This is a genomic window from uncultured Draconibacterium sp. (genome assembly GCF_913063105.1).
Lineage (GTDB): Bacteria > Bacteroidota > Bacteroidia > Bacteroidales > Prolixibacteraceae > Draconibacterium.
Genome location: NZ_CAJXYQ010000006.1, coordinates 173,015 through 230,685, shown reverse-complemented (window position 1 = coordinate 230,685; position 57,671 = coordinate 173,015). Strand labels below are relative to the sequence as shown.

Here is a 57,671-nt window from a genome sequence, read left to right as displayed (position 1 = left end):
TTCCCCACATATTTGCAATACCATTTGCATAGCCGCCAACAATGTCGCCGTAACTGGCAGAGTAGGCTGTGCCGGGAATAATAGACAAGTTTTCTCCCCTAAAACCATCGCTGCCTTTTTGGGGAATCTGAATTCCTCCATCTCTGAATTTTCTGATCACTTCATCTTTTTCGAGGATACTGGTTAAGGTGTAGCATTTGTTGGGTAAGGCGTGGTAAATGGCCCCGCTTATGCCACAAGTGCACACACTTGAGTCCTTTTTCCCACCATCGTCGGTTGGGTAGCGTGGTTTTCCCGAGGTAGTAGTTGGACCACCTGATTCTTCACCGTTCTGAGATGTTTTTAGAGTATCAATAGGGTGGTATTTAAGAAACTGTTTTAGCAAGTCTAGTATGTACCCTAAGCCATTTTTGTTGGTTTCATCTGATGCGTCTTGAATAAGTTTGGCCAGTTCTTTCATCATCTTTTCATGGTCGTATGGAATGTTTGGTTCAGGATGCCACGAGTAGTTATCTTTAAAAAAGTCTTTTATAAAAGCCAGGGTATCAGCAGGTGGAAGTACCTGGTAAAACGAAGAGTCTTCAATGGCTTTATCCATTTCTTTTTTTAGTTGTTCCGGGTCGTAATAAACCAGTCTCTCATCCGGATTCAGGTTAACTTCAATGTCAAAATCTCCGCGTTTAATGGCCGTAATTTCCAGTTGTTTGTCAACCGTATTTGCCCCTTCTTCGTTGTAAATTACTACAGTTTCAGAAGTGCCAGCCGGAAGTTTTATGGTGGATGGACTTAGGTTTTTAACCTCAATGGCAATTGGCCTGGTGTAGTTTTCCAATCCGTTTAAACGAATGTTGAGTTGTGTTTTTTGGCCTCGTCTCATATTGGTTTTACCTATCGATAGCTCCATTTCTACAACCCTAACGGTTTCTTCAATAAAAGTATTGGCAGAAACGGCATCAATAAATAAGTGGTAAATGCCTTGTCTTTCTGGTGTTTTTATGGTTAATGTAGAGTCGGTTTTTGTAAGTATTTCTGCCGGATATGGCAGTTCGTCTTTTTCAAAAAAAATGGAAATATCTTCCTTTTCATCATGAAAATTACCCTTAATTTCGGCATTGCTGTTGGCTACAAAAAGTTCAGGAAGCTGATACCCGGCAAGGGAATTTTGGGCATTTGCCTGAGGTAAAATCAGAAATATTATGGAAATTAAAACAAGCGATGATAGAGTTTTGGCTTGTAGCATGGCAATTTGGTTTTTTGATAGAATACAAAGATTTGTAAATGTTGCCTTATGGCAACTGCTTAGTTCATATGTTGTTGTATTCTGCAAGTTAAGGAAAAACACGCCAAAATTCAAGTTGAACTTACTATCCGTTGCATAAAAAAGCCGGTAGCTATTGTAAACTTCCGGCTTTGCTAAAACTGAACATTGGTTAGTTATTCTTGTTTTTCTTCAATGGTTTCTTCTACCTCCACATCAACTTTCATTTCGCCGCCTTCCTTGCGTTTTTTAATAATTATTTTTTTGCCGTCTTTTTCAATCACCTGCGTGTCTTCAGCTCCTTCTTCAACCGTCCAGGTTTTGCCATTTTCAATAATTTCAACGCGGCCATCATCGTCGGCAATTACTTTTATTTTTTTGGTTTTGTTCCCTTCTCCTTCATGAAAAATCATTGGTGCGGCATGGTTTCCGTGCATAATAATCTCTTCGCGAACTTCAAGCTCTTCTTTCGATGGTTTTTTACGCACGATAACGATTTTTTCTTTTCCGTCTTTCAGGTCCTTCTTTTCGTACGAAATAATACCCGGGTCGCTCAGGTCAATTATATTGCCGCTTTTTTGTTTTTCAATACGAATAACTTTTGGTGCTTTGTCGGGTTTGGCAAAAAACATATTGTTTCCTGCATTTTCGTGCCATTTCAACATGTCAGAAGAAATTTCGTCCGTAATTACTTTCATCCTGATGTGCTTTAAAGAATCGCCGTCTTTGGTTTTAAACTCGTAAATCATAGGTTTGTTATCGCCTTTCCCTTTCAGAATAAAAACATTTCCGTTTTCGTCGGTTTCCATGTCAAAGTCAAAATCCATGTCAAAGTCAAAATCTTCTTCCGATATCCATTTCAATGCTTTATCGTTTGCCAGCGTGTCGCCATTCCAAACAAAAACCTGGTTGGCTTCAATAACTGTGTCAATCTCCATTTTTTTTCCTTTGTCATCAATTTTCACCATTTTAATGTGTTTCTCCCCTTTTTTCGAGGTGGGCGGATCTTGCGGAACTTCGTTGATTGAAATGGCAGAGGTGAACACAAGTGCAAGGGTAATAATTCCTGTAAGAGATAAAAAGCTTTTCATATTTCTTGTTTTTAATGAATTTGTTTTTGTTCGATTTTCTGAAATCATTATGTATTTGTTTTTCTGAGAACAAATATAGTTTCAAGCTTGTCAATCAGTCCGTTAAAGACCGGTTAAAATCTGTTAAGGAAAAGTTAAAGTCGGGAAATGGCTGTTCTATTTGCCTATATTTGAGCTATGAACAAAAAACGTTTTACCGGATTAATCATTTTAATGGGGATTTCCATTTTGGGAATTATTGCTGTTCAGCTGGTTTGGATGAATAATGCCATTAAGGTAAAAAACGAAATGTTTGAGCGGGGCGTAAACCAGGCTTTACAACAAACGGTTAACCGTCTCGAGGATTTACATAACCTTGGTGTAGTAAACGAAATGGTTTTTGCCGGCGACTCTGCTGAATGGATTCATGAATTTGGGCACGAGTTTGAGTTTGAAAGCGATTCTTTAATGCAGTGGCATGTTGAACCCAGACCCGTGCGCGTTTTTAAAAAGAGAGCAGAACTGGAAAAACGGCCGGTAAAAGTAATTCGCGAATATGCTCCCGATAATGCAGATTCCCGATTGGAAATACGCATTGATAGCGATGTAGAACGAAAAAGTGTACAGACTTTTAGCTACAACATGAGTACCTCAACAAAAGGCGAAAACCATGTAATTATTACCGGAGAAGGAAACGGAGGTGTTGTTTGGGTGAAAAGAGATACGTTTATTACCGATGCCGATTCGTTATATACCATAAGCACAGTTAAAATTGATTCTTTATTAACAAACCTCGATACTTTTCAGGTTCTTGGCCCCGATTTATCAGAGCGGGTTAAACTAAAGGCAAGCAGTTTAAAACGTATGGCCAACAAAGTGGTTACCGAGGTAGCAACCTGGGATGTACGAATGCTGGATGAAGAACTGATATATGAAGTGCTAAAAAAAGAATTGGATCAAAACAGTATTCCGCTCGATTTCGAGTACGGGATTCAACGTGGCGATTCCATTAGTTTCCCGCAATTGGTAAGCGATACGGCACAGTTTGCAACAGCAGCTTTTAAAACAAATCTTTACCCCAACGACATATTTCAGAAAAATATTCAGCTGTTGGTTTTTTTCCCGGAGCGCGATACTTTTATTTACCGTTCGCTAAACTGGTTGCTTGTGGCATCATTCTTCTTTTCGGTGTTTATTCTGGTAACTTTTGCTCTAAGTATTTTTTACATTCTGCGGCAAAAGAAAATTTCTGAAATGAAATCGGACTTTATAAATAACATGACCCACGAGTTTAAAACACCAATAGCAACCATCTCGGTGGCTGCCGATTCAATTACCAACAGCAAAGTAGTAAGCAACCCCGAGCGTATTCAATATTTTGCGGGAATGATAAAAAAAGAAAACACCCGCATGAACCGACAGGTTGAAGATATACTTACCATTGCCCGGCTTGATCGGAAAGATTTTGAATTTAACTGGGAAACCATTGATGTGCACGAACTTATTGGCGATGCCATGCAGGGAATTGTGCTGCAGGTTGAAAAGCGGGGCGGTACCATAACTACTGATTTTGCAGCTTTAAACTCAACAATCAGTACCGATAGAATGCATTGCACAAACGTTATTTATAACCTGATTGATAATGCAATAAAATATTCGGCAGGGAAGCCGGAAATAAAAGTGACTACAAAAAATAACCAGCAAGGTATAGTTATTTCGGTGGAGGATAAGGGAATAGGAATGAGCAAAGCCGTTCAGTCAAAAATATTTGAGCGCTTTTACCGTCAAACCAGCGGAAACATTCATAATGTAAAAGGATTTGGTTTAGGTTTGAGCTATGTAAAAGCCGTGCTTGAAGCCAACAGGGGCACAATTACTGTGAGCAGCGAACTCAACAAAGGAAGTAAATTTGATGTATTTTTACCTTTTGTAAGAGCTTAGCAAATGGGGTGAATGGCTGACGTGTTTTATTCTGTTTTCCGTTATTGGAAAAAGAAACAAATAGGATGAGTGAAAAACAACATATTTTTTTGGTAGAAGATGACCTGAGTTTTGGGGCAGTTTTAAAATCATATCTCGAGTTAAATGATTTTGAAGTGTCATGGGTTGACGATGGAAAATTTGCGTTTGAAAGATTCAAATCCGGTGTGTTTCAGATTTGTATTCTCGATGTAATGCTGCCCAACGTGGATGGTTTTACCATTGGCCGCCATATAAGGCAGCTAAACCAGGATATTCCAATTGTTTTTCTAACCGCCAAAGCATTAAAAGAAGATATTCTGAAAGGCTACAATGTGGGTGCCGACGATTACATTACCAAACCTTTTGATACCGAAGTTTTATTGTGTAAGATTCAGGCCATTATAAAACGTCAATCGGTAAAGCCTGCCAATGCTGAGACCCTTTTTATTATTGGTAGCTATCAGTTTAATTATAAGCTGCGAAGCATTACCCGGAACCAGCAAAAACAAAAATTATCGCCAAAAGAAGCCGACTTGTTGCATTTGCTCTGTCAGCATAAAAACGAATTGCTCCCGCGCGATACAGCGCTTCGAAAAATTTGGGGCGACGATGGTTATTTTACCGCCCGCAGTATGGATGTATTTATTACCAAATTGCGGAAATATTTAAAAGACGATCCGGCTATAGAAATAAAAAATATTCATGGGAGCGGCTTTCTTTTAGAAGAAAAAACGAACTAACTTAGGTTCCGTTCCCCGGGCTTTCCTCAAAAAAAAAAGCAAAAGTCTGTGCTTGATGCGTTCCTCTTCTTATCTTTAGTTCCCAAAACCAAAAATATGACAAAGAATAAAACCGCCATAATAACAGGGGCCGGGAAAGGCATTGGAAAAGCCATTGCTATTGGATTGGCCCAACTAAAATACAATACGGTTTTAGTGGGCAGAAACCGAGACGACCTGGAAGCGGTTGCCTTGCAAATTAAAGAAGATTCGTGGATTGATTCTCAAATCATCCAGGTGGATATTACCAATACCGATGCATTAAAAAAAGCCATAGCACAACTTGTAAACGACTGCGAGAGTATTGATGTACTGGTTAATAATGCCGGTGTGTATTACAGCGGCACCACGGATGCAAAGGAGGATGAGTTCAGTAAGATGTTGGAAACCAATCTTACTGCCCAATACCAGCTTTTAAAACAAGTGGTGCCGGTAATGAAAGTGCAGGGGAGCGGTTATATTTTTAATGTAGCTTCCAGGGCCGGCAAAATAGGTTTTGCTGGTAGTGGTGCCTACAGCGCATCAAAATTTGCAATGGTTGGGCTAAACGAATCGTTGTACCGCGAATTAAATCCGCTCGGCATTCGGGTAACTGCTTTATGTCCCGGGTGGGTTAACACGCAAATGGCCTGTCTGGCAGGAACCCCGCATAAGGCTGATGAAATGATTCAGCCCGAAGATTTATTTAAAACCTTGCAATGGCTGATGAGTCTTTCGCCTGGTGCTTGTGTAAAAGAAGTAGTTATTGAAACACCCTTTGGGATAAGCTAAACAAATGCCGGAACTCCATCGAAAACCAAGCCTGAGTGATTTTCAGGAATATGTTGCCGAGTTGGAACAAGAACGTGGTTTTTTATCGCAAACAACCATTGATAAATGTTTATTGCTTGGCGAAGAAGTGGGCGAATTGTTTAAGGCTATTCGCAAAACTGAGGGCTTGCTGATTGACACCAATTCGGCATTTACGGAGGTTGGCGATGAGCTTGCCGATATTTTTATTTACCTCTGCGCTATTGCCAATAGAAAAGGTATTGATTTGGAAGCCGCTTTTCGGGAAAAAGAAGAGAAAAACAAAAAACGAAGCTGGAAAAGTATTTAATATGAAAGAATTTCGGGTACCCTATGAAACAATGAAAACCGTTTTTCAGCAAGTATTACAAAAGCATGGGTTTTCAACCGAAAAAGCAAGGCAATGTGCAAAGGTTTTTGCATACAACAGTTTAGAGGGGATTTATTCGCACGGAGTGTATCGTTTTCCACGTTTTGTAGAATATACTTTAAAAGGATTTGTAAAACCCGATGCCGTACCCGAAAAAATACACAGCGCCGGCGCTATTGAACAATGGACCGGAAATTTAGGCCCGGGAATGCTAAATGCAAGTTTTTGCTCAAACAGGGCCATGGAAATTGCACACAACAATGGTTTGGGCTGCGTGGCTTTAGGCAATACCAATCATTGGATGCGGGGTGGCAGTTATGCCTGGCAAGCCGCAAAACAGGGCTACGTTTTTATTGGATGGACCAATACCGAACAAAATATGCCAGCGTGGGGAGCCAAACAAAGCAAGTTAGGCAACAATCCGCTGGTAATTGGAGTACCCTGGAAAAACGAGGCCATTGTTTTGGACTTTGCCATGACTCAGTTTTCGTATGGCAAAATTGAAGCGACAAAAATTAAAGGAGAACAGTTGCCTTTTGAGGGCGGGTTTAACCGTGAAGACCAACTGACAAAAAACCCACAGGAAATTCTGGAAACCATGCGCGGGGTGCCTATTGGCTATTGGAAAGGCGCAGGCTTATCGCTTTTGCTCGATATTCTGGCAACAATTCTTTCTGCGGGGCTTTCAAGCCACCAGTTAAGCCGGCAAGAGGCCGAGTACGGAGTGTCGCAGGTTTTTATAACCATTGATTTAAAAAAGTTATCGAATTATCCCTCCATTGAAAACAGCATAACGGCAATTATCGATGATTTTAAAAGTACCCAACTCATTCATCCTGACAGTCCGGTAAAATATCCTGGCGAGCGTGTAGTAAAAGTCAGGCAGGAAAACCTGAATTGGGGAATACCAGTGGATAAAACAATATGGAACAAAATTCTGGCGATGTAATTCCTACATCAGGCACTAAAAAATGTGTAAAAATAAAACTGCACATAGGCGAAACGTTTTTAAGAACTCGTTACCGGTTATGCGCAGTTTTAGTTGCCGTGTGGCAAATTTTTAATCGTATTGCTGTACAATTACACCGGCCAAACGAAGCAGGGATGTTTGGGCGTTAATAAAATTGTAAATGGCTTCGAGCCTGCCCTGTGCGGCCTGAAGGTAAATCTCCTGTACATCGCGATAATTGAATGAATTAATTGCTCCGGCCTCAAATTTATCTCTCGAAATCTGAAGGTTAAGTTTTGCTGCTTCAAGGTTTTCGTCGGCAACAATAAGCAATTCTTTTCGAACCTGGTAAAACTCAAAAAGATTGGCAAGGCTGTTATCCAGGTCGTGTTGCATTTCGTTTAATTCAACCATGGCGATATCGCTATCAATCTCGGCAATTTGCAAGGCTCTTTTACGATTTCCTCCACTAAACAAATTCCAGCTTAGCGTAAAATTTCCATAAAAGTTAGCCGAGTTTGCCCAGTCCATGTCCACATCGCCGTATTTACTACCCGCTCGTGTTCCGGTTACACCTCCAATAAAATCGAGGCTGGGCGAAAAGGCACTTTTTGCAGACGCAATGGCGTTGTCGAGCAGTCGTTGGTTAATATACTGGCTTTGCAAACTCTTGTTGTTTTCCATCATTTGGGCCCTTAGGTCGGCAATGGAATAATCCTCGGTAACCGCCTCAAAGTTATCCGTGTAATCATAGTCAGTCGCCTCTTTCTCAGCCATTAGGTATGCCAGGTTGCGTTTCGAGTTTTTGTAGGATACTTCTTGTAGCAGGTAATTTGCCCTGTCGGCGAGGTATGCATTTTGGGCCTGCAAAACATCGTAAGTTACGGCTGCTCCGTATTCTTTCTGCTGTTCTGTGCGCTCAAAACGATCTTCTGATAACTGCATTACTTCATTGTAGGTTGCCAGTTTTTCTTTTTGTAGCAATACATCGTAATAGGCCAGAATAATTGACTGAATAGTGCTTTCAACCATAACGGCAGTATTATTTTTTGTCAGGTTTTCGAGTTCTTCAAGTCGTGCTTTGCTAATGCTTACCGAAAAACCATCAAAAATAGTCCAGCTTACTGAAGCCCCGCCCGTTAAGCTTATTGTTGTGGTGTTGTCGCCATCAACGGCGCGGTACGAGTTGTTGTCGCCCAGCGAGAGATTAATGTAGGGGTAGCGTCCGGCAGTGCCCCAGTTGTTTTGTATCTCTGCAATTTTTTGGTTTTCGCGGGCAATTATAATGTTGTAATTGTTTTCCAATGCTTTTGCAATGGCATCGGTTAAAGTAAGCGACTGCTGGGCTTGTGCAACCACGCTTACAACCATTAACAGTACTAATATTTTTATCGTTTTCATTTTATTCTTTTTCCTCATCTTCTTCATGATAAATAGTATTGTCGATCTTTCGTTGAGCATTCAGCCAGGCAATTTCAACCTGTTCGCGTTCCAGTTTTTTAGCGGTCCATTGTTCGCGCACAAATTTTCTGATATCGTTTAGTACCAGAATAAGGGCAGGGAAAAACAACAGAATAAACATGGTTCCGAAAGCAACACCGTATACCAGCGAAATGGCCATTGGAATTAGAAACTGAGCCTGGAAGCTAGTTTCTAAAATAAGTGGGTAAAGACCAAAGGCAGTGGTTAATGTGGTCAGAATAATTGGGCGAAGCCTTGATTTTCCAGCTTCAATAATGGCGTCTTTTACTTTTTTCCCTTCTTCAACAAGTAAATTGTACTTGGCCAGAAAAACCACAGCATCGTTAACAATAACCCCGGTGAGTGCAACTATTCCCCACAAGCTGAGAATGGACAAGGGTTTGCCGTGTACCCCATGCCCCCATACAGCTCCAAGAATAGAAATTGGAATCATGATGATAATGATTATCGGCTGTTCAAAGGATTTAAAGTTTATCATTAAAATAAATATAATGGCGAGGAACGCCATCGGAAACAAAAACATTAAGTCGCCCATATTCCGCTGGCTTTCGCGCTGCTGCCCCTGAAAAATCACTGATATTCCAGGATAGAGCAACTCAAGCTCGGGTATTACCTCTGCTTTTACCTGGTTTAAAGCGTCGGTAACCGAGCCATCGGGGTCTACCATATCGGCATTTACCCGTATTTCGCGTTTTCCGTTAAAACGGTTAATATTTACCGGACCACGTTTCATGGTGTAGTCAACCAGCTCCATCAAAGGGTATTCGCCTTGACTTGTTTTTACCTTCATTTTTTCGAGCTGCCCGATGCGTTCGCGTCCTTCAGCAGGGTATCGTACCCAAATACGCAGTTCGTCGCGGCCAACTTGCAGTCGTTGAGCCTGTCCGCCATAAAATGCCTGGCGCACCTGGTTGGCAATAAAGGTTTCGTTAAGTCCCAGCATAAAGGCTTTGGGTTTTAACTCAAGCAAAATTTCCTGTTTCCCAAGGGCGTTGGTGTTTACCACATCTTTAAGCTGTGGGTATTCCATTAACCTACCCATCAAAAAATCGCGTGCACCCTCGAGTTCGTCGGTATTTCGCGACATTAGACCAATAGAAATGGGATCGCCAAAACGGCTACGGGCACCAATGGTAAATTTCTCCGCTTCAGATACATTTCCTATTTTTTTGCGCAGGCGATTTATAATTTCAAACGAGCTGATACCCGTTTCCTCCGAATTTCGTGGCGATACATCAACATAACCGCAGTGTGCACCACTTTCTTCGCGGTCGAAAGCCGAACCCAGGTTTACGATGCTGTTTTCGATAATGGGTAAGGAGTCATTGTAATCCTTCATCAACTCTTCGTTTACCACCCAAACAATGCTGTCGAAACGTTCAAGGTAGTCTAAGGTCTGACCTTCTCCCGATCCGGGAGTAAAAGCAATGTTGATGTTAAAAGAATCGAACTCCATTCGTGGAAAGAATGTTGTTTTTATAAGGTTTCCGCCAATTAAACCCAATGTAATTATAATCATCGCTACCGGAATTCCCAGAACGATATACCGCCATTCAAGTACGAGTTTAATTACCCGGTCGTATGCATAGTCGCGCAGCCAGGTAAAAAAGCGTTCGGTGTATTTGCGCAATCCTTTTGCTTTGCGGTGCAGTGTTTTTCTGTTTAGTACTTTTTCGTTACCCAGGTGGGCCGGAAGCACCAAAAAGGCTTCTACCAATGAAATGAGCAAACTGGCAATTACAATTACGGCCATTTCAAACATCATTTCCATTCGGCCGGTAATAAAAATCAGGGGCGAAAAAGCAGCAACAGTAGTAAGTACCGAAGAGGTTACTGCCGGTATTACTTCAACGGTTCCATCAACAGCTGCCCGCATAGGACTTTTCCCCCGCTCGAAATGTTGAAAAATATTCTCGCCGATAACGATGCCATCGTCAACCAGAATACCAATCACCAGTATCATCCCGAAAAGCGACATCATGTTTATGGTAATTCCCATTATATTGGCAATAATAAACATTCCGAGGAACGACGCCGGAATACCCCAGGCAACCCATAACGAGAGGCGCGTGCTCAACATGATGCCCAGTATAAGAACGACCAGAATAAGCCCCATGCCTCCATTAGAGTACAAAAGGTCGAGTCGCGATTTTAGTAAATCGAGGTACGAGCGTGAAAGAATTAACTTTACACCATGCGTATCGGCATTAAATTTCTTTACATAGTCGCGAACATACTTGTCAATGTCATCAAGGTCTTCGGTTATCAGTTTCATTACCGTAACACGAATGAGGGGATTGCCTTTCTCCATCGCCTTATTGGGTACATCGGAGAATTTCATTTTTACATTGGCAATATCGTTAATGCGTAAAACACTGCCATCGGGGTTGGCACGCAGAATAATGTTCCCGATTTTATTTGGGTCGGCACTACGCGAACGCAAGCGAATTAAAAGCTCCTCTTTTTTCGATCGAATTTGGCCGCCAGAAACATCGCGGTTGTTATTGCTAATTGCATTTTGCAAATCGTTAAAGGTTAGTCCGTAACGCAGCAGATCTTCTTCTTCTGCTTCAACCGATATTTCAAGGCTGGGAAATCCTGAAACGCTTACCTGGCTCATTATTCCTGAAGCCAGAAAATCTTCTTCAACCTGTTGGGCATAACTTTTTAGTGTAAGCAAATCAACCTCGCCGGTAACCAGCAAACGGGCCGCAGGTGTGGTTGTTCGTGTTTTTGCAACAATGGGGCGCTCAGCAGCTGTTGGAAAAGCCGAGATTCCATCAACGGCATTTTTTACTTCAATCAGGGCTTCGTCGATATCATAGCCGGGCTCTATTTCAATACGTACGCTCGAACTGTTTTCTGATGAAACAGAATTAATTTCGTAGATGCCCGGAATAGCTCTTACTGCTTCTTCAATTCTTGAGGTTACGCCTTCTTCCATCTCAACCGGCGATGCACCCGGGTAGGCAACGCGCACCGTAATAATGTGCGACTCGCGCTCGGGGAAGAAAGATTTCTTCATCGACAAAAAACTTAAACTTCCAACAACAATAAGGAAGAGTAAGATGAGGTTGGCGTAAAATGGATATTTTACAAAAAGTTCAACAATCTTCTTCATGGATTTGTCTCCTTTAACTATTTGGCGCTTGCCTGTTTACGTGGTTTTTGACCATTGTTTTCTTCCTCGCCTAAAATATTAACAGGAGTATTCTCTTTTACGTTAATAAGTGGTTCGGCAACAACTTTGGCACCTACAGGCAACCCATTAAAAACAAGAGTTGTTTCGTTGCGCTTAATCACATTTATTTCACGTTTTTTTAACTCGCCATTAACTACAATGTAAACGGTGTTTGAGTTAAAAACCGCTCCGCGCGGAATCTCCATGGCATCCGGTATTTTTTGACCCGGAAAAGTTACTGCATAAAGTTGCCCCGGTAGAACCCGATCCGAATCGGCCTGGCCAACCTTTACAAAAATACTTCGCGATTGCGTTTCGGCTTCAATAAAGTCTGATTTTCGCACTACCTTTCCTATTAACTCAGTATTGCTCTGATTGGAATGAATAAAAACTTTATCTCCAATTTTTATCCATTCGCTGTCTACATTAGGCACCGGAACTTCAATTTCCACATTATCCGTGCGAATCATTCGTGCAATTTGCCCTCCGGTATTTACATACGAACCGGTTTCGTAATTTACCTGTATAAAAGTTCCATCGAAAGGAGCGTAAAGGGTATGGCGTTTTAATCTTTTTTCATCTTGTTTAATGCCATAATATTCGGTAAGAACTCCCCGGCTTGCTAAAAATACTTTTAGTTTCTCATCTTGAATAACCGGCATTTCCGGAAGGTTCTGGTCCAGGTCAATGGCCCTAAAAAATGTTTCGTAAGTATTTAACTGATCCGGGAAATCGATTTTCATATCGGGTAATAAAGATGTCATTGTTGTTAAAAACTGTGCTTTACGGGCTTTAAGTGCCAGCTCAACTTCATCCTTATAAATTTGGGCAAGTAACTGGCCTTTTTTAAACGAAGTTCCTTTTCTGAGCACTACTGCGCCCGGTTCAATTTTCCCTGATGCTTCGGAAACCAGCAAAACTTCGCTACCTGAAACGGCTCTTCCTCCCGGGAGCGATAATGGCGAAGTTATTTCAGCGTAGTTTACAGTTTCTACTTTAACTGATCGTTTCATTTCAACATCGGGCCTTTTGGCTTGCTCCGGTTTCATTGAAACAAAAAGTTTTGATAGAGCTGCTGAACCTCCTAAAAGAACTATTAAGGCAACAACAATAAATGTAATTTTTCTCCAACTCATGGCTATAATTTTATTTTGATTTTATTTTAATCGGTATAGGTTGATTCAGGTGTGCAAATTTCATTAAAATTTTTGTGCAATTCGTATTATTCTGTAAAAACAACACAATGCTTCTGTTTATTATTGTTTAAGGTGTTGTTGTACGAATAATATTATCACAGACAGTTTCGAATATACAAAGTTTAATTGTGGTGGCAATTTTTTACTATTTGTTGTCGATTTTGCGTTTTATTACAAGTCTGACAAAAATAAATTTTACGGTAAATCTCGTTATAAACCCGCGATAGCACGGGCTTGACAAACGAAAACAGGAACCAGGGAACGAGGGTATCTTATTATTTAAATGTGCTTGAATTTATATGGAAGCTAATTGATAAAATTTAGGTTTTTGCTTAAAAGAAATGCTAACTTTGCAGGCTCGTTTGCGGGAAGCATAAAAAATAAATGCAAATACTTGAATTTGATACGGTTGTAATAGGGAGTGGCTTAGCCGGGTTGTCGGCAGCCTACCACTCTTCAAACTTCGGACGCGTGGCGATAGTTACCAAGTCGCAACTTGATGTCAGTAACTCCTATTATGCCCAGGGAGGCATTGCTGCTGCCATTGCCGCAGATGACTCGCCGGAACAACATGCTCATGATACACTGGTTACCGGAAGGGGGATTTGCGATACCGATGCTGTTGACGTATTAGTTCGAGAAGGACGCGAACGGGTACGCGAGTTGATAGACCTGGGAATGCAGTTTGATAAGGAAAACGGTAATTTTGTTCTCGGGCTTGAAGGAGGTCACACAAAACGCCGTATTCTTCATGCAGGCGGCGATGCAACCGGAAAGGAACTTACCTGTTTTAAGTTGCAGCTAATCAGGCAAAAAAAGAATGTTGAGGCTTTTGAATTTGTTGCAGCGGTTAAATTATTACAGCAAAATAACCGTATTGTTGGGGTTCAGGCGTATGATTTTAAAACCAACAAGAATGTAATTTTTAGAACAAAAGCTGTTATCCTGGCTACAGGCGGATTATCGCGGCTTTTTGCCCGATCAACTAATCCGCATACTGCCACCGGCGATGGTATAGCATTGGCTTACGAGGCAGGTGCGCGTCTGGCTGATCTCGAATTTATACAGTTTCATCCATCGGCATTGTACATTCCCGGAAAAGAAGCGTACCTGATTAGTGAAGCCGTACGAGGCGAGGGAGCCTGGTTGTTAAACCATAAAGGCGAACGCTTTATGAAAGACATACATCCGCTGGCAGAGCTGGCGCCACGCGATGTTGTAGCTTACAGCATTTTCAGGCAAATTCAAAAATCAGGCGAAAAGCATATTTTCCTCTCGTTAAAGCACCTGGATAAAGCGAAAATCAGAAACCGGTTTAAGAATATTGACAAACATTTGCGCGAGTTTGGGTACGATCTTACTGAGGATCGATTGCCCATTTCTCCGGCCGCACATTATATGGTTGGAGGTGTGCGGACCAATTTAGACGCCGAAACCAATATCTCAGGCTTGTTTGTTTGCGGCGAGGTGGCATCAACAGGGGTGATGGGAGCCAACCGTTTAGCAAGTAATTCGTTATTAGAATGTTTGGTGTTCGGGAAACGTGCCAGTGTAAAGGCAGCTCAGTTGCAAATGCACGATTATGATTTTGTTGATCCAGCACCAATAGTGCTCGACCAACCCAACGAGCAACTTTTTCTTCAGTACCAGAATGAGCTGGCAGAACTTATGTCGAAAAACCTGGGAATTGTAAGAAACAGAAAAGATCTTGAAAATGCACTAAATCGTTTCTCCGCAATTGTTGAAGACTTTGACGAAGACCTTAACGAATACAATTTAATAAAAATCAGAAACACCGCACTTATTTGCAAACTAATTGCACAAGCAGCCCTGGTTCGCGAAGAGAGCCGCGGAGGACATATTCGCGAAGATTTTCAGAAAGAAAGTCCTGATTTTAAAACACATATAATTCAACAAAAGAACAAAAACATTGAGTTTGAACCCATAAGAAAGTAAAGCGATGATGGATGAGAAAGTATTGAAATCGGCAGAGGTTTTATTTGACCTGGCCTATGCAGAAGACATCGGTGACGGAGATATTACTACAAATAATCTTATTGATAGCAATGATCGGAAAACAGCACATTTTGTAGCAAAAGAAGAAGGCGTAGTTGCAGGTTTACCTGTTGCCGAAATGGTATTCAAAAAGTTTGACCCAAACCTGGAATGGAATGTGCTTTTACCTGATGGAAGCCATGTGGTTCCGGGCGATATAATTGCCGAATTTAAAGGGAATTATCGTGCCTTGTTAACCGGCGAACGAAAGGCTCTTAACTTTTTGCAACGCCTGTCGGGAATTGCCAGCTACGCAAATTTATGCATGAAAGAAATTGAGGGAACCAAGGTGGAGATTTTGGATACCCGCAAAACATTACCTGGCTACCGTTACCTCGATAAATATGCGGTGCGAATGGGGGGAGCTTCAAACCATCGTTTTGGTTTGTACGATATGGTTATGATTAAAGACAACCACATACAGGTTGCCGGAAGCATTACAAAAGCCGTTGAAGCCATTCGTAAAAAAATACCAAAAAGCATTAAAATTGAGGTGGAAACCACTACCATTGAACAGGTGAAAGAAGCACTGGAAGCCGATGTTGATATTATTATGCTTGATAATATGCGTTCATCGATGATGAAAAAGTGTGTAGAGATTATCGATCGTCGGGCTAAAATAGAGGCCTCCGGAAATATGACCATCAAACGTATTCGCAAGGTAGCACATACCGGCGTCGATTATATTTCAATAGGTGCATTAACCCACTCGGTAAAAGCATTAGATATCAGTCAGCGCATTATCGACTAATGAACCTGGTTATAGATATAGGCAATACCCGCACCAAATATTCGGTGTGTACCCATGACGAGGTGCTGAAAACAGTTTTTGTTGATGCGTTTTTACCTTCGTCGATTCAATGGTTAAAGCAAGAATACAAGGAACTGGATGGTGTTATTCTTTCGGCAGTTAAAGATTATTCGGTTGAACTAAAAAATGCTTTATTGCAGAAGTTTCAAACGTTTATCGAACTAAATGCAAGCACGCCATTGCCTGTTGAAAACTGTTACGAATCAAAGGAAACGTTAGGGAAAGACCGCATTGCAGCAATTGTGGGAGCCTTTCATTTATATCCGAATAAAAATGTTTTGGTGATTGATGCTGGCACTGCTATTACTTATGATATATTAACAGCAGAAGGAAAATACCTGGGAGGAAATATCTCGCCCGGCTTGGAAATGCGTTTCAACGCATTAAATCATTTTACGGGAAAACTCCCGAAGGTAGAAAAAGGAGATTGCTACAGTTTATATGGTAAAACAACCGAGCAGGCAATAAGGGCTGGTGTACAAAAAGGATTGGTATTTGAGGTAGACAGTACAATTGCCTCATTTAAGGAATTTTATAATAATTTAGAAGTTATTATAACCGGGGGCGATGCTGAATTTTTTGATAACAAATTAAAAAATTCTTTCTTTGTACACTTTAATTTAACCAGCATAGGTTTAAACCGCATTTTACAACATAATGGGGAGAGTAAGTAGAGTAAGTTTTTTGATTGCCGGGTTATTATTTATCCCGGCTGTATTATTTGCACAATTTAATAATAGCACCACTTCGCCATATTCGCGTTACGGCATTGGCGATTTGCAACCTTATTCTTTTGGGCGGTCAACAGCAATGGGAGGAGCCACGCTGGGAAGCAGATATAATCTTCAGATTAATCCGGCAAACCCGGCAAGTTATACAGCGCTCGATTCGCTTAACTTTATATTCGAGTTTGGCCTCGAAGGTAAATTCTCGAATTATAAAACCGAAACCAACAGCATGAATGCTAATGATGTTAATTTCAAGTATTTCGCGCTGAGTTTTCGCATTACCGATTGGATGGCCACCAGTTTAAGCTTAACGCCATTTTCTGATGTGGGTTATTTTGTGGAGTCGATTACGGATATGGAGCATGTTGGGAATGTTTACACCACCTACTATGGCGCCGGAACAATTTCTAACGCTAAATGGGGGCTGGCCATCGAACCAGTTAAAAACATATCAGTTGGTGCTAATCTGAATTACCGGTTTGGGCAGCTAAACCGTAACACCGAAATTGTTTTTGCCGATCCGAGTTTTTACAATGTTCAACGTTATTCAACACTTCGTATTCGAGATTTTGGACTGGATTTAGGGATGCAGGCAACTCTGCCCATGAAAAATGATAAAAGTTTAACATTAGGTGTTGTATTTGCAAACTCGCCGGGCTACACTGATTTTGTGTCGGATATTATTCAAAAAAACCTTTCGTACGGAGGGGCGCTTGATCAGGACACTCTACTTTATCGCGAAGAAGAAAAAGGAGAGTTGGTGTTTCCTTTAACCCTGGGAGGCGGAGTTTCTTTTGCCAAAGAGAATGTTTACGAAATTAATATAGATTATTACCACGAAGGATGGTCTGATGCCCGGTTTTTGGGGAGTAAAAGCAAATTTTTAACAGATTTAAATAAATTTGCGATTGGAGCTGAATGGATTCCGGACAAGTTTTCCATAAGAAGTTTTGTAAACCGAGTGGCATACAGAGCCGGTTTTAAGTACGAACAAACTTACCATACCTTTGCCGGACAACATATTAACGACTTTGGCATAAGTTTTGGAGTTGGAATACCAATGTATCGTTCTAATTCTACACTAAACTTAAGTGCAGAGTTTGGACAAAGAGGAACCAAAGAGTATAATCTGGTACTTGAAAAATATGCAAAAGTAAACTTAAGCGTAAGTTTACACGATTTGTGGTTTATGCAACGAAAGATTGATTAAAAATCAAAAAAGAAAAAACAAATAAAACTCATTATGAAAGCTATTTTACGCATATCTCTTTTTCTTGCTGCGGTTGTAATTGTCGGTGTTACAGCTGTTCAGGGGCAAAGGGTAATTAAAGGAACTGTTTATATGGACGGCGAGCCGGCAGCCGGAATTACTGTTGAAGCCCACAAAGGGGGTGAAATGATGACAAGTTTTGATGGTAAATATGAAGTGGAAGCTGATGCAAAAACAAAATACATCAGGTTTACTTTTATTGATGAATCAAAAAAACTGGAGATTGAAGGAAAAACCGGAGACATTTTCGATTTTGCCTTCAGAGGAAGTATTCCATCAGGTGATGGTGAAGAAGAAGAAAGTGGTGATGTAAACCTTGGTACGTTGGAAGAGTTGATGAAAGCACAGGACAAAACTTTCTTAAACGAACTTTCGTTGTACACTGAATTTTATAAGCAAAAAGACTACAAATCAGCAATTCCTCACTGGGAAAAGCTTTATAATCAGTATCCAAAGTCTACTCCAAACCTTTATATTCACGGTGGGAAAATCTACGAAAATTATATTGAAAAGGCAACAAATGATGCTGATCGCGATAAGAACATTGACAAATACATGAAATTGTATGATAAACGTATTAAGTATTTTGGCGATCGTGGATACGTTCTTGGCCGTAAAGGAACATCGTGGTTAAAATACAAACTTAGCCCGGATAGAGATCAGTCTCCAGAAGGTGACGATCTGAAAGCAATTCACAAATCGGGTTACGAATGGTTATCAGAATCGGTTGCCATACAGGGTGATAAAACAGAACCACCTGTGCTGATTTTGTTAATGCAAACAACTGTTGCCTTGTTTAAATTAGGTGAACTGCCAAAAGAACAAGTAGTAACAAATTACGAAAAATGTAATGAAATAGCCAACGCTATCGTTGCTGCCAACGAAGACGAAGAAAAAGTAAAACAAACACAAGAGACAGTACTTCCGTATATTGAAAATATTTTTGGAAAATCGGGTGCTGCCGACTGCGAAGCTCTTGTGAACATATTCTCTCCACAATTTGAAGAAAAAGGCGACGATGTTGATTTCATTAAATCTATGTTACGTCGTTTAGGAAGAGCAAATTGTACCGAAACAGAACTGTTTGGAACAGCTACCGAACGTTTATATCAATTAGATCCTTCGGCTGAAGCGGCCTTTAACATGGCTCGTCGTTTCCTGAAAAAAGACGATGTTGATAAGGCAAGAGAATACTACCAAATGGCTATTGACCAGGAAACTGACGATGAATTGTTAGCCAATTACCATTACGAACGCGGTTTGTTGCGTTATGCAAAAATGGGCAACCTGGTAGGTGCACGTAACGATGCCCGTAGAGCTCTTCAGTTAAATCCTGACTTTTGTGAAGCCAATATGTTAATGGCAAATATTTACGTAGCAGCATCACAAAAATTTGAGGGAACCGATCTGGAAAAATCAGCTGTATTCTGGTTAGCCTGCGATTATTTTGCGAAAGCACGCCGAGGTGAAGATTGTGCAATTGACGCATCATCGAATTTGGCCAAGTACAAAAAATATTTCCCCAATAAGGAGGAAGCATTCATGGAAGGCCTGCAGGAAGGCACCACTTATCATGTGGGAGGATGGATAAATGAAAACACGAAGGTTCGCTTCTAAAATAGTGCAACTTATAAGAATATTTCGTATTGCAGTTCTCACCATGGGAACTGCAATACTTTTCTTTGCCTGTAAGAAAAACGACATAGAAAAGATAAAAGCCTTTAGCTCGCCGGAAGAATTGCCGGTACTAGAGGCAACCAATTTCGAAACTTTATCAACCGACTCGGGTACCGTTCGGTTTTTATTACAGGCCAAAAAATTACTACGTTTCGAAAACGAAGGAAAAACCTATCACGAATTCCCCGAAGGCCTTTTACTTATAAAGTACGACGAAGAAAAAAATGTAATCTCCAGCATTAAAGCCGATTATGCAAAGGAGTTTATTAAGGAAGAGCGTTGGGAAGCTAAAAACAATGTAATTGTAACCAACGAAAAAGGCGACTCGTTAAAAACAGAACACCTGATTTGGGAGGAAAAAAACGAGAAAATTTACACGGAAGAGTACGTGCAGATTGTGAGTGCCGATAAAATTATTACCGGAACAGGATTAACATCAGACCAAAATATGCTTAACTGGAAAATAAAAGATCCGAAAGGTGTTCTTTATGTAGCAGTTGATAACCAATCGGTACCACAAGCGGAAAACAAACGACAAGAGCCAGTTCCTGTTGATTCAATAAAAACGGAACAACCGCCCCGGGAACCCTTAAAATTTAAATAGAAAAAAATGAGTCCACTTTTGCTGATTTTGCTAACGATTATTCTATCGGCCTTTTTTTCAGGCATGGAAATCGCTTTTGTGTCAGCAAATAAATTACGACTTGAACTCGATAAACAATCCGATCCCTTTAGTTCTAAATTACTTAAGTTTCTTACCAATAACGGAGGACAATACATCGCCACTATGCTGGTGGGTAACAATATTGCACTGGTGGTTTATGGTATTGCCTTTGCCACTTTACTCGAGCCTGTTCTTCAAAAAACAATACAGTCCGAGTCCTTAGTTCTTCTGATGCAAACAATAATTTCAACGTTTATAATTTTACTGTTTGCTGAGTTTTTGCCAAAAACATTGTTCCGTATTTTCCCGAATACCTTACTCAATATTTTTGCTATGCCTTTGGCTTTCTTCTACGTTATCTTCTATCCGGTTACACGTTTTTCAATGAGTGTAACCAATTTTATGCTAAAAAACCTATTTAGTACCAAATTCACCAACGAAGACGAAAATAAAGTATTCCGACGAATTGATCTAGATGAGTTTATAAATGAAAGCGACAGGCCCAGTACCGAAAAAAAGGAGTTTGTTGAAACCGAAATTAAACTGTTTAAAAATGCACTTGACTTTTCAAAGGTAAAACTTCGCGAAATTATGATACCGCGCACCGAAATTGAAACGTTGGCAATTGATGCAACCATAAATGATTTAAAGCAAAAGTTTGTTGATACCGGTTATTCAAGAATTCTAATCTACAACGAAAGTATTGACAATATTATCGGGTATGTACATTCTTCAATGATGTTTAAAAACCCGCAAACCATTGATCCTTTTATAAAAAGTGTACTCATTGTACCGGAAACAATGCCGGCCAACAAACTACTCAGCACTTTTATTCAGGAACATAGAAGTATTGCCATTGTGGTAGATGAATTTGGAGGCACCTCAGGAATGGTAACCAGCGAAGATATTCTGGAAGAGATTTTTGGAGAAATTGAGGACGAACACGATACGCGCGATATTGTTGAAAAACAACTAAACGACCGCGAGTTTATATTTTCGGCACGGGCTGAAATTGATATTCTCAATGAAAAATATTTTCTGGAACTGCCCGAAAATGAAGAATTCGAAACACTGGCCGGTTATATTCTATATCACTACGAAAGTATTCCCAAAATAAATACGGTGATTAAAATCGAAAATTTCCAGTTTAAAATCTTAAAAGCCACCAGCACAAAAATCGAATTGGTAAAACTCAAGCTTCTTGAGGATTAAAACCACAAGGTGCTTATTTGTAATGCGCAGGAAATGAGTTGATTCCAATGCTATAGCTGTGTCCTGTAAAAAAAAAATAATAATCGAGGTAAAACAGTTAAAATTGTTATCTTCGTACCTCGAAAAATTCAAACGATTTTAGACAAAAAATAACTGTAAATCAATGGCAACGTTACAAAAAATTAGAACGAAAGCAGGATTACTGGTAGCAATTGTAATCGGTGTTTCATTGGCCGCGTTTATCCTTGGCGATTTGTTACAAGGAGGTTCGTCGATGTTTCAAAGAAACCGCTTAGAGATTGGAGTAATTGATGGTGAATCTATTCAGTATCCTGAATTTCAGCAAGAAGTAGAAGAGTTAGGAGAGATATTCAAACAAAACTATGGGCAGTCGCAGTTAGACGACAACACATGGGCTCAGGTTCGCGAACAGGCCTGGCAAAGAAAAATTTCAAGCATTGTTATGGGCGAAGCCTATGAGGATCTTGGAATTGCCGTTAGTTCTGACGAGTTGTTCGATATGCTTCAGGGATCGAATCCTCACCAAATTGTGCGTCAAATATTCAGCAACCCTGAAACCGGTCAGTTCGATCGTTCGGCAGTTGTTCGTTTCCTGAAAAACCTGGAAACGGGAGTAGCTCCTGAGCAGCGTGCATACTGGTTAAATCTTGAACAACAGATTGTTGAAGAGCGTACCCAGAGTAAATATTCAAACATGGTTGCTAAAGGAATGTATGTAACTGGCGAGCAGGCAGAAACCAGTGCTAACGCCGGAAGCAAATCGGTAAATTTCGATTACATTGCTTTACCGCACAGTACAGTAACCGATGAAGAAATTACACTGACAGATAAGGATTTAAGAGCTTATTACAACGCGCACCAAGACGATTATAAATCGGAAAAGAGCCGACGTATCGAGTATATTGCTTTCCCGGTTGAGCCATCAGAAAAAGACTTTGCCGATGCTGAGGAATGGATTTCAGATATTAAAGCTGAACTGGAAGCAACAGAAAATACCATTCAGTTTGTAAATTCAAACTCCGACATCGACTTTAACGATGCGTGGGACAAAAAAGACGACCTGCCGGAAGCAATTGGCGCCTGGGTTTTTGATGAGGGAGCTGAAGTTGGTGCCGTTTATGGCCCGTACAAAGATGGTGAAGCATTTTCTTTGGCCAAGTTGTACAAATCGGAAATGATGCCCGACTCGGTTGAAGCACGTCATATTTTATTGCAGGTTAGTACACAGGCAGAGTTGCTTGCTGCTCAGCAATTGGCCGATAGCTTAAAAACTGCTATTGAAAGTGGTGCTGACTTTGCAGCTTTAGCGCGCGAAAACTCAACAGATCAGGGATCGGCTATTAATGGTGGCGACCTTGGATGGTTCCAGCGTGGCCAAATGGTAAAACCTTTTGAAAATGCAGCTTTCAATAATACTACCGACAGTGTAACAATCGTTGCTACACAATTCGGAATTCACCTGGTACAAACAACAAAACGCGGAAAGCTTACCCGCCAGGTGCAAGTGGCTTACCTTACCCGTAATGTGGTGCCAAGTACAAAAACGTACCAGGATGTTTACGCACAAGCCAGCCAGTTTGCCGGCGAAAATACAAGCTACGAAGAGTTTAATACTGCTGCCAATGAACAAGGTCTTACAAAGCGTGTAGCAAATGTAGGCGAAAACGACCGCACAATTATTGGCCTGGAAAATCCACGACAATTGATTAGAGCAGCCTATGAAGCAAACGTGAACGATATTTTGCTGAATAACCAGGAATCGCAGATTTTTGAACTGGGCGACAACTTTGTAATTGCTGTACTAACCAGCGCTACCGATGAAGGTGTAGCTAGCTTTGAAGCTGTAAAATCGCGTGTAGAGTTGGCCGTAACAAAAGAGAAAAAAGCAGCATTACTTGTTGAAAAAGCAAAAGCAGCATTAAGCGGTAGTACCGATTTAGCCGCTGCTGCAACTTCGCTGGAAGTGGAAGTGCAAAGCGCAAGCAATGTAAACTTTAACTCATTCTCAGTTCCTGGAATTGGGCTGGAGCCAGCAGTTGTTGGAACAGTTACAACGCTTGACGTTGATAAAGTGTCGGAACCAATAGCCGGAAACAATGGTGTTTATGTGGTAATGGTTACTTCAGTAAACGAAGGAATTGGTGGTGATGTAGCTACTGAAAAGATGCGTTTAGCACAAACCAATGCCTACCGCGTTTCGTCGCAGGTGTTTAATGCACACCGTAATGCGGTTGAAATTGAAGATAACAGAGCAAAATTCTATTAGTAGAATTCTGACAACAAGATATGAGGAGCCGCTTCAAAAGGAGCGGCTTTTTTGTGGCCTAATATTTTGCTTACACTAGCAGATTTGCACCAAACGAATGTCAAAACATAATACTGCATTAGGGGGGATTTTATTACCTGTTCCTTTTCGGCCCCAGGCCAGATCAGCCGGCACCCAAAATTTATAACGGCTGCCTACACTCATCATGGGCAAGCCCTCTTGAAGTCCTTCTATTAGTTCCTCAATTTTAACTTCGTCGGGTTGGTTTTGGCGGTAGGTATCTTCCAGTATTTTCCCATCTAGTAACAGGGCGCGTTGGTGTATTTTTACGGTATCGTAAATAGCAGGTTTGGTGCCTGTTTGCTCATCAACAACCAAATACTGCAAGCCACTATCTGTTTCATGCACCTCCTTTTTTTGCTTGTTCTGGTGCAGAAAATCTTCGCCTGTTTTTCTGTTATTCCCCGCTGATCCCTTGCTTCGGGATTTTTTTTCCCGTCGTGCCATAGTTCGTTCTTGTTTAAAACTTTAACAAAGTAAATGAAAATCAGAAAATGGGGAAATAAGTTTTATTAATTAGTATTGAAACTTTATCTTTAGCAAGTTTTTACAGCATTATTTAATACCAACCAACTGTAAACCTGATAAGGAGGAATTACCATGATATTACGCTTTCTAACTGTTTTTGTATTACTTGTTATCCTGGCCTGTGGGAATATATTGGCGTTTGATAATCCAGAAAATGATATGCGGGTAAAAGGTCGGGGAACGTTATCGTATAATAAACGCGATGCAAAAATTAAGGTATATATTGAAGGGGTAAGACTCGATATGGATTACATGCGGCGTAACATGCGTTTTGCCGATTTTGTTAACGACCCGGCAGTGGCTGATGTGCATATAATTATAAGTAACCGCGTGAGTGGATCAGGGGGTATGGTTTATTCGCTTATGTATAACAACCTTAGTTTCGAAAATTTCAGCGATTTCACCATTACCTGTACTACCTTATCAAGCGACACTTTTGAAGAACAGCGAAGGAAAATAAAAGATGCCCTTTCGTTAGGATTAATGCCTTTTGTAAATCAAACAAAAGCTTCTGATCTGTTGGTGCTTCGCTACCGTGGCGAGGCCCAGAATGTGTCTCAGGCCGAGATTGAAGACCCCTGGAACAGTTGGACTTTCAGAGGCGATGTAAATGGAAGTGTAAACCTGGAAGAAAGCAAAAAGGTATATAATTACTCGTTTAATGCACGTGCCGACAAAGTTACCGAAGAACTTCGGATTCGTAATAATGCCCGGCGTTCGGTACGTACTCAAAAATACACTAACGATGGCGAAGAATATCGTTCTGATAATACGTCTACCTATGCTTCTTCGAGTGTGGTAAAAAGCCTTTCTTCACGATGGTCAACAGGAGCTTTCGGAAGTTTTTATAACAGTAATTACCGAAATACAGTGTATTCAATATCTTTAAAACCAGCCATTGAATACAATATTTTTCCCTGGGATGTTTCAGACCGAAAAGTATTTACCATTGCTTATTACATTGGCCCCGAGTGGAAAAAGTATTACGAAGAAACTATTTACGACAAAATCCGGGAAGGATTGTGGGAACAGGCACTACGTCTTGATTTGCAAATTGTACAAACATGGGGCGAAGTTCAGGCCGGTTTAAATGCAACAAATTACCTGCACGACTGGAGTAAAAACCGAATTACCTTCGATACCGATTTATCGGTGCGGATAATGCGTGGACTTTCGGTTCGGATGGGATTTCGGATAGAGAATGTTCACGACCAGATTTACCTGCCAAAAGGCGACATATCGCTTGAGGATGTCCTTTTAAATAAGGTACAGCTGCCATCAACATTTGAAATTGGAGCTAATTTTGGTGTGCGTGTTCAGTTCGGATCGATTTATAACAACATTGTAAATAACCGGCTCTAATAATTTTTAGGCGATAAGTCCTAAACCACTTCTCACAAGAAAAACGGATATTACTTATTTACTTGCGAAACCACTACTACTCGCGTAGCCATTTGAAACCCGTGCTTCTTTAGGCTCAATTCAATCTCAGGGAGTTGGATTTTCATTTTCTCATAGTCGGGGTGGCTACTACTTTGCTCCAGCATTTCTGTTAACTTTTGCATACGTGTTGAAATTTCTGCCGGCGAGGGAGACTTCAATTCTATGTCATGGTCGAAAGCAATAGAAATAGTAAGCCCCGATGCTTCTATTTGCTCCATAATTTCTTTTCGGGTAAAAGTTTCGTTGTGGCATACGCCATTCATTCGGTCGATGGAACTCCGGAAATGGTGCATTTTTTTATGAACCTCCTGAGCGGCGTTTAAATTATCGCTAAACAACTCATTAACGATAATCCATCCGTGGGGTTTTACTACCCGTTGCATTTCTTTTAAGGTTAGCTGAATGTTGGGCAGGTGGTGCAAAGCCATTGAAATACTGGCAACATCAAAAGTTGAATCGGCAAAATCAAGTTTCTCTCCTGTCATGGATTTAAAAGTTGCTTCGGGGTATATTTTAGCTGCTTCTTCAAGCGAGGCTTCATCCGGATCGACACCAAGAATTTGCACATGCTTATCAAAAACTTTTTTTAATACCGCGATAAAATTGCCGGTTCCTGTGCCAATATCAAGAAGAGTTCTAACAGGCTTGTTGGTAAAAAAGTGTTGCAGTTGTTCCATTATATTAAAAGTAAAAAAGCCGATAAAGCAGTAACAATAATTACAGCTGCCCGGTAGAGTTTATCAGAAATTTTCTGAACCAGTTTTATACCTAAGAAAGCTCCAATTGCTATGGCAGGCAAAAGCATAAGATTGAGCGATAGCGAGCTCCAGTTAATGGTTTTCCAAACAAAAATATGTAAGGGGAATTTCGAGAAATTAAGGATAAGGAAAAACCAGGCTCCCGTACCAATAAAGCTGTTTTTGGGCAAATGCATGGCTAGCAGGTAAATGGCGAAAATCGGTCCTGCCACATTTCCAATCATTGTTGCAAAACCGCCCAAAATACCCATTGAGGCGGCAAACCACCAGGTATCAGGAAATAGGTTTTGTCCTTTTTTGCGGTCGCGCCACAGCATAAGACCAATGCACAGAAATACCAAAATGGCTATAATATTTTTAAACCAGATGTCGTTTACTACTTCGCCTACCCAAAGTGCAATGGCAATTCCTATAAATGCCCAGGGTAATAGTTTCCACAGGTAACGCCATTCGGCATGTCGGTGGTAATAGCCCACGCCAAAAATATCGGCCATCATTAACATCGGGAGCAAAACGCCAGTTGAGGCTTTGCCGCCAAAAATTAAAGCAAGTGTTGGCACCACCAGCATCGATACGCCGGGTACACCAACTTTTGACATGCCAACAAGCATGCCGCAGCAAGCCAACAAAATCCATTGCAGAAAGGTAAAATCGAGTTCGAGCATAGCATGAAAATAATGAATCGCAAAAGTATTGAAAAAATCCGAACCATCCTTTTATAACGGGAAAAGGTCCCGCATAGGCGGGACCAGTCTAGCTAACAATTCGAAGGTAAAGACTACCTTCTCAAAAAACAAAAAACAAAAACCATGTTTAAGGTCGAAACCTTCTTCTAATCATCCAATCTATTCAATCTATAATATGTTCATTACAACGTATGTAACTATTTGGATGTGTGCAAAAGCTGTGCCACAACTTTCAGAAAAGCAATTGTTTAACCTCTGTTAACTTGCTTGTAAAAAAGTCTTAAAATGTCTGATTATCAATATCGTTGAGTTCCTGGGGGTCAATTGCGCCAAACCATTCGTGTGCTTTTTTACGGGCTTTCGCCTTAATTTCAGGGGTAATACTGGTAGCCACAGCCGACAGCGTGAACAATAATACGCCCAAATCATCGCTGTAGCCAATTATAGGTGTCAGGTCTATAATTGCATCGGTTGGCAAAATAAAATAACCCAATGCTGCCGCAATGCTTAGTTTGGTTTTGGTGCTTACTCCTTTATCCTGGAAAGTATAAAGCAACAGCAATACGGCATAAACCACCTTTGCACCTGCTGTTTTACCAAATTGCTTCAATTTATCCCAAAGCGATTTTTCTGAAAAGTGCTGTGAATATTTTTTGTCCATGGTATTGCTTATTTTAAGCTGGCATTTGAAAAATCAAGGGAATAATTTCCGTATTCTTCAGTAATTTTTTCCAGAGTATGGTGTATCTCTTCATTGGTTTCGGCACGCAAAAGCTTCACTTTCAGCTCCCTGAAATTTGGTAATCCCGGGAAGTATTTTGCAAAATGCCGGCGCATCATTAAAATCCCCGATCGCTCGTTGCGCCATTCCAGATTTAAGCGCAGTTGTTCTTTTAAAATTTCAACTACTTCGTTAACCGTAGGTTGTGGCAATTCTTCCCCTGTTTGCAGGTAGTGTTTTACCTCGCGGAACAGCCAGGGGCGACCTATGGCTCCACGGCCAATCATCAGGGCGTCAACGCCGGTTTGGTTGAGCAGTTGTTTCGCCTTTTTACCGCTGTTGATATCACCATTCCCGATAATCGGAATCTGTATTCGGGGATTGTTTTTTACCTCACCAATCAGTGTCCAGTCAGCTTCGCCGGTATACAATTGCTCGCGTGTTCGGCCATGTACGGCTAGTGCCTGAACCCCGGCATCCTGCAAGCGCTCGGCTACTTCAACAATTGGGGTATTGCCGGCCGACCAGCCCAGACGTGTTTTGGCGGTAACGGGAGTTTTTACCGCCTTTACAATTTCTGCAGTCATTTGTTGCATTTTGGGCAAATCCTTTAACATGGCCGAGCCAGCGCCATGCCGAACTATCTTTTTCATTGGGCACCCATAATTAATATCGATAAAATCGGGCTCAAACTCTTCAGCCACTTGCGCTGCCCTTACCATCGAATCGATATTGTGGCCATAAATCTGAATCGCAACCGGACGATCAAAATCATAGAGGTGCATTTTTTGTTTTGTTTTATCAATATTACGCACCAGTGCCTCCGACGAAACAAATTCGGTATACATTACATCGGCACCAAATTTTTTGCACATCAGCCTAAACGATTTATAGGTAACGTCTTCCATCGGTGCCAAAAACAGCGGAGTGCCTTCCAGTTCTATTTTGCCAATTTTTATCATTATCTGCAGAATTGCTGCAAAAATAGGTAAAATTTTAAGAGGTATTTTCAGCTACAGCAAACGTTTAACTTTTGCGTTGGGTCTTAGTTTCATGGTCCTGAAATCGATTCCTGTTATCAGGTTTACACCGGGGGTTTTTCCTTTGTCAAAAGAGCCAAAGGCATTTTCAATTTGAAGTGCCCGGGCACCATTCAGGCACGACCATGTAATCAGTTCATCCAGTTCAATCTCAGGAAAATTTTGCTGAAGAACTTGAATTTCCTGCAATATGGAAAGCTGGGAGTTGGAAGCAAGGCTGTCGGTTCCCAAACAGATATTCAGTTTTTCTTCGCGAAAAAGCTGAAGGTTCGGGATTTTATTCTCGATAAACAGATTGGAATTTGGACATAGAACAAAATAGGTGTCGGCCAGTTTTCGGTACTGTTTTATTGCTTCAATATCTTCTTTGGTAGTATGTGTATTGTGTACCAACAGCAGCTGATTGTTTTTCGGAATAAATTGTAATATTGATTGTAAAGAAGATTTTCCTGTAGGCTGCCAATGATTGGTTTCAAGATTTAAATTGTCGCTAAAATGTTTGGCGATTGCTCCCGTACCCGATAAAAAAAACGCTGATTCGGCCTTGCTTTCCTGGTTATGGATGCAGAACAGGCTTTCTTTTTCAAATGTATGCTGCTGTACTTTTTTAAAAAGCTCGGGCGAAACGGAATAGCCTGAATGCGGAACGATGGATGCAGAAAGTCGGGATTTCTCAAATTTCGATAGAATTTCTTGGGCTTCTAAAAAGGCGCGCTCGGCTCTTGTTGGGTGAAACCCAAAAACTTCAATAAAAGTATGGTAGTAAATTTTGCTTTTTGCTTTTATTGGTAACGAAGCATCTGTATTTGATATATCGCCAACTGCGGCAATGCCTGCAGCCCACATTTTCCGATCGCTTACCTGCATTACCTTTTCCGAGCTGCTCTCAGTCTTGCGCAAAGAATGAATCTGCTGTAAAAAATTGCCTATCCCTGCTTTCTCGGGGACTTTGTTTTGCAGGTGCGATAGCTCTAAATGGCAATGTGTGTTTACAAAACCGGGTACTAAAATGCCACTATAAAATTCAACACCGGCTTCTTCTTTAAAGTTGGCGCCCCGATCCAGGATTTCGAGAATTTTTCCTTTATCGTTGCAAACTAAAATTCCGTTTTTTATTATAGAGCCATTTCCGGGGAAGACGTATGTAGCGGCGATTTTCCTCACCTTGTTGCTTATTGTTTTTCTTCTTCAAATTTCAGAAGCTCCTCTTTACGTCCCGATCGTTCTTGTTCAATCTCGCTTAAACGACTCATTACCTTGCGGTACATTTTTTCAAAGTCTTTTGGTTTACTGGCGTAATAAACCAGCGATTGTTCGAAAACAGAATCGGTCACGGCATGTTTATCGAGTACCGAATAGTAGAAATTTTCGGAGCTGTTATTGAGCATGATGGAATCGTACCTGAACTGGGTGTAGGTAGCTTCTGCCAGATGAACATCCACCAGCATTTCAATCATCCTTTTTTCTTTTAGCAGGTGTTCGGGTTTGGTTATTACTTCTTCTTCGCAAGCAATAAATGCGAAAACCAGTGCGAATAATATGAGAAAAGCCTTTTTCATTTTGTGGCTGCCAAATTATAAATAGTTAAATCGTTTTTCAAAAAAATGGTCGTTAAAAAAGCTTATTTCTACTGTTTTACCGAATGTTTCTCGCTGATTTCGCAAATAACGCTGATTTTATAAGCTTGTGTTCAGTTTTTCTGCGTTCATCTGCGTAATCTGCGAGAAATTATTTTACGCAAAAATCGTTTTGAATACTTCTTCTACCCGGCTAACCTTTACAATGTCGATTTTAAACTTAGATGCATCGAAACCTTTGTTGAGCGATGGTACATAAATACGCGTAAAACCCAGTTTTGCGGCTTCGGCAATGCGCTGCTCTATGCGGCTTACGGCACGAATTTCTCCGGTTAATCCAACCTCACCGGCAAAACATATTTTGTGGTTAATGGCAATGTCGATATTCGACGAAAGAATGGAACAAATTACTGCCAGATCGGTAGCAGGATCGTTAATTTTTAGCCCGCCGGCAATATTTAGGAACACGTCTTTGGCAATGAGTTTAAAACCTGCCCGTTTCTCCAGAACTGCCAACAACATGTTCAGGCGTCGTAAATCAAAACCGGTTGATGAGCGCTGTGGCGTGCCGTAAGCCGCCGAACTTACCAGTGCCTGAATTTCGATCAGGAAAGGGCGCACACCTTCAACGGTTGCTGCAATGGCTGTTCCGCTAACATCGTCGCTTACTTTTGAAATTAATTGCTCTGAAGGATTGGTGATTTCGCGCAACCCGTCGCTGCGCATTTCAAAAATGCCGAGTTCGTTGGTGGAGCCAAAGCGGTTTTTGTTCGAGCGCAAAATGCGGTACATATAATTGGTATCGCCTTCAAACTGCAAAACCGTGTCGACCATGTGTTCCAGCACTTTTGGTCCGGCAAGACTACCTTCCTTGGTAATGTGCCCAATCAGCACCACGGCAACATGATTTTTTTTGGCAAACTTTAGAATTGCCGAAGTACACTCGCGAACCTGCCCAACCGAGCCGGGCGACGACTCAATCAGTTCGGTTGAAATGGTTTGAATGGAGTCGATAATCAGCAACTCCGGTTTTGCCTGCTCGCTTTGTGCGATAATATGTTCCAGCGAAGTTTCGCTTAAAAACAGGCAGTTGCTTTGGGAGTTGCTCAAACGTTCGGCGCGCAATTTTATTTGTTGCAGGCTCTCCTCGCCTGAGATGTATAATATTTTTTTACCGTTTAACCCCAGTGCCAGCTGCAGCGCCAGCGTTGATTTTCCAATTCCGGGATCGCCACCTAAAAGTATCAGCGAGCCGGGAACGATTCCGCCTCCCAAAACACGGTTAAATTCTTCAATACCGACCGAAATGCGTTCGGTCCGGGCCATTTCAATATTCTCGAGTGTGATGGGTTGGTTTCCTGAAATCTGCACCGAAAGTTTACCGGTAGATTGTTTCTTTTCTACAATCTCCTCAACGTAGGTGTTCCACTCGTTGCAGGTAGAGCATTTCCCTAACCATTTTGGCGATTGTGCGCCGCAATTCTGACAGGTGTATATGGTTTTTGTTTTTGCCATTTTGTAAACTACTTTGTTTGTAAGAAAAGAGTTAACCACAAAGAACACTAAGGTTTCGCAAAGTTTCTCAAAGGTTTTTAATTCTGTCTATTATTTCGCTGGTTGAAATTCCTTCTATCAATTCCAGTATTTCCACCTTTCCTCCGTTGTTCAGTACGGTATCGTGGCCTGCAATTTCATGAATTTCGTATTGCGCGCCTTTTACCAAAACATCGGGGATAATTTTTGCAATAATCTCGGCCGGCGTTTCTTCATCAAAAAGAATTACCGCATCAACACATTCAAAGGCAGCCAACACTTCGGCGCGTGCCTGTTCGTTTAAAATGGGGCGCTTATCGCCTTTTAATAGTTTTACCGAAACATCGGAGTTTAATCCAACAATCAATTTGGTGCCAAATGCTGCCGATTTATGCAGCGAATCAACGTGCCCGTTATGAATAAGATCGAAACATCCGTTGGTAAAAACGATGGTATTGTTGCTTCCTTTCCAAATGGATAGCAGGGGATAAAACGATTCAAAATCACGAAATATTTTTGATTTAGACATTAGATTCATATCTGTCAAAAATAGTGATTAATTCCTTTTAATATTTTAATTGAGATAAAACCTTGACTTAAAGACCAGCTTGTCTTATATTATTTTATGTTCAAATTCTTTAAAGGGGGATAATTTTTTTAATTTGCGGACCTTATTCGGGTAACCCCTTTCGACTGCTTCACGCATTTTTTTAATAGAAAGCTTTACCCCGAGCAGTAAAAATTAAACTTTATCAGAAATGTTAAAACTATTCGTGAAACACATTGGCATAATTTTATTCCTGGGTTCCCTTTGTAGTCTATGCTTAGTAAGCAAAAAATGTAATGCGCAAGACGAAAAATTCCCGACCAATATAAATTTTGATTTAGGTACGAATGCATTTGTATTGGATAATGATGATTTTGGATTTTACTTCGGGGCGGGATATGAATATTTCGTGTCGAGAAAGTTTGCATTGGAGTTGAAGGGACAAGTGGGTATGAATTCTCATGAAAAAGAAAAGCCCATTGGTGGTGAAATCGTTCCTTATGGCGATGATTATATACTGTTTACCGAAGCCAGTTATTATACACTTAGCCTGTGTCCGCGGTTTTACCAGGAATTATCTGATATTATTTACTTTTTTGCCGACGTGAATCTGGGATTTGAAAGCTCAAAAAGTAACGCCACTTTTGGAAACGAAGAGACCGAGGAAGAAAATTACCTTGGAAGCTCAAAGTCATCTTTTAATTGGTATCCGGGCTTTCATCTAGGGTTTAAAGTTATTGCCGAAGACCTTTCCGTGTCGTTTTACGTAGGGTGGGAGAAGGTTGATTTAGGAAGAAGTTTAAATGATTTGCCCATCGCTGAAACCGGAGTTTTTGAGGATTATTCGGGTAGTACGGAGTTTTTGCAACTCGGTATTCGTCTGGGTGTTCCATTAGGAAAGAATAGATAGGTTTTATATAATAGGCTCATTTATTGACAGAGATACCACCAAATAAAAAAACCTCGCAGTAAAAACCACGAGGTTCATATTTATATGTAACGTATTTTATACTACAGTATTGGTTTCAATATCGGGGAAGATCAAACTTGGCTTAAATGTTTTGGCTTCCTCGAAATCCATTAAGGCGTACGAAATGATAATTACCACATCGCCAACAGCCACTTTACGTGCAGCCGAACCATTCAAACAAATGGTACCCGATTCGCGCTCGCCTCTGATAACATAAGTCTCTAAACGCTCTCCGTTGTTAATATTAACAACCTGTACTTTTTCGTTCTCAATAAGGTTTGCCACATCCATCAAATCCTCGTCGATGGTGATACTTCCAACATATTGCAGGTTTGCTTCAGTAACGGTATCCTTGTGTATTTTCGATTTACATACTTCAATTTGCATAACTATGCTTATTTCGGTCTTAAAAAACTATATTGTCAATTAACCTGATCTTTCCGCAAAAAGCAGCAACACACCCAACTTTTGTCGATTTTTCGTCCCAGTTTTTCACCGGTTGCAGCTGTTCGTCGTCAACAGGCTCAAAATATTTTAGACTTTTTACTCATAGGTGCTCAAAATTAAATTTGGTGTTTTAACAAAACATGTAGAATTACTACAAACAAAACCACTTTTTAAATTATTTAAGAATATCTTCCCATCTTTAACGAAAATTATAAAATTCAGGTTTTATGAAAAAATGTCATACATTATACTTTATACTTTTTATTCTACTTACTTTGGCTTCAACTGCTCAGGCTCAACCCTATAAAAATTCCACTCTAAGTGCCGATGAACGGACTCAGGATTTGCTTTCACGGATGACACTGGAAGAAAAAGTAGGCCAATTGCTCTGTTCCCTTGGTTGGGAAATGTACGAACGAAACGGCGATGATGTTAGTTGTTCTGAGAAATTTAAAACGATTTTAAAAGAGCAACACATCGGCATGCTTTGGGCGGCTTACCGCGCTGATCCGTGGACACAGAAAACACTGGAGAACGGTTTAAATCCGGAGTTGGCTGCAAAAGCGGGAAATGCCTTTCAGCAGTATATTTTAGAAAACACCCGTTTGGGGATTCCACTTTTTTTGGCTGAAGAAAGTCCACATGGACACATGGCAATTGGAACAACTGTTTTTCCTACCGGTATAGGATTGGCATCAAGCTGGTCGGAAGAACTTTTAACCGAAGTTGGAGCAGTAATGGCCAGTGAAATTCGCTTACAGGGAGCACACATTGCCTACGGTCCCGTACTTGATTTGGCACGCGATGCACGTTGGTCGAGAGTTGAAGAAACATACGGAGAAGACCCGGTATTAGCAGCAAAACTTGGAGCTGCGATTGTTAAAGGCGAAGGTGCAGGAGACCTCTCAAATGAAAGCAGTACCATTTCAACATTAAAACATTTTATTGCCTATGGAGTTCCCATTAGCGGTCAAAATGGAAATGCTTCGTCGGTAGGAATTCACGAGATACATCAGAGTTTTCTGCCTCCTTTTAAAGCTGCAATTGAAGCGGGTGCTTTGTCGGTAATGACCTCGTATAATTCGATTGATGGTATTCCATGTACAGCAAATTCTTATTTGTATCGCGACATTTTACAAAAAGATTGGCATTTTTCAGGATTTGCAGTATCCGATCTATACAGTATTGAAGGAATTCATGGCAGTCATTTTGTCGCTCCAACTATTCAGGATGCGGCCATTCAAGCTCTAACTGCAGGTGTTGATGTTGATTTGGGTGGTGACGCCTACATAAAACTTATTGAGGCTGTTAAAGACTCACGAATTAAAGAAGAACTGATTGATTCAGCTGCATACCGGGTACTTCGTTTAAAGTTTGAAATGGGGCTGTTTGAAAATCCATATGTCGATGCTGAAAAAGCAAAACTGAATGTACGAACACAAGCTAATATAGCTGTTGCACGAAAGGCTGCACAACAATCGGTTGTACTGCTGAAAAATGACAACAACACTCTTCCGTTAAAGAAAACGATAGGCAAAATTGCTGTTATTGGCCCCAATGCACACAACCGCTACAATATGCTTGGCGACTATACTGCACCTCAGGAAGACAGTAATGTAATTACCATTTTAGAGGGTGTTATTTCAAAAATTGGGAAGGAGAATGTAAGTTACGTTAAAGGCTGTTCCATTAGAGATACCAGCCGGCAAAATATTTCGGAAGCCGTTGAAGCGGCCCAAAGTGCAGATGCAGTGCTTGTTGCTGTAGGTGGATCGAGTGCCCGCGACTTTAAAACCAGTTATCAGAATACCGGAGCAGCAATTGCCTCTTCCAACACAATAAGCGACATGGAATGTGGTGAAGGTTTTGACCGGGCAACTCTTGAATTACTTGGTTTCCAAATGAATTTGTTAAAAGCAATAAAAGCAACCGGCAAACCATTAATTGTTGTTTATATTGAAGGCCGACCACTTAACATGAATTGGGCTGCACAAAATGCAGATGCATTATTAAACGCCTGGTACCCGGGGCAAGAAGGGGGAAATGCGATAGCAGATATTTTATTTGGAGATTATAATCCGGCAGGACGGTTGCCGATTTCTGTTCCCCGAAACGTTGGGCAGGTTCCTGTATACTACAACAAAAAAAATCCGAATGCACACGCTTATGTTGAGATTGCCGCAACACCACTTTACACTTTTGGCTACGGACTTAGTTTTACAACTTTCGCATATCAAAACTTACAAGTAAAAAAACAGGCTAACAATGAGTTTGAGATTGCGTTTGTAGTAAAAAACACCGGAAATTACGATGGTGAAGAAGTAGTACAATTGTATATCAGAGACGAATTTGCTTCGATGGTGCAACCCCTGAAACAGTTAAAACATTTTAAACGGTTTTATTTGAAAAAACAGGAAGAAACTACAATCCGGTTTACACTAACACCTGATGATTTATCAATTGTAAATAAAGAGCTGGACCGTGTTCTTGAACCAGGTAGTTTTCAACTAATGATTGGCGCTTCATCTGACGATATTCGTTTGCAGACAAAAATAGCAGTTAATTAAGCGGCTATAAATAAAACACCTCGTGGTTTTTCAGCCACGAGGTATTATCTTTTTAAAAAACATTTATCAGTTTAAACAATACTGTTTGTTTCAATATCGGGGAAAATAAGACTGGGCTTAAAAGTTTTAGCCTCTTCAAAATCCATCAATGCATACGAAATGATAATTACCACGTCGCCAACAGCAACTTTACGTGCAGCCGGTCCGTTCAAACAGATTGTTCCCGTTCCGCGTTCGCCCCTAATTACATACGTCTCCAGGCGCTCTCCGTTGTTAATATTAACAACCTGAACTTTTTCGTTCTCAATAAGGTTTGCCGCATCCATCAAATCCTCGTCGATGGTGATACTTCCCACATATTGCAGGTTTGCCTCGGTAACGGTAACCTTGTGTATTTTCGATTTACAAACTTCAATTTGCATAACTATGCTTATTTCGGTCTTAAAAAACTATATTGTCAATTAGTCGGATTTCGCCGCAAAAAACTGCAACACATCCAACTTTTGTCGAATCTTTCTCCCAGTTCTTCACCGGTTGCAGCTGTTCGTCGTCAACAATCTCAAAATATTCAACATCAAGGAAGGGGTTCTTGTTTATCGTTTCTGTCACCCAATCCACGATTTCTTGTACGGAATTTTGCGCTTTAAGTTCTTTGGCTTTAAATAAAGTCTCTGAAATTACGGCTGCATTTTTCCGCTGTTCTTCTGTCAATAATTCATTTCGCGAGCTCATGGCCAAACCACTTTTTTCGCGAATAATGGCGCAAGGTACAATTTCCACCGGAAGTTGCAGTTGTTTTACCATATTTTTAACAATGGCCAGTTGCTGAAAATCCTTTAATCCGAAGTAGGCTTTTGCAGGTTTTACCATGTCGAAAAGACGGCTAACCACCTGGGCCACACCATTAAAGTGCCCCGGGCGATGTTTGCCTTCCATCACCTCTTCCAATTTTCCAAAGTTAAATTTACGTTTATCCGGTTCGGGGTAAACTTCTTTGGCATTAGGAGCAAACACAATGGCACAACCTGTTGGTTCCAGCAGGTGCATATCGTTTTCGAGCGTACGTGGGTAACGTTCAAGGTCTTTCGCATCGTTAAACTGGGTGGGGTTTACAAAAATACTTACCACTACAATACGATTTTCTTTTACCGCCTGTTTAACCAGCGAAATATGCCCCGCATGGAGTGCCCCCATGGTAGGTACAAAACCAACCTGGCTTTCAGCTCCAAGTTGTTGTATCTCAAATTGTAAGTCGTTTACTGTAGTAAGCAGTTTCATCCCTGAATTTTTGCGGCTGCAAAGTAAGTAATTTTAATTGTTAAAACATCAAAAAAAGTGATGATACTGGCTGAAGCTAACCAACTTAACTTGACAATTCGTTTATTTTTATTACTTTTGCACCCTGTTTTTAACTGCACTTATTGGTTCATGGAAAAGAAAAGAATCCTTTATATTTCACAAGAAATTACTCCTTACCTGCCTGAAAGCGAGATGTCGGAAATTGCACGTTACCTGCCACAGGGCGTGCAGGAAAAGGGGAGAGAGATAAGAACATTTATGCCACGCTATGGCTGTGTTAACGAGCGAAGAAATCAGTTGCACGAGGTGATCCGTTTATCGGGTATGAACCTTGTGATTAACGATACCGACCATCCGCTTATCATAAAAGTTGCATCGATACAAGCTGCACGTATGCAGGTGTATTTTATTGACAACGAAGATTATTTTCAGCGAAAAGCGGTATTGCACGATGCCGATGGAAACGAGTTTGAGGATAATGATGAACGTGCGGTGTTTTTTGCGCGTGGTGTTCTCGAAACCGTAATTAAGTTGCGTTGGGCACCGGATATTATTCACTGTCACGGATGGCTTACCTCGTTGGTGCCACTTTACATTAAAAAGTATTATTATAACGATCCGTTATTCCAGAATTCGAAGTTGGTGTATTCGGTTTATAACGACGATTTTAAAAAGACCCTGGATAGTAAGTTTAACGAAAAATTACTACTCGAAGGCATTACTGCCGATGATGTAAAAGGTATTGAAGATCCTACATTTGCAAACGTTAGCAAGATGGCCATCGGTTATTCTGATGCGGTTATTCAGGGATCGGAAAACATTAATCCCGATGTAAAAAACTACATCCAGGAGAACGGTAAGCTGTTTCTTGATTATCAGCCAAAAGAAACATACATTGACGCATACAACGAGTTTTACGATAAAGTGTAAGATTACGGTGTTAAAGAATCAAAATTATATTTAAAAAGTTCAATTTTGCCGGAATTTCAGAAAAGCTTACGCCGTAATTTTCTATGTTTGTGAAGTTTTTCAGAATTCAGAAAATTGACGAAGCAACCATAACTGTTTTAGTTTGCGAAACTGCATTGGCTACAGTGTGTGAAGCTTCCTTTTATTAAATTGGAAAAGTTAACATGAAATATAGTAGAACGCAATTATTAAAAGCCTTTAGTGGTTTATTAATTCTTGTTAGTGCTTTGGTAGCCTGCAACAGCGACGAAAACGATTTAGGTTTGGGTATTTTGCCCAAAGAAGATCTAATTAATGTCCGGAACATTTCGGTTTCCGATAAAATCTCGTCATTTACCTTTACCGAGAATGGTATTGTTTCAAACAAATCGGATTACAACTTGCTGGGAACATTTAACGATCCCGTTTTTGGGAAAACGACCGTTGATTATGCCGCTCAGTTTCGTTTAACTTCTTACCCTGATTTTGGTACTAATCCGGTAGTTGATTCGGTACGATTATATATTTTTTATCGAAATGTATATGGAGATACATTAACCCAGCAGCATATTAAGGTTTATGAACTGGAAACGTATCTCGATCCGGATGCGGAATATACGCAGGATATTGATTTAAAATCAATGGCTTCAGATGTGCCCTTGGCAGAGTTTGATTTTACACCAAAAGTTGAACTCGATTCTGCCACTCAGGATACCAATTTCCAAATGCTAACCATTCCACTCGATAATTCGCTTGGAGAAAAGCTGGTTTATGCCGATTCGCTTGATTTAATTAATAACGATGTATTTTTGCAATATTTTAAAGGACTTTTTATTGAGAGCGAAGATGTAAGCGGTAAAGGGGCATTAATAACTTTGCATACGATGGCAACCAGTACTTTTCAGGGGTCGGCTTTGCTGGTGTATTACAACAACGATGAAAACATGGATTTGGAAGAAGGTGAATCGCCCGATACCCTCTCGCGAGCTTTTTTAATTACCGATTACAGTGCACGTATTAGTGGAATAGAACACGATTATACGGGCACACCATTTTTTGATCATCTGGACCAGGAAGATGTGGAAGACGATGTGGTTTATGTGCAGCCAACGGGTGGCTTAAAATCAAGAATAACCATATCGGGACTTGAAAACTGGAAAGACTCTACAAATATGGGAATCAATAAAGCTGAAATAGTATTTCATGTTGATACCGTTAAAAGCGATATTCACAATTATCCGCCACCATCGCAATTGATGTTTACTTTTGTGGCACCAGACGAAGAAGAGTACCGCCCGATAGATTACTTCTTTAATCCTGTTTTTTATGGCGGATATCTTGATACCAGCGATTATTCCTACAGCTTTAATATTACGCAGCACGTACAACGTATAATTGATGTAACCGACCCGGAAGATGACGATTTTGTAGGTAATCAGGGCTTTTTCCTAACCACCGGACGCCGTGTTGATATTGCCAACAGGGTAGTGATGAAAAGTGCAAAAAATGATGGTGTGGAAATGCGAATCACTTACAGTAAATTTCTGGACTAAAAGTAAATTTCAATAGTTAATTTTTGGTGATTTTAGGGCTCGCTCTAAGCTCGAGCGTAGATGCTGTTCTTTTAATCAAATGCTTCGATTAAATCGTTCAGTGTGCGCTCCTCTGCTTTGAATATTGTTCCATGCCGGGTTCCTTCAGGAAAACTAATGCTGTCGTTTATTGTCTCCCAATTAATTAAATCGGCCGATCGAATAGCTCCCATATGGTGGCGCGTATATTCATCGTAATAAACAACCCACCAATTATTTACTTTTGTTACGGTTGGCCCTTCAACCCAGTCCGGAGAAATTGGTGGCGAAGCAAGTTTATACCCACCATATAACGAAGTACTTTTTGCGATACGTATGTGCTTTCTTGCCGGATTACGGGTTTCATCTTTTAAAAACATTAGGTATTCGTTATTAATCTTTTTTATCACCGCATCAATTACATTAAAATCTTCGTTGTATAAAAGTTGAGTTGGACTAAAATCGGTAAAGTCTTTTGTGGTGGTAAAATACATCCGGTGATTATAATTGCTGTCGCCCTGTGTTTCGCCAGACTTAAAACGATTGGGAATAGTTGTGGCCCAGTAAATCATATATTGTTGCTCTACTTCATCATAAAATAGTTCCGGAGCCCAGCAGTTGCGTGCCGTAGGCTCATGCTGCATTACGGGAATAAATTTTTGATCAGACCAGTGAATCAAATCTTCGGACCAGGCATATCCAATTCCCCGGTCATTCCAACTAACCGTCCAAACCATATGAAATTTATTGTCAGGGCCTTTAATTATGCAAGGATCGCGCATTAAACGATCATCGGCTACCTGGGGGGTCAGAATTGACGAATCGTTGTTTAGTGCAACAAAGCGGTAGCCATCGTAACTGTAGGCCAGGTGTAGCCCGTCTTGTCCGTTATCTTTAAAATACGAAAACAGATATACTTTCGTACTATTTTCTTTGGGTTGGCAGCCGGTGGCAAGTATGAGCAATAGGATAAAGTAAAATAACTGTTTCATATGTTTTTTATCGTAAAAATAAACAAAGCAAAGGTTTTTCCTTTACCGATGGGCTGGTTTTAGTAAAGGCTGCTATTATTTGCTTTCTATTTGTTTTTGCCTTTAGTTAACCCCAGTGGCTTATATACGTTTCATTGAAATAGCAGTGGAAAGATTAAAATTGTTAAATTTTAATTAAATACTATTTAGTCTCTTTTTAATTGTTTTCTATTTCCATAACTTGTATCTGAATAATAATTACCCTTATTAATGTTGTTGGTCTGCCGGAGTTTTAAAAGGTTGTCGCACAATAAGTTTTCTAAGGTGTGGTGCAAAAACAAGCAGATTGTCCGTTTTTCCTTACATAAACAATTTACTCAAACTAGAAAAGGTTGCATAAGCAACCTTTTTCTCTATCTGTTTATTAACCGGGAAGCCACATGGTTGAGCGAGTCTGTTTTTTTTATAGTTTTATTTTGCAGTACCACACATAAACTGACACTAAATATAAAATGATGCAAAAAAAACTGTTGATTTTACTGTGTTGCTTTTTATCAATTAAAGCGGTGGCACAAGAACAAGCACGTGTTATCCGCGATTTTTCCTTACCTGTTAAAACAACTAAAATAGCACTCGTTGATTATCAGATTCGAAAGGTGGAAACGGCTTTTGATTTAGCTCTGAATTTAAGCTATTTGTACCATGTTTCTGAAGGGCTTTCGGGTACACATCTTATACTTCCCGTTGCTCTGGTTGACAACACTCCTGCAACTGAAGAACAGTTAAAAGCCATAGCTGTCGCAACTATTGGCTATTATAAATTTGAAACCGGCCTAAAGGTGCAGGCTATTTATGGACTTCGGGCTTCGTATGGCTTGTTAACTATTGAAAAAAGGAGCAGGCTTAATCCTCCAAAAATTATTGAACCACCGGAGAACTGATTTAACCAGCTTGTAGTTATTCCTTCCATTTCCCCTTGTCTTTTTTGTACAATCCGGAAAATAATACTCTTTCCCGCTTTGTTTAAAGGCATGCTCAGTTGTTGCCGACAACTATAGTACTTTTTTTATAAAGAGTTCATCCTTATAAAATAGCCGAAGTAAGGTGTTTAATTGCCTTATTTTTATTATCTTATAAGGTTAACAAAAAGTACTTTGGATATGGAAAATACATCAGAAAACATGAGCAAATGCCCCGTAACAGGTGCAAGCGGAAAGCACACCGTGGGAGGCGTTGGTACCAAAAATCGTGATTGGTGGCCCAACCAATTGAAACTTAATATTCTTCGGCAGCATTCTTCTTTATCGAACCCGATGGGTACAAATTTTAATTACGCTGAAGCGTTTAAAAGTCTTGATTATGCTGCCTTAAAAAAAGATCTGCATTCTTTAATGACAGACTCGCAGGAGTGGTGGCCAGCTGATTTTGGTCACTACGGACCACTGTTTATCCGAATGGCCTGGCATAGCGCAGGAACCTACCGAACCGGCGATGGCCGGGGTGGCGGAGGTACCGGGCAACAGCGTTTTGCTCCCCTTAATAGCTGGCCCGATAATGCAAACTTAGACAAAGCCCGACGGCTGCTTTGGCCGATTAAACAAAAATATGGTAAAAAAATATCGTGGGCCGATTTGATGATTCTTGCCGGAAATGTGGCACTGGAATCAATGGGTTTTAAAACCTTTGGTTTTGCCGGTGGGCGCGAAGACGTTTGGGAGCCCGAGGAAGATGTGTATTGGGGTTCGGAAAAAGAATGGCTGCAAAACGATGAAAGAGATTTGGATTTGGAGAAAATGGATAACCCGCTGGCCGCAATTCAAATGGGTTTAATTTATGTAAATCCGGAAGGCCCGGACGGGAACCCTGACCCGTTGGCTGCAGCCAAGGATATTCGCGAAACATTTGCCCGCATGGCCATGAATGATGAGGAAACCGTGGCGTTAATAGCTGGTGGGCATACTTTTGGAAAATGCCATGGTGCAGGGCCGGCCGAACATGTGGGGCCGGAGCCCGAAGCAGCACCAATGGAAGAACAGGGGCTGGGATGGAAAAGTTCTTTTGGTTCGGGTAAGGCAGGCGACACCATAACAAGCGGTATTGAGGTAACCTGGACTCAAACTCCAGCTAAATGGAGTTACTATTTCTTTAAAAACCTGCTTGACTATGAGTGGGAATTAACCAAAAGCCCCGCTGGAGCCTATCAATGGGTAGCAAAAAACGCAGGTGAGGAAATGCCTGATGCTCACGATCCTTCGAAAAAACACAAACCAACTATGCTTACAACCGATTTGGCCTTGCGTTTTGATCCGGCTTATGAGAAAATATCACGTCGGTTTTATGAACATCCGCTAGAATTTGCTGATGCCTTTGCACGAGCCTGGTTTAAACTAACCCATCGCGACATGGGGCCTAAAGCTTTATACCTGGGGCCCGAAGTGCCCGAAGAAGACCTGATATGGCAAGATCCTATTCCGGTAGTAGACCATGCTTTAATTGATGAGAATGATGTGGTAACCCTGAAAGCAAGAGTATGGGAAGCTGGACTAAGTGTTTCGCAGGTAGTTTCGGTAGCCTGGGCTTCTGCTTCTACTTTTCGCGGATCGGATAAGCGCGGGGGAGCAAATGGCGCACGTATTCGTCTGGAACCTCAAAAAAACTGGGAAGTGAATAATCCACCTCTTTTACAAAAAGTGTTGAAAAAACTGGAGGAAATCAAGGAGGAATTTAACAATGCACAGCCCGGTAATAAAAAAGTGTCGCTGGCCGATCTGATTGTGTTGGCAGGATGTGCCGGTGTAGAAAAGGCTGCTAAAGAGGCCGGTTTTTCGATTGTGGTGCCCTTTGCTCCCGGAAGAATGGATGCAACCCAGGAGCAAACCGATGCTGAATCGTTTGCCGTTCTGGAACCGTTTGCCGATGGTTTTAGGAATTACCTGAAAAAACCATTCCCGATTGCAACTGAAGATTTGCTGGTAGACAAAGCACAACTGCTAACGCTGACTGCTCCCGAGCTGACTGTGCTTGTTGGAGGAATGCGAGTTTTAAATACTAATTTTGACGAATCGAAACATGGGGTTTTTACCGATTGTCCGGAGCTGTTGACAAACGACTTTTTTGTGAACTTGCTTGACATGGGAATTGCCTGGATGCCAAACTCCGAAAGCAAAGAGTGTTTTGATGGCCGCGACCGTAAATCGGGCAAAATTAGGTGGACAGCTACACGTGCTGATTTGGTATTTGGGTCAAATTCGGAGTTAAGAGCATTGGCCGAAGTTTATGCAAGTGCTGATGCAGCAGAGAAGTTTGTGGAAGATTTTGTTGCAGCATGGAATAAGGTGATGAACCTTGATCGTTTTGATCTATAAGTATTGCCTGTAATTTTTTGATTTTCGTTCCTAACTACTACAATTATATAAAGCGGGTTGCAAGTAGACTTGTAATCCGCTTCATTTTTTTACTGCTGCCTCGAGATGGCCGGTATTTCTTGAATGAATTCTCTGCTGTTTCTTTAATCACAAGCAGTATCGGGTTTGTAAGCCGTTCTTTTCAGCACAAATCCCTTGGAACTACAAGCTGCCTTCCAACCAGTTTTTAAAGCTTTTAACCTTTTCGCGCGCTACTAAAAAATCATCGTCGGTGTGATGATGTACTTTTAGTTTTAAACGCGAGTTGCTGTAGGCAACTACATCGTTTATGCTTTTTAATGCTACCAGGTATTTGCGGTTTATCCGAAAAAAAGTATCCGGGTTTACCATGCCCTCCACCAATTCCAGGCTTTGGTCGAGCAGGTAATCTTTACCATCGTTAAGTTTGGCGTAAGTGCCTTTTTCAAAACTGTAAAAATACAGCACATCGGTAGTTTCAATAACCCGCAGGTGCGTGCCCACTTTTACCAAAAAACGCTCTTTATAGTTTTTTGTTTTTAGCGAAGCAACTACTTCATTTAGCAATTCAGGAGTTAGTATTGATTTTGTTGGTTGTGAAAGTTGCTTAAACTTATCCAGCGCTTTTTTTAGCTCGGTGCGTTCAATAGGTTTCAAAAGATAATCAACACTGTTTACCTTAAAGGCTTTAATGGCGTAGTCGTTGTAGGCGGTGGTAAAAATTACGGGATGTGTAAAATTACATTGTTCAAATATTTCAAAACTCAAGCCATCGCCCAGTTGAATATCAAAAAAGGCCAGATCCGGAGCTTTGTTATTTTGTAGCCATTCCACTGACGCTTTTACCGTATCGCATACTGCAAGTATTTGCGCCTCAGGTTGCAAGGCCGAAATGTGGGCAGCCAGTTGGGCAGCTGCCAAAGGTTCGTCTTCTACAATTAATATTCTCATTCTAATTAAAAACTTATTGCCGGTTTTATCCTTAAATTTTCGTTTCTTCCAATCTAATCAGCGGAAGGCTAACCCTAAAATAACCGCCATTTTTTAATATTCTCATTTCTTTTCCGGTTAGGTATTGGTAGCGTCCGGCCAGGTTTTTTAGTCCGGTTTTACTGGTTTCCTCCAGCTGTTTTTTGGGCTGAAGATTATTTTCAACCAATAACTCGTAGTCGTCGGAAATAGCTACAACAATTTTTAGTGGATTGGCCTTTGAAATTTCGTTGTGTTTTATGGCATTTTCAACCAATGCCTGTAACGACAATGGAATTACCTTGCCTTGTATTTTTTCGTTGGCGATTATGTCTACCTGTAAAGCTTCGCCAAAACGTATTTGTTGCAGGTAAATGTATTTTGTAACAAAATCAATTTCTTCATTTAAAGCAATAATGTCAAGGTCTTTAAACCGAAGTACATCGCGGTAAAACTTTGATAGTTCGCGGGTAAATTGCTTTGCTTTTTCCACATCCATATCAATAAGGCTACCAAGTACATTTAAACTGTTAAACAAAAAATGTGGATTAATCTGGTCTTGCAGTACCTTGTATTGCAGCGCCAGCGATTCGCGTTTTGCTTCTTCTTTCTGTTGCACTTCGTTGCGCCAGGCTTTAAAAAAAGATATGGCGTAAATAATTGAAGCTACAATAATAAAAATAATGTATTCCGATATAATGGTTCCGCGGTTGTATTGCCAAAACGACGACCAGTCGCGGTTCATAATGTAAATAAACCAAAACCAGTTAACGGTCCAAATTACAAAACTTGAATACACAAAATGCATGAACAAAGCACGTAATACACTGGTGCCTGGCTGGTTTACCCAATCAATATATCGTTTTTCGAACCAGCCAAAAAGGTAGCCGTTGGCAAACAAAGGCAGTCCCAAACTGAGCGAGTATCCGGCGTTCCATACATATTGCATAAAAGGCATTTTTAACGAGCCGCCCATTAATACCGTTGTGGTTAAACCTATCAGAATTGAGACAATGGCGGCAACCAGCCAGTTAACAATAACGTGTTTTCGCATGCAAATTCTTTTGTTTGATTTTTGAGATTTCAAGATAGTAAAAATTAAGATGGTGTTGAAGAAAGTGAAAAACCAGAATAATAAATGATAAAGTTGCTTTTTCCTGCGTAGCTTGTAATAATGGTATGTTGAAATCAACTTTGTGTTTGAAGAAAAGACTCGTGCCAAAAATCAGTACGGGTCTTTTCTGTTAATAGAAGCGCAAAATTCTTCTTTCAAAAGGGGCGAAAACTTAGTTCGCTATTTCGTTGCATTGGCTTAGCAATTGTGAATTGTGAACCTTTCCCCAGCTAGGCATTAAACCATCGTTTTGTTGTGTATTTTTAAACATTTTGGCTGCTTTTTCCAGATCGGGTTTTGCTTTTTCGGCCCCGCCTCCAAAAAAACTGGGTGTATGAAAAGTATTGCTGCCACGCAAGTAGTACACTCTTGGATTGTTTGCATTTAACTTTTCAGCGGTGTTAATAGCTTCCGATGCTTTCATCGAATATTTTGCGCCTTTACTCATATCGGTAATACGCAGCTGGTAAAGCAATGCTTGCAAAGCATGTACTTCCGATTCGTTGCTGTTGGTTTTCATTAATTTGTCAACTAATTCCTGGGCTTTGTCAAGCTGTGCATGTTTGGCATCAGCATTCATTTCATCAAAAAAAGTTGATCGGATAAAACAGTATGCCGCATAATAGTGGGGGAGCCATTTGTCGGGTTCGGCATTGCCTATGCGTTCAAACTTGTTGGCAAGCAACTGCAATTCAGCAGAGCCGGATACCTGGTACATTTTTGTAATGTTGGTTTTCATGGTTTCTTCATATTTCGAAGAAAAAGCTGTAAGTGAAAGAACTGCGAGCAGAATTGTGATAAACGTTTTCATGATTTTAATTTTATTTGTTATGACTAAGTGATTTATTTTCTGGTTCAAATTTCGGCTGAAAGTGCTGCAATTAAAATTGTTGTTTACCGAATTGTTGATTTTAAGGGATGAATTGTAACCCGGGAAAAAGTCTTGTTGGTTTCATTTAGAAATTCAGAAACAAACCGATAAAGACAAAACGTTTAATGTCGCGTTTTACAGGTACCAAAGTGTAATTGCCCTGTGCGTCGGCTACATTTGTAGGCCGATAGCTTAGCACATTATTGTTGCCCAATACATTGTTTACCGAGCAATACAATACTGAATACTGATTGCCAAGATAAAATACATGACTCATGTTCAGACTCAAATCCGAATACATTTTTGTTCGTTCGGCATTAAATTCGTTGGTGTTAGGGTTGTTGTACGGGCGTCCACTGGCAGCGGAAAATGAAGCTCCAAACTGAGTGTTTATTTTATTCACCCAATATTTGCCAACAGCTGAAAAGTTGTGCTTAGAAATGAAATAAGGGGTTGCCTCCTCTGGGTAATACTGGTATTTGCGTTTTGTGTCGATGAAGGAATAAGTTAACCAATAATCAAATCCTTTAATACTTTTTTGGTCGCGCCAAAACAGGTCTAAACCTCCTGCATATCCGTGGCCATTGTTTTGCAGGTTTTCAGGTAAGCCGTTTTCTGCAAGGGTGTAAGTAATAAGCTTCTTGTATTTTTTGTAATAAGCTTCGGCTCTAAAAAGTCGTTCCGAATTATCGCCAAACTGGTAACTGGCAATGTAGTGTGTGGCCTGCTCAAAATCGAGGTTTGTATTTATTTTCAGGTAATCGGCCTGTGGTGTTTGGTAATAAAGCCCCCAGGCTCCGGCCAATTGTGCTTTTTTTCCTGTTTTTAAGGCCAGTGCAAAACGTGGCGCAATGTTCCAATGCTGAATTGCCGAAGAATATTCATTACGAATACCGGGCCGGATACCAAAGTTTTTGCTAAATTTTATTTCCGGCTCAATAAAAGCACCCAAGAGGTGATCGTTAAAAGTGCCATTGTATAAAACATTTTTATTTTCGATGTAATCCTGGTTGTATTTATTGAATGTTTCGTTGGCGCCCCAGGTAAGCTTAACTCCATCCGAAATGTCGTGCACAACAGCAAAACGTGTTTCTATATTCAACTCTTTTGTGTTAACATCGTCACTATCCAGGCCAAGCCGGTTGTCCTGCCAGGTTGATGATACACCAATTCGATAGCAAGATTTTTCCGAGAAACAATCGCGGTACGAAAGATTGGAGTAAACAGTTCCGCCTTTGTTACTAATTTTCATTTTATTACCTGAATTGCCTGTTGGTACCAGGTAGGCCAGTTCTCCGTAATCGGCGTTAATGTAGGCTTTTAACATGTCCGAAGAACGTGTTTTATGACGGAATACAGCAGAACCATTTACCGATTCAACCGGCTTTTCCCAATCAATAGAACTGTTAAAGATTTTATCGTACAACGAAAGGTTGGTGTATCCTCCGGATACCATCAGCGAGGTGTTTTCCCAACGTTCTGTTCGGTTGGCTTCGGCTCCGATGCTCATTAATGAAATTCCGGTATTGTCATCATCGGGTAAGTCGGTTGATTTTAAAACCAGCACAGACGAAAGTGCTTGTCCGTATTCAGCCGAATAGCCTCCGGTATTAAATTGCACCCCGTTAAACAACGACGGCGCAAAACGTCCGCGAGTGGCTACATCGGGTGTTTTTGAATAATACGGTTTGGCCGCAATTAGTCCGTCAATGTAGGTTGATGTTTCGTAGGCATCACCACCGCGTACGAGCAATCGTCCGTCGTCAGCCGAAGCCTGTGTTCCTGGCATAGTTCTAATGGCAGCCATAACATCGCCGTTGGCACTTGGTGTGGTGTATACATCCAGCGATTTCATTATCGAGGCACGCGATTCATCGTCGGCAGCAAAACTCCCCGCAGTAATGGTTACTGCATCAATGGTGTTTATATTCTCGTGCAGTTCAATTTGCAGGTTTATTTCAGCATCCAAAACAAGGAGCTTTTGCCATGTTTTATAGCCAATAAACGAAGCAATAAGTTTTTGTTCGCCCGTTTCTGTTGTTGTAAAGCTAAAGTTCCCGTCTGCATCCGAGCTGGCTCCGTCGTAAGTGTTCTCAACAAAAATATTTACCCCCGGAATTGGCTCTCCATTTTTTGTTAGTACTCGCCCCGAAATGGTAGCTTGCGAGAAGGAATTTACGGATAGAACGATGAAGAAGATTGTAAAAATTGTTTTCATGACTTGTTTTTGTTTTGATGATTCAAAAATCAGGGGAAAACGCAAGCCCACGAAATTTACATTACCCAACTGTGGAAATACACGGATGAATTGTGCCGATAATAAAAAGGCTGCCCGAACTAACGGACAGCCTCTACTTGAAAACCACTAAGCATAACCAAACTGATTGATTTCAGAATGATACTCGCCTCTTCGCAATCATTACGGCTCGGGGGTTAATACAAAGTCAATCTGGCTTGACTCTCCTTTTAATACATCCACATTCCATATGGTATCTGTCTGAAAACTATCCCGTTCAGCAGTCATGTAATATGTTCCTTCGGGTATGCCAATAAGCTGATATTGTCCCTCCGGGTTGGTAAATGCTGTAGCTACTATCGAGTCGTTATCTACATCGTTTATCTCTTCCCATAATTTTATAGCGGCATTTTCAAGCGCATTTGCTGTAGTATCGGTAACCCTTCCTTTTATTCTTCCGGCCCTGTCGAGTAAAACACCTCGAACAACCGGTTTAAAATTGAAGCCTTTAATATTTCCGTCTTTCCAGTTTCCTTTCACCACAAATGATTTGCTAACATCGAAATCAAGTAATACATCAGTGGTTTGCCCGCTGGCGATGGTTATTTCTGGCTGAATTTTAATTTTTAAACCGCTGCTTGTGCCACTTGGTATTTTTAAATCAAACTCCGAACCATCGGTAAGAATAACTTTCGCGTCGGTAACGTGCATTCGAATTAAATCATAGCTTCCCGCTTCCAGCTCAACCGAAGCAAGTTGTTCGGTAATTCCATTGGATAGGGTAAGCAAATCAATTTCAAAAGCTTCTTCCATTAACGAAATAAATATTGCTTCAGTTGAGTCGTTTTCGTGTTTCCTGATTTCAACTTTATTTATTGTTACAATGGTTTGAGACACCAGACTGATTGGGAAAGGAGCATCGGTAAGGTATACGTTTATTTTTCCGTTACCATCGGCAAATTCCGTCGAGTCGTTTTGGCTACAAGCCATTATTAATAGTGCTCCAAGTATAATTGTAGTAATGATGGTTCCAATTTTCTTCATTGTAGAATTTTTATGTTTTTCTTTAAAAGAATTGTTTTAAGTGGGGTTCTTTGTATTAGCAAAAAGAAAGAGAAGGGTGCAAGCACTCTCGCACACACTTCTGCTTTCAGCAAACCTATTTTATTTCAATTACAGCATACTTCGATATTTTCCAAAACTCATCGGGGTTATCTATATTTAGGTAGGCAATAACACCGTCTTGTTCGATAAATGTGTAAGAACTATCGGGGTGTTCGGAAATAATGGTGGCTTTGTTTGAGAATAACGGTATTGATTTGGTGTCGCGAATATTTAATTCGGTAAAATAATCCTGATCCAGGTTTTTCTTGAGCGAAATATGTTTCCCAAGTCCCAGAAAACCTCCGTTTTTGGTAAGAACACCATTTTCTTCTAATTCTTTGTAAGTTCCATAGGCAACAAACCCTTTATTAAGTTGGTATGTTTTTTCCTCAATTAGTTGTTGCTTTATTTTCAGGGTATCAACTTGTTTCGAAATTTCAACCTGCATATCGTCTACCTGTCGATTCAGTTGGGCAAGCATTTCGTCGCGTTTTTCAATTTGTTGCTGAAGCGCAATAATCTGGGTGTTTTGTTCTTCAACACTTTGGTTTAAGGTTTCAATTTTCTTTTTCAACGAACTGATTTGAATGCCCGATTTCTGAAGCTTACGCTCTAATTCTGCAATGTGTTCGCTGCTTTTTTCCAGCATTTCATTCATAAGACTAATGTCTTCAACAATGGCTTTTTTCTTGTCGTAATTGCCTTCGGTTTGCGATTCTATTGATAAAACCTGGCGCTTCTCCTTTATGTATTTCAGATTTTGCTCAATTTCATCAAAGGCTCCAAGCAGTTCGTTAACCATCGAGTCGCGCTCTTGTAACTCCTGGTTTATATTAACATTACTGCTTTGTAGACTATCAATCTCAGTATTCTTTTTGGTATAAATTGAAATACCAACCAATGCTGCACCAATAATTACAACAACTAAAAATGCACTTATTGCATTTTGTATTTTTCTATTCGATTTCATGACTTTTTCCTCCATTTTAATGATTAAACAATTTGGCTCCTAAAAGCCAATTGCTATGCCATAAAACAGGTTGCTCTGTAAGGTGCAGATAGTCAGCGATATGTGAGAATTCTTCTTGACCGAAGGGATATCATAATGATAGCGAATTATCAAAATGATAATTGAAAGCTGTTATTCATCTTTAATCATTCGGTAAATGGTAGCTACCCCAATATCAAGTTTTTCGGCCACAATTTTAGGTTTGTTGTCGTATTTTTCAAGCAGTTTTTTTACCAGGCGCAAGTTGTATTCGCGCAAGCTGAGTTCTTCATTTAGCAGGCTCTCGATGTTTTCGGTATCATCGAGCAGTAGGTGCTCGGCTTCAATTTCTTTTTTATCAGCGAGCGTAACAGCCAGTTCAATCACCGATTTAAGTTCTCGCACATTTCCCGGGAAAGGGTAACCCAGCAGTTTTTTGCTGGCCGATGGTGTTAATATTTTTTGTCCGAGCTTATTTTCCTTACAAAATTCGCTAACAAAGTTTTTAGCCAGCAAAATAATATCGTTGCCTCTTTGGCGCAAGGGGGGAAGATCGATTGGCAGTCCATAAAAGCGGTAATAAAGGTCTTGTCTGAATTGGCCTTTTTTTACCTGTTCGAGTAAATTTTTATTGGTGGCAATAATGATGCGGCAATCAATTTTTACAGGTCGGTTACTGCCAATTCTAACAATCTCTTTTTCCTGTAATGCTCTTAGCAGCTTAGCTTGAAGCGAAATTTCGAGTTCTGCAATTTCATCAAGGAATAAAGTCCCCGAATGTGCTTCCTCGAATTTTCCTATTCTGCGCGATGCTGCTCCGGTAAATGCACCTTTCTCGTGTCCAAACAGTTCGCTCTCAATGAGTTCGCTAGGTATGGCTGCCATGTTTACTGCAACAAAAGGTTGTTTGGCGCGCAGTGAGTTGTAGTGTATGGCTTTGGCAACCAGTTCTTTGCCTGTGCCCGTTTCGCCACTAATCGATACTGTAACATTGGTACGGGTGGCTTTCTCAATCAGGTCAAATATTTTTTGGGTTGCCGCACTGTTACCGATAATGGTATTCTGGTAGCTGTATTTCTTTTTTACTTCTTGACGAAGTGAATGAATTTCGTTTTTCAGCTTAAATTCTTTACGAATATTATTTACAGTATTAAGGAGCCGTTCGCGAATATCTTTTGATTTTACAATGTAGTCGTAAGCCCCGTGTTTTAACAGGTCAACTACTACTTCAATATCGTCCTGTTCCGAGATGAGAATAACCTGAATTTCAGGATTGGAGTTTTTTATCTGTTTGAGCACTTCAATTCCCTTCATATCCGGAAGCCGGTAGTCCAGGGTAATTACATCGGGTAATTGGTGCAGGTTGTTCAGGCATTCTTTTCCGTTTTCAAACGACTTTATTTCATAATCCGGATTCATGGAAAGATTATGAACCAACAACCGGCGATACCATTCATCGTCTTCAACAACAAAAATTTTAAATGCTTTTGCTTCCATTTTCTCCGGATATTTTCAAATCAGAACAAATGTATTGAATATGTATCGATTCAAAAAGGTTAATGCATGTTATTCATCTTTTTCTGAAATGAGTTTTTCAAGTTCCTGATTCAGTTTATTTATTTCGGACTTTACCTCTTTTATTTTTTGTTTAATCTCCACGAAATTATCGGATTCGCCTGCCAGCTTTTCAAGTGCCTTTATAAGGTCATAAAGCTTTGTAGCACTCAAATATTTTACCGGCGATGCAAGTTTGTGGGCCACTTCGGCAATGCTTTTGCCGTTTTTTTCGGCAAGGTGCTTTTCTATTGTGTGAATGCTGCTTTTGCTGGTTTTTAAAAACAATTCAATCATTTCTTTTACAAATGCGGGATCGCCGTTACTCATATTTTCCAGTTCGCTTAAGTTAAACTTACTGGTTGGCTTCATTTTTTTGCTTGAATTTTCTGCATTTTCAATGTTGTTAAAACAATTGGAAATAACCTCGTATAAAGCTGCCTCGTTGAATGGTTTTTTCAATGCGTCATCAAACACCTTTCCGCCTTGCTTTTTTGTTTTTACATTGTTGGTGTTTGCCGAAAGGGCTATTATTCGTGCTTTATGCCCCGAGGCTTTTATTTGATCGGCTGCGTCGATTCCATTTACCAACGGCATTCGAATATCCATTAAAATTAAGCGGTAATTTTTGTGTGCAGCCATTTCAATAGCAGCCTGTCCATTCTCTGCTTCATCAAAATCAACGTTCCATTTCAAGAAAATACTTTTTAACAAGTGTCGATTAAATTCTTCATCGTCAGCAATTAAAACAGAGTTGTTTTTTAATGCACCGGGCGCCTTGTGGCTTTTGAAACTATGCTGCAACTGTTCTCTTTTTCCTTTTTTAAGTGGTATGGAAATGTAAAATCTAGTGCCAACATTTGTTTTGCTTTCCAGCGTTATTTTACCATTCAGCAAATCCACCAGTTTTTTTACAATGTACAACCCAAGTCCTGTGCCACCGGCTTTTCTGCTCAGGTCTGTTTCAAGTTGTACAAATTCATCAAAAATTTTTTCCTGGCTTTCTTTGGGTATGCCAATGCCAGTATCTGAAACGATGCATTCAAGCAAAATAGTTTCATTTTTCTGTTTGGCTTCTACTTTTAATCGCACCGATCCTTCGTCGGTAAATTTTATAGCATTGGATATCAGGTTGTTCAGCACCTGTTTTAGTCGTCCTTCATCGCCATATAAAATGAGGTCATTATCCGTTTTGTTGTTGATGTGCAGGGATATATTTTTGTTTTCTGCTGTTGCTTTATTGTAAAGATTGATTTTGTACAGCAGCTCGTGAAGTGAGAAATGAGTGGAAACCAACTGGATATTTTGTTTTTCCAGCCGCGAGAAATCGAAGGTGTCATTCACCAGGTCGGCTAAATGTTTGGTTGAGTCGAAAATAACTCTCAGGTCTTCCTGCGTTTTGGGGTCGTGTTGTTTTTGCAATAACTGCTCGCTTAAACCATAAATTGCATTAACCGGGGTACGCATTTCATGACTTACGGTTGCAACAAAAAGTTCTTTTGTGCGGGCAAGGTTCTCGGCCTGAGCTTTGGCTTTTCGTAATACATTCTGGTACGATCGCGATTTGCGCAGGTCGCGAAAAAAGAGGAGCAAAACCAACATAAGAAGCAAAAATACGGAAAGGGCAAACAGCAAAAGTCGTTTGTAGGTTTCGTTGGCCAGTAGCTCTGCTTGTTGCGATTGCCGGAGGAAGTGTTCTTCTTCCATAAGCTCCAGCGCAGTAATAATAGCTACCAGACTTTCAGATATTTCCAGGTTTTTACGCATGTAAACAGCCTCCATAGTACTCATGCGCCTGCTACGTTGAGCCAATTCTTTTTCCAGTTCTTCCAATTCTTGTTGGAGGCGTTGTTTCTCGGGTGTTCGATCAACGATCACCGGGGTTGGTGGAGCCTGTTTTTTGCCAAATATGCGTTTTAAAAGGCCCCTTTTTTCAGGTTCCTGAAAATGTATGGTGTCTTGTACACTTAACACGGTGTCTAGTGTTTCAACATATTCGTTAAATGCTTCGTGTTCGCTGCCTTTGCTCAGGTGGAGATTTAATATTTTTTCCCAAATAACTATTTTTTGCTGTGCGAGCAAAAGAACCGAATCAACAAGAATTTGTTTGCTACTATCGATAGCCGGCAGCTTTTGCAGTTCTTCAAATTTAAGATCAAGCGATTGATTAATTGTTTTGTAGTTTTTCAGGTAAACTCGGTCATTACTTAACGAATAAAGTTTAACCATGTTTTCTGTTTCGTTTAGTTCCATGGCAACATCTTTTACCCACAAAAGCGTGTTGTCGGGGATTGACTCTGAAAGCATGGATTGAACAATTTTTGATAAACTTTTATACACAAAGTGCCCGGACAGTCCTAATAACGAAATTATTATAACAGTGAGAAGTACAACCGGTATTTCAATTCTGATTTTTTTCATTGTCTGTACAAAAGTAAAACGAAAATGTACTTCATAAGTTGCCTCTTCGGTTCAAATACCCGGTTCCTGAAAACCTGGACTACGGAATGGAAAATTATGACAATGGCAAGCCTGTTTTATTTAAATATTTAGTATATCAATCCCAAAAGATTGTTAAATCCGTGTGAACAAAGTAAATGTAATTTCTTTAATGATTTAAAAAAGGATATTTTTGTCCGTTCTAAAAAATGTTATTAATAAAAACAGAATATAATGGCTGATAATCAGAAGACTTTATTGATGATTCTCGATGGTTGGGGAATCGGCGACGGCTCGAAAAGTGATATTGTTGCAACTGCACCAACTCCTTTTATGGATTCGTTAATGAAAAAATATCCGAACTCCCAATTGCTGGCAAGTGGCGAAAATGTGGGACTGCCTGATGGACAAATGGGTAACTCTGAAGTTGGACACCTTAACATTGGTGCAGGGCGTGTTTTATACCAGGATATGGTAAAAATAACACGTGCAATTAAAGACAAATCATTGTGGCAGCATCCGCAAATTTTAAAAGCATACAACTATGCTAAAGCGAACAATAAGAAAGTGCATTTGCTTGGTTTAATTGGGCCTGGCGGAGTTCATGCATTAAGTTCACACATGGTTGCACTATGCCAGATTGCTACTGACATGGGTTTGGAAGACGTGTTCATTCATGGATTAACAGATGGTCGCGATACCGATCCGCGTTCGGGTTATGGCTTTGTAGAAGCCGACCTGAAAGCACTGGAAGGAACCAATGGTAAATTTGCTTCATTGATTGGTCGTTATTACGGAATGGATCGCGATAATAATTTCGACAGATTAAAGCTGGCTTACGATTTATATACTCAAGGGAAAGGCGAGAAATCAACCGACATACTTGCCTCCATGAAAGCATCGTATGAAAATGGTGTTACCGATGAATTCCTGAAACCAGTTGTTATGGTTGACGAAGCCGGCGAGCCTTTGGCAAAAATTGAAGAAGATGACGTAGTTATTTGTTTTAACTTCCGTACCGACCGTTTGCGCCAAACAACCATTGCTTTTACACAGAAAGATCTTCCGGAGTTTGGAATGCATACCATGAACTTGCAATGGTATACCATGACAACATATAAAGCAGATTTTGAAGGTATTAATGTGATTTTCGAAAAAGAAAACGTTACAAACACCATGGGCGAGGTGGTTTCAAGGGCCGGATTAAAACAAATTCGAATTGCCGAAACCGAAAAATATGCGCACGTTACTTTTTTCTTTAGCGGAGGACGTGAAGCTGAATTTGAGGGAGAAAGCCGCATTCTTATTCCATCGCCAAAAGTGCCAACTTACGATCATCAGCCCGAAATGTCGGCACCAGAAGTTGCCAAAGCTATTGTGCCAAAACTGGAAAACGGCGAAGCTGACTTTGTTTGCCTAAACTTTGCTAACGGCGATATGGTTGGGCATACCGGAATTTACGAAGCTGTTTATAAGGCGATAGAAGCTGTTGATGCTTGCGTAAAGGAAGTGGTTACTGCTGCTAAAAAAGGTGGATACGAAGTGATGATAATTGCCGACCACGGAAATGCTGACAATGCGGTAAATGCCGATGGTTCGGAAAACAC

Annotated in this window: 47 protein-coding genes and 1 pseudogene (2 of these 48 running past the window's edge); 21 read left to right on the top strand and 27 right to left on the bottom strand. The window is 40.5% G+C overall.

The features are described 5' to 3' along the window. Positions 1-1,240 carry the 5' portion of a hypothetical protein gene (locus QZ574_RS08325; RefSeq protein WP_297088738.1) on the bottom strand. The gene continues 953 nt to the left of window position 1, outside the view, so the window shows 1,240 of its 2,193 coding nt (coding positions 1-1,240); the start codon lies at positions 1,238-1,240; the stop codon falls past the left edge of the window. A 194-nt stretch (positions 1,241-1,434) separates the two neighbouring features. Beyond that, the gene (locus tag QZ574_RS08320) at positions 1,435-2,349 is read right to left on the bottom strand and encodes a hypothetical protein (protein ID WP_297088737.1); all 915 of its coding nucleotides are present in this window, start codon (positions 2,347-2,349) and stop codon (positions 1,435-1,437) included. 177 nt (positions 2,350-2,526) lie between these two features. Between QZ574_RS08320 and QZ574_RS08315 the strand changes: the two genes are divergently transcribed. The 5 genes from QZ574_RS08315 to yiaK all read left to right on the top strand — a co-directional run bounded on the left by QZ574_RS08315 (position 2,527) and on the right by yiaK (position 7,177). Further along, positions 2,527-4,269 (top strand): HAMP domain-containing sensor histidine kinase, encoded by a 1,743-nt coding sequence (locus tag QZ574_RS08315; RefSeq protein WP_297088735.1) that lies wholly within the window; start codon positions 2,527-2,529, stop codon positions 4,267-4,269. A gap of 65 nt (positions 4,270-4,334) precedes the next feature. Beyond that, positions 4,335-5,030, top strand: a complete 696-nt coding sequence (locus QZ574_RS08310; protein WP_297088732.1) for a response regulator transcription factor — start codon at positions 4,335-4,337, stop codon at positions 5,028-5,030. Between the two features lie 96 nt (positions 5,031-5,126). Then, positions 5,127-5,840, top strand: coding sequence for an SDR family oxidoreductase (locus QZ574_RS08305; protein WP_297088730.1), 714 nt, complete (start codon positions 5,127-5,129; stop codon positions 5,838-5,840). Positions 5,841-5,844: 4 nt separating this feature from the next. After that, on the top strand, positions 5,845-6,168 hold the full coding sequence (locus QZ574_RS08300; protein ID WP_297088728.1) for a MazG nucleotide pyrophosphohydrolase domain-containing protein: 324 nt from the start codon (positions 5,845-5,847) through the stop codon (positions 6,166-6,168). Between the two features lies 1 nt (position 6,169). Beyond that, complete coding sequence (gene yiaK, locus QZ574_RS08295) at positions 6,170-7,177, top strand: 3-dehydro-L-gulonate 2-dehydrogenase (protein ID WP_297088727.1); 1,008 nt, start codon at positions 6,170-6,172, stop codon at positions 7,175-7,177. Positions 7,178-7,288: 111 nt separating this feature from the next. Here the strand turns inward: yiaK and QZ574_RS08290 are convergent, their stop codons facing one another. Genes QZ574_RS08290 through QZ574_RS08280 form a run of 3 tightly spaced genes read right to left on the bottom strand, consistent with a single transcriptional unit; the run spans position 7,289 to position 12,976 of the window. Then, on the bottom strand, positions 7,289-8,578 hold the full coding sequence (locus QZ574_RS08290; protein WP_297088725.1) for a TolC family protein: 1,290 nt from the start codon (positions 8,576-8,578) through the stop codon (positions 7,289-7,291). A gap of 1 nt (position 8,579) precedes the next feature. Continuing rightward, positions 8,580-11,780: an efflux RND transporter permease subunit gene (locus QZ574_RS08285; protein WP_297088724.1), complete on the bottom strand. Its 3,201-nt coding sequence runs from the start codon at positions 11,778-11,780 to the stop codon at positions 8,580-8,582. A 17-nt stretch (positions 11,781-11,797) separates the two neighbouring features. Beyond that, positions 11,798-12,976, bottom strand: a complete 1,179-nt coding sequence (locus QZ574_RS08280; RefSeq protein WP_297088723.1) for an efflux RND transporter periplasmic adaptor subunit — start codon at positions 12,974-12,976, stop codon at positions 11,798-11,800. 444 nt (positions 12,977-13,420) lie between these two features. On the opposite strand from QZ574_RS08280, the gene nadB reads away from it, so the two are divergent. The 8 genes from nadB (at position 13,421) to QZ574_RS08240 (ending at position 23,740) form a co-directional block, all read left to right on the top strand. Continuing rightward, complete coding sequence (nadB, locus tag QZ574_RS08275) at positions 13,421-14,992, top strand: L-aspartate oxidase (protein ID WP_297088721.1); 1,572 nt, start codon at positions 13,421-13,423, stop codon at positions 14,990-14,992. Between the two features lie 4 nt (positions 14,993-14,996). Beyond that, positions 14,997-15,842, top strand: a complete 846-nt coding sequence (gene nadC / locus QZ574_RS08270) for a carboxylating nicotinate-nucleotide diphosphorylase (protein ID WP_297088719.1) — start codon at positions 14,997-14,999, stop codon at positions 15,840-15,842. Further along, positions 15,842-16,576: a type III pantothenate kinase gene (locus tag QZ574_RS08265; RefSeq protein WP_297088717.1), complete on the top strand. Its 735-nt coding sequence runs from the start codon at positions 15,842-15,844 to the stop codon at positions 16,574-16,576. Before nadC ends, QZ574_RS08265 begins: the two co-directional genes overlap by 1 nt. Next, positions 16,560-17,840 (top strand): hypothetical protein, encoded by a 1,281-nt coding sequence (locus tag QZ574_RS08260; RefSeq protein ID WP_297088715.1) that lies wholly within the window; start codon positions 16,560-16,562, stop codon positions 17,838-17,840. The genes QZ574_RS08265 and QZ574_RS08260 overlap by 17 nt, the downstream gene beginning before the upstream one ends. 33 nt (positions 17,841-17,873) lie before the next feature. Next, on the top strand, positions 17,874-19,517 hold the full coding sequence (locus QZ574_RS08255; protein WP_297088713.1) for a tetratricopeptide repeat protein: 1,644 nt from the start codon (positions 17,874-17,876) through the stop codon (positions 19,515-19,517). 4 nt (positions 19,518-19,521) lie between these two features. After that, positions 19,522-20,181, top strand: a complete 660-nt coding sequence (lptC, locus tag QZ574_RS08250) for an LPS export ABC transporter periplasmic protein LptC (protein ID WP_297088711.1) — start codon at positions 19,522-19,524, stop codon at positions 20,179-20,181. 6 nt (positions 20,182-20,187) lie between these two features. Next, positions 20,188-21,453: a hemolysin family protein gene (locus QZ574_RS08245; RefSeq protein WP_297088710.1), complete on the top strand. Its 1,266-nt coding sequence runs from the start codon at positions 20,188-20,190 to the stop codon at positions 21,451-21,453. Between the two features lie 163 nt (positions 21,454-21,616). Further along, a complete protein-coding gene (locus tag QZ574_RS08240; RefSeq protein ID WP_297088709.1) occupies positions 21,617-23,740 on the top strand; it encodes a SurA N-terminal domain-containing protein in 2,124 nt (707 codons plus the stop codon). A 75-nt stretch (positions 23,741-23,815) separates the two neighbouring features. Here the strand turns inward: QZ574_RS08240 and QZ574_RS08235 are convergent, their stop codons facing one another. After that, complete coding sequence (locus QZ574_RS08235; protein ID WP_297088707.1) at positions 23,816-24,247, bottom strand: FKBP-type peptidyl-prolyl cis-trans isomerase; 432 nt, start codon at positions 24,245-24,247, stop codon at positions 23,816-23,818. A gap of 153 nt (positions 24,248-24,400) precedes the next feature. On the opposite strand from QZ574_RS08235, the gene QZ574_RS08230 reads away from it, so the two are divergent. Then, on the top strand, positions 24,401-25,690 hold the full coding sequence (locus QZ574_RS08230; RefSeq protein ID WP_297088705.1) for a hypothetical protein: 1,290 nt from the start codon (positions 24,401-24,403) through the stop codon (positions 25,688-25,690). Positions 25,691-25,740: 50 nt separating this feature from the next. On the opposite strand, the gene QZ574_RS08225 is transcribed toward QZ574_RS08230, so the two are convergent. The 8 genes from QZ574_RS08225 to rfaE2 form a co-directional block, all read right to left on the bottom strand. Next, complete coding sequence (locus QZ574_RS08225; protein ID WP_297088704.1) at positions 25,741-26,448, bottom strand: class I SAM-dependent methyltransferase; 708 nt, start codon at positions 26,446-26,448, stop codon at positions 25,741-25,743. Next, the gene (locus QZ574_RS08220) at positions 26,448-27,194 is read right to left on the bottom strand and encodes a sulfite exporter TauE/SafE family protein (protein ID WP_297088702.1); all 747 of its coding nucleotides are present in this window, start codon (positions 27,192-27,194) and stop codon (positions 26,448-26,450) included. The genes QZ574_RS08225 and QZ574_RS08220 overlap by 1 nt, the downstream gene beginning before the upstream one ends. A 301-nt stretch (positions 27,195-27,495) precedes the next feature. Then, on the bottom strand, positions 27,496-27,876 hold the full coding sequence (locus QZ574_RS08215) for a DUF1232 domain-containing protein (RefSeq protein ID WP_297088700.1): 381 nt from the start codon (positions 27,874-27,876) through the stop codon (positions 27,496-27,498). Positions 27,877-27,884: 8 nt separating this feature from the next. After that, positions 27,885-28,898, bottom strand: coding sequence for a tRNA dihydrouridine synthase DusB (gene dusB, locus QZ574_RS08210; RefSeq protein ID WP_297088698.1), 1,014 nt, complete (start codon positions 28,896-28,898; stop codon positions 27,885-27,887). Between the two features lie 51 nt (positions 28,899-28,949). Continuing rightward, positions 28,950-30,140 (bottom strand): amidohydrolase family protein, encoded by a 1,191-nt coding sequence (locus tag QZ574_RS08205; protein ID WP_297088696.1) that lies wholly within the window; start codon positions 30,138-30,140, stop codon positions 28,950-28,952. Between the two features lie 8 nt (positions 30,141-30,148). Continuing rightward, entirely contained in the window at positions 30,149-30,535 is a 387-nt protein-coding gene (locus QZ574_RS08200; protein ID WP_297088694.1) for a DUF4296 domain-containing protein, read from the bottom strand. Between the two features lie 174 nt (positions 30,536-30,709). Continuing rightward, a complete protein-coding gene (gene radA / locus QZ574_RS08195) occupies positions 30,710-32,068 on the bottom strand; it encodes a DNA repair protein RadA (protein WP_297088692.1) in 1,359 nt (452 codons plus the stop codon). A 67-nt stretch (positions 32,069-32,135) separates the two neighbouring features. Beyond that, on the bottom strand, positions 32,136-32,615 hold the full coding sequence (gene rfaE2 / locus QZ574_RS08190; protein ID WP_297088690.1) for a D-glycero-beta-D-manno-heptose 1-phosphate adenylyltransferase: 480 nt from the start codon (positions 32,613-32,615) through the stop codon (positions 32,136-32,138). A gap of 229 nt (positions 32,616-32,844) precedes the next feature. On the opposite strand from rfaE2, the gene QZ574_RS08185 reads away from it, so the two are divergent. Further along, a complete protein-coding gene (locus tag QZ574_RS08185; RefSeq protein WP_297088688.1) occupies positions 32,845-33,543 on the top strand; it encodes a hypothetical protein in 699 nt (232 codons plus the stop codon). A gap of 96 nt (positions 33,544-33,639) precedes the next feature. Here QZ574_RS08185 and panD (QZ574_RS08180) read toward each other — a convergent pair whose 3' ends face one another. Further along, positions 33,640-33,990, bottom strand: coding sequence for an aspartate 1-decarboxylase (gene panD / locus QZ574_RS08180; RefSeq protein WP_297088686.1), 351 nt, complete (start codon positions 33,988-33,990; stop codon positions 33,640-33,642). A gap of 19 nt (positions 33,991-34,009) precedes the next feature. Then, a pseudogene (locus tag QZ574_RS19440) lies at positions 34,010-34,129 on the bottom strand (pantoate--beta-alanine ligase); the annotation flags it as partial. Between the two features lie 148 nt (positions 34,130-34,277). On the opposite strand from QZ574_RS19440, the gene QZ574_RS08175 reads away from it, so the two are divergent. Then, positions 34,278-36,617 carry a glycoside hydrolase family 3 N-terminal domain-containing protein gene (locus tag QZ574_RS08175; RefSeq protein WP_297088684.1) on the top strand — a complete coding sequence of 780 codons (2,340 nt, stop codon included), beginning with the start codon at positions 34,278-34,280 and terminating at the stop codon, positions 36,615-36,617. A gap of 71 nt (positions 36,618-36,688) precedes the next feature. Here QZ574_RS08175 and panD (QZ574_RS08170) read toward each other — a convergent pair whose 3' ends face one another. Together panD (QZ574_RS08170) and panC are read right to left on the bottom strand one after the other, a co-directional pair. After that, a complete protein-coding gene (panD, locus tag QZ574_RS08170) occupies positions 36,689-37,039 on the bottom strand; it encodes an aspartate 1-decarboxylase (protein ID WP_297088682.1) in 351 nt (116 codons plus the stop codon). Positions 37,040-37,058: 19 nt separating this feature from the next. After that, a complete protein-coding gene (gene panC / locus QZ574_RS08165; RefSeq protein WP_297088680.1) occupies positions 37,059-37,895 on the bottom strand; it encodes a pantoate--beta-alanine ligase in 837 nt (278 codons plus the stop codon). Positions 37,896-38,045: 150 nt separating this feature from the next. Between panC and QZ574_RS08160 the strand changes: the two genes are divergently transcribed. Both QZ574_RS08160 and QZ574_RS08155 read left to right on the top strand, forming a co-directional pair. After that, the gene (locus QZ574_RS08160) at positions 38,046-38,846 is read left to right on the top strand and encodes a glycogen/starch synthase (protein WP_297088678.1); all 801 of its coding nucleotides are present in this window, start codon (positions 38,046-38,048) and stop codon (positions 38,844-38,846) included. Between the two features lie 203 nt (positions 38,847-39,049). Beyond that, positions 39,050-40,417 carry a DUF4270 domain-containing protein gene (locus tag QZ574_RS08155; protein ID WP_297088676.1) on the top strand — a complete coding sequence of 456 codons (1,368 nt, stop codon included), beginning with the start codon at positions 39,050-39,052 and terminating at the stop codon, positions 40,415-40,417. 71 nt (positions 40,418-40,488) lie between these two features. Here the strand turns inward: QZ574_RS08155 and QZ574_RS08150 are convergent, their stop codons facing one another. Next, positions 40,489-41,427 carry a glycoside hydrolase family 43 protein gene (locus QZ574_RS08150; RefSeq protein WP_297088674.1) on the bottom strand — a complete coding sequence of 313 codons (939 nt, stop codon included), beginning with the start codon at positions 41,425-41,427 and terminating at the stop codon, positions 40,489-40,491. A gap of 491 nt (positions 41,428-41,918) precedes the next feature. Between QZ574_RS08150 and QZ574_RS08145 the strand changes: the two genes are divergently transcribed. Then, positions 41,919-42,347: a hypothetical protein gene (locus tag QZ574_RS08145; protein WP_297088672.1), complete on the top strand. Its 429-nt coding sequence runs from the start codon at positions 41,919-41,921 to the stop codon at positions 42,345-42,347. A 219-nt stretch (positions 42,348-42,566) separates the two neighbouring features. Then, on the top strand, positions 42,567-44,771 hold the full coding sequence (katG, locus tag QZ574_RS08140; RefSeq protein WP_297088670.1) for a catalase/peroxidase HPI: 2,205 nt from the start codon (positions 42,567-42,569) through the stop codon (positions 44,769-44,771). Between the two features lie 201 nt (positions 44,772-44,972). On the opposite strand, the gene QZ574_RS08135 is transcribed toward katG, so the two are convergent. From QZ574_RS08135 to QZ574_RS08100, 8 genes are all read right to left on the bottom strand, one after another. Next, positions 44,973-45,740, bottom strand: coding sequence for a LytTR family DNA-binding domain-containing protein (locus QZ574_RS08135; RefSeq protein ID WP_297088668.1), 768 nt, complete (start codon positions 45,738-45,740; stop codon positions 44,973-44,975). Positions 45,741-45,771: 31 nt separating this feature from the next. Then, on the bottom strand, positions 45,772-46,812 hold the full coding sequence (locus tag QZ574_RS08130; RefSeq protein WP_297088666.1) for a histidine kinase: 1,041 nt from the start codon (positions 46,810-46,812) through the stop codon (positions 45,772-45,774). Positions 46,813-47,044: 232 nt separating this feature from the next. After that, on the bottom strand, positions 47,045-47,683 hold the full coding sequence (locus tag QZ574_RS08125; protein ID WP_297088664.1) for a hypothetical protein: 639 nt from the start codon (positions 47,681-47,683) through the stop codon (positions 47,045-47,047). Positions 47,684-47,828: 145 nt separating this feature from the next. After that, on the bottom strand, positions 47,829-49,961 hold the full coding sequence (locus QZ574_RS08120; RefSeq protein WP_297088662.1) for a TonB-dependent receptor: 2,133 nt from the start codon (positions 49,959-49,961) through the stop codon (positions 47,829-47,831). Positions 49,962-50,162: 201 nt separating this feature from the next. Beyond that, entirely contained in the window at positions 50,163-51,023 is an 861-nt protein-coding gene (locus tag QZ574_RS08115) for a DUF4382 domain-containing protein (RefSeq protein WP_297088660.1), read from the bottom strand. Between the two features lie 115 nt (positions 51,024-51,138). Beyond that, positions 51,139-52,053, bottom strand: coding sequence for a hypothetical protein (locus tag QZ574_RS08110; protein WP_297088658.1), 915 nt, complete (start codon positions 52,051-52,053; stop codon positions 51,139-51,141). 171 nt (positions 52,054-52,224) lie between these two features. Beyond that, positions 52,225-53,568, bottom strand: a complete 1,344-nt coding sequence (locus tag QZ574_RS08105) for a sigma-54 dependent transcriptional regulator (protein WP_297088657.1) — start codon at positions 53,566-53,568, stop codon at positions 52,225-52,227. 69 nt (positions 53,569-53,637) lie between these two features. Continuing rightward, positions 53,638-56,046: an ATP-binding protein gene (locus QZ574_RS08100; RefSeq protein WP_297088655.1), complete on the bottom strand. Its 2,409-nt coding sequence runs from the start codon at positions 56,044-56,046 to the stop codon at positions 53,638-53,640. A 252-nt stretch (positions 56,047-56,298) separates the two neighbouring features. Between QZ574_RS08100 and gpmI the strand changes: the two genes are divergently transcribed. Then, a protein-coding gene (gpmI, locus tag QZ574_RS08095) for a 2,3-bisphosphoglycerate-independent phosphoglycerate mutase (protein WP_297088653.1) crosses the window boundary here: on the top strand, positions 56,299-57,671 show its 5' portion. Its footprint extends 157 nt past the window's final position; 1,373 of the gene's 1,530 nt are visible here — the first part of the coding sequence; the start codon lies at positions 56,299-56,301; the stop codon falls past the right edge of the window.

Bases quoted from the DNA above. Each gene is read 5' to 3' on its own strand.
- QZ574_RS08150 (WP_297088674.1), bottom strand. From the start codon at position 41,427: ATGAAACAGTTATTTTACTTTATCCTATTGCTCATACTTGCCACCGGC.
- rfaE2 (WP_297088690.1), bottom strand. From the start codon at position 32,615: ATGTCTAAATCAAAAATATTTCGTGATTTTGAATCGTTTTATCCCCTG.
- QZ574_RS08200 (WP_297088694.1), bottom strand. From the start codon at position 30,535: ATGAAAAAGGCTTTTCTCATATTATTCGCACTGGTTTTCGCATTTATT.
- katG (WP_297088670.1), top strand. From the start codon at position 42,567: ATGGAAAATACATCAGAAAACATGAGCAAATGCCCCGTAACAGGTGCA.
- QZ574_RS08290 (WP_297088725.1), bottom strand. From the start codon at position 8,578: ATGAAAACGATAAAAATATTAGTACTGTTAATGGTTGTAAGCGTGGTT.
- nadB (WP_297088721.1), top strand. From the start codon at position 13,421: ATGCAAATACTTGAATTTGATACGGTTGTAATAGGGAGTGGCTTAGCC.
- nadC (WP_297088719.1), top strand. From the start codon at position 14,997: ATGATGGATGAGAAAGTATTGAAATCGGCAGAGGTTTTATTTGACCTG.
- QZ574_RS08285 (WP_297088724.1), bottom strand. From the start codon at position 11,780: ATGAAGAAGATTGTTGAACTTTTTGTAAAATATCCATTTTACGCCAAC.
- QZ574_RS08175 (WP_297088684.1), top strand. From the start codon at position 34,278: ATGAAAAAATGTCATACATTATACTTTATACTTTTTATTCTACTTACT.
- QZ574_RS08255 (WP_297088713.1), top strand. From the start codon at position 17,874: ATGAAAGCTATTTTACGCATATCTCTTTTTCTTGCTGCGGTTGTAATT.
- yiaK (WP_297088727.1), top strand. From the start codon at position 6,170: ATGAAAGAATTTCGGGTACCCTATGAAACAATGAAAACCGTTTTTCAG.
- dusB (WP_297088698.1), bottom strand. From the start codon at position 28,898: ATGATAAAAATTGGCAAAATAGAACTGGAAGGCACTCCGCTGTTTTTG.
- QZ574_RS08315 (WP_297088735.1), top strand. From the start codon at position 2,527: ATGAACAAAAAACGTTTTACCGGATTAATCATTTTAATGGGGATTTCC.
- QZ574_RS08225 (WP_297088704.1), bottom strand. From the start codon at position 26,448: ATGGAACAACTGCAACACTTTTTTACCAACAAGCCTGTTAGAACTCTT.
- QZ574_RS08310 (WP_297088732.1), top strand. From the start codon at position 4,335: ATGAGTGAAAAACAACATATTTTTTTGGTAGAAGATGACCTGAGTTTT.
- QZ574_RS08280 (WP_297088723.1), bottom strand. From the start codon at position 12,976: ATGAGTTGGAGAAAAATTACATTTATTGTTGTTGCCTTAATAGTTCTT.
- QZ574_RS08240 (WP_297088709.1), top strand. From the start codon at position 21,617: ATGGCAACGTTACAAAAAATTAGAACGAAAGCAGGATTACTGGTAGCA.
- QZ574_RS08110 (WP_297088658.1), bottom strand. From the start codon at position 52,053: ATGAAATCGAATAGAAAAATACAAAATGCAATAAGTGCATTTTTAGTT.
- QZ574_RS08260 (WP_297088715.1), top strand. From the start codon at position 16,560: ATGGGGAGAGTAAGTAGAGTAAGTTTTTTGATTGCCGGGTTATTATTT.
- QZ574_RS08305 (WP_297088730.1), top strand. From the start codon at position 5,127: ATGACAAAGAATAAAACCGCCATAATAACAGGGGCCGGGAAAGGCATT.
- QZ574_RS08115 (WP_297088660.1), bottom strand. From the start codon at position 51,023: ATGAAGAAAATTGGAACCATCATTACTACAATTATACTTGGAGCACTA.
- QZ574_RS08130 (WP_297088666.1), bottom strand. From the start codon at position 46,812: ATGCGAAAACACGTTATTGTTAACTGGCTGGTTGCCGCCATTGTCTCA.
- QZ574_RS08125 (WP_297088664.1), bottom strand. From the start codon at position 47,683: ATGAAAACGTTTATCACAATTCTGCTCGCAGTTCTTTCACTTACAGCT.
- QZ574_RS08105 (WP_297088657.1), bottom strand. From the start codon at position 53,568: ATGGAAGCAAAAGCATTTAAAATTTTTGTTGTTGAAGACGATGAATGG.
- panD (WP_297088682.1), bottom strand. From the start codon at position 37,039: ATGCAAATTGAAGTTTGTAAATCGAAAATACACAAGGTTACCGTTACC.
- QZ574_RS08300 (WP_297088728.1), top strand. From the start codon at position 5,845: ATGCCGGAACTCCATCGAAAACCAAGCCTGAGTGATTTTCAGGAATAT.
- QZ574_RS08145 (WP_297088672.1), top strand. From the start codon at position 41,919: ATGATGCAAAAAAAACTGTTGATTTTACTGTGTTGCTTTTTATCAATT.
- QZ574_RS08185 (WP_297088688.1), top strand. From the start codon at position 32,845: ATGTTAAAACTATTCGTGAAACACATTGGCATAATTTTATTCCTGGGT.
- QZ574_RS08230 (WP_297088705.1), top strand. From the start codon at position 24,401: ATGATATTACGCTTTCTAACTGTTTTTGTATTACTTGTTATCCTGGCC.
- QZ574_RS08135 (WP_297088668.1), bottom strand. From the start codon at position 45,740: ATGAGAATATTAATTGTAGAAGACGAACCTTTGGCAGCTGCCCAACTG.
- QZ574_RS08215 (WP_297088700.1), bottom strand. From the start codon at position 27,876: ATGGACAAAAAATATTCACAGCACTTTTCAGAAAAATCGCTTTGGGAT.
- QZ574_RS08160 (WP_297088678.1), top strand. From the start codon at position 38,046: ATGGAAAAGAAAAGAATCCTTTATATTTCACAAGAAATTACTCCTTAC.
- QZ574_RS08120 (WP_297088662.1), bottom strand. From the start codon at position 49,961: ATGAAAACAATTTTTACAATCTTCTTCATCGTTCTATCCGTAAATTCC.
- radA (WP_297088692.1), bottom strand. From the start codon at position 32,068: ATGGCAAAAACAAAAACCATATACACCTGTCAGAATTGCGGCGCACAA.
- panD (WP_297088686.1), bottom strand. From the start codon at position 33,990: ATGCAAATTGAAGTATGTAAATCGAAAATACACAAGGATACCGTTACT.
- QZ574_RS08265 (WP_297088717.1), top strand. From the start codon at position 15,842: ATGAACCTGGTTATAGATATAGGCAATACCCGCACCAAATATTCGGTG.
- QZ574_RS08320 (WP_297088737.1), bottom strand. From the start codon at position 2,349: ATGAAAAGCTTTTTATCTCTTACAGGAATTATTACCCTTGCACTTGTG.
- QZ574_RS08100 (WP_297088655.1), bottom strand. From the start codon at position 56,046: ATGAAAAAAATCAGAATTGAAATACCGGTTGTACTTCTCACTGTTATA.
- QZ574_RS08155 (WP_297088676.1), top strand. From the start codon at position 39,050: ATGAAATATAGTAGAACGCAATTATTAAAAGCCTTTAGTGGTTTATTA.
- QZ574_RS08235 (WP_297088707.1), bottom strand. From the start codon at position 24,247: ATGGCACGACGGGAAAAAAAATCCCGAAGCAAGGGATCAGCGGGGAAT.
- QZ574_RS08220 (WP_297088702.1), bottom strand. From the start codon at position 27,194: ATGCTCGAACTCGATTTTACCTTTCTGCAATGGATTTTGTTGGCTTGC.
- QZ574_RS08245 (WP_297088710.1), top strand. From the start codon at position 20,188: ATGAGTCCACTTTTGCTGATTTTGCTAACGATTATTCTATCGGCCTTT.
- panC (WP_297088680.1), bottom strand. From the start codon at position 37,895: ATGAAACTGCTTACTACAGTAAACGACTTACAATTTGAGATACAACAA.